The organism is Acetobacterium sp. UBA5834 (genome assembly GCF_002435675.1).
Taxonomy (GTDB): Bacteria; Bacillota; Clostridia; order Eubacteriales; family Eubacteriaceae; genus Acetobacterium; species Acetobacterium wieringae.
In genome coordinates this window covers 57,672-115,342 of the sequence record NZ_DJGY01000029.1, presented here as the reverse complement: position 1 = coordinate 115,342, position 57,671 = coordinate 57,672, and the positions used below count along the sequence as shown (strand labels likewise).

Here is a 57,671-nt window from a genome sequence, read left to right as displayed (position 1 = left end):
TCGTCATCAAATGTCCTGACGACCTGTTCATATAGAAATCACCCGATCTTCAGTTTCTTAAACGATATCTAGTTTTTAAAGAAATCGCTGTGTCAATAAAACCAGAATTTCGATCATAATTCCTGCGATACCAAATAAAGCCGGATTAAAATAATAGCGATGATCACCAGGAATCATAATTTCTTCAGGCCTATCCGATTTGTAACGGATTTTGACGATGTCTCCCAAATCATAGCGCTTATCCCCCTGAGAAGCCAATGCGGCCGTTCGATACACTTTTTCAGCAATCATGTATTCCAGAATTGGAGTATACTCATCATATACCTGCCGTCCAGTACGCACCTTATTTTCGCGCATTCCTACTACCACCGCTTCAACTTGAATTCCACTCTTTTCAATTATTTTCAATTTCATAAGTTTTAGGATTGAAAAAATAATGAGCACAATTCCCACAATTCTAATAATTACCAAGATCAGTGATATCATTGAACGTCACAACCTTTCATCCACTAGTTCGGGGATTCTTGCGATAGGATAAATGCATTGTCCATCGTTACTAGCGATTTAATCTTTCCGCATTAACACCTATTTAAATTCGACCTGCTTTTTCATGGTGGCCACCCCCATATTGGCGATAATCCCTGCCACACCGTTTTTTATGGGATTCACTCGAGTTGGATAAAAATAATTGGTTTTTGTTCGATAATATTCGTAATCTGCTGGCAGGTTCTGCTCAGAAAGACTGGCCATTTTTTTAAACATCCGGAACCAGATCAGGTTCCCCAGCGATGGTGAAGCAAGCTTTTTATTCTTCATCGATCGATAGAGACGATCAGCAGCTTTTTCAATATCGTTTTGTACCCGCTCCTCATAAGATTTTGTGGTTTCCCATGGGGTGGTGGTGATTTTTAATTCGCAAACCTTGTTGCTGCCGCCCAAGGTCATCCCCATGGATGCATTAACCTTGGACAAACCAGAGCCGCCATTTGCAACCAGCATCAGGGATTGATTAAAAAACTTCGGTCGATGCAAACTGTGGGCAAAACGATCAATAAAATTTTTCATCAGCGCACTGACATTCATGGCATAACCCGGGGTACTGAGAATGACACCGTCGGCACTTAATATTTCTGCTTCAATGCTGTTTTTATCATCCTTAAGGGGACATAGCTGCTCCCCTTTGCCAATGCAGGCAAAACAACCCCGACAGAGTTTTAAATCTGCGTCCTTTAAAAAAACATATGAAAATTCAACCGAATCCAAACGAGAGAGCTCAGCCTCAATCTTCCGCACAATCTCAAAACCCTTCCCTTTGTGGGGACTTCCCATAATTGCAATAACTTTCATGCTGATCTCACTTCCAATCTTATTTTAAGTTTTCTTTGTTTTTCTTGATCAGATTGACAAACAGTTTTTCATTTGGAGACAAGGCTTCGATTTTTGCTGTTTTTAAATGATTATAGTACGCATCCATGCTTTTTAATTGATCAATCAGCTTTAATAAACTGTGATGCGCTTCCTGGTCTTCTGGTGTTTGCGGTTTAGCCTGGTCAAAAATGGATTCCAGCTCTTTTTTGGCCTGATTCATAATCGTTTGTGCTTCAATGTATTCCTGATTTAACATACTATTCTTCTTTCTGATTTTATTTTGGGTTGTTATATAATGCTATTTAAAACTATTACACGTGAATGATATCATAAAATCAGGATGGTTGTGAACTAAATCGAACTCTCCCATTAAAAAAAGCGTATCAAACTCAGCTTTGATACGCTTGTCACCAATTTAGAGTCGGCGATATTTCTTTAGCGCAGTCACATTTGCTAAAAAAAGCACCCCAATAAAAACGACTGAGCCCGCTAACCAGGGCCATATCTCGACAACCCCCTTACCCTGAATCATAATCATTTCCAGGGCCGTGCAACCATAGTAAATTGGCGTCAGGTAACACAGGTTTCCCAGCCCAAAGGGAATGGTGTCAATCGGGATCAGCCCTGAGAAAAAGATCTGCGGAATGATGATTACCGGAATAAATTGAACCAATTGTAATTCATTGTTGGCAAAAATCGATACCAACGCCCCCACCGAAACTGCCGAAAAAGCCATTAGGATCATAACAAAGGTACATAGCGCCACCGATCCTTCCACCTGAAGCTGCAGCACATACACTGCGTACAGGATAATCACCACACTTTGAACTGCAGCCAGCAAACCATACCCCAGGGTATAGCCCCCAATGACATCGACTCGTCTGATCGGAGTCATCAGCATCCGCTCCAAAGTCTGCCCAAACCGCTCCCGGACAAATGACATTCCCGAAAGAATAAAGACAAAGAAAAATGAAATCACGCCCAAAAAAACATAGGAAAGCGAATCCAGTTGATTATCCCCAGCTGTTTCATATACATAGTCAACAATCAACTCATTTTGCGTTGGTTGCAAGGCTTGAGTGGTATCCTGAATGGCTTCCAGAGCAGCAACGGATTTGGAATTTTTCTCCAGCAATTCAATGTGTGTCCCCGCACTGTCAGCCCAGATCAACGCATCGACATCATTGGCCTCCAGATAATCTGCAGCCTCTGGTTTTTCGGTTTCTAAAATAACTGTGGCATGGTTCTCAAGCTCAGCAACAAATTTTTCATTCATATCGTATACAGCAATTTGCGGTATATAATTTGAATCTCCGAGAATAAAAAATAGCAGGGTTAGAATCAGCAGTGGTGCAAATAAGAGTAGTCCCAATGATCGCTTATCATTTTTCATCTGACCAAGGATCCGTTTAATAATGCTTAACATGATATGACCTCCTTTTCAGGATGCTTATCCATAAAAAATAATTCTTCAATATTACCATCGGGAGTCTGATCGATCAAATTCTTAACTGTATCCTTCGCAATGATATGACCATTACGAAGCAAAGCGGCATCGTCACATTGAGAAACCTCATCCATGACATGGGTGGTCACCAAAATGGTCGTGCCCTGATTTCGCAGCTGCTTGAGATAAAGCCATATTTTACGCCGCAGCACCGGGTCAACTCCCACTGTTGGTTCATCCAGTAACAGGAGCTTGGGTTTATGAATCAGCGCTACTGCCAATGAGATTCTTTTTTTCATCCCGCCGGAGCAGTCACGCACCAACTTATTTTTACACGCTGCCATATCAACAATCTGGAGCAGTACTTCGGCTTCGGCAGCAAATGTTTTCCAGTTTAGCCGTTGCAAACCCGAAAAAAATTTCAGATTTTCCCAGACTGACAACTCTTCATATAATGCTTCATTTTGCGGCATATAGCCGATCAGCGCCAACAGTTGGCGATTTGGTACGGCAATGCCGCCGATTGTTACGCTCCCGCCATCAGCGGGGATAGCCCCCATCATGATGCGTAACAAGGTGGTCTTGCCTGAACCGGATGCACCCAGCAGACAGAAGATCCGGCCCGCCTCAATTGTCAAACTGATCTGATTGAGAACCTGCTGTTGTTTAAATGATTTACTCACTTCACAGACGATTATTTCCATTTTTAATTCCCTCTTTATTGTATTTGATTATTCTCATTTTAATCCCGATTCCTGTTTATTTCAACCAACAGAGTTCCGTAACCTGTTGGATTTTCTTGTTAATCCCAGTGGCTTCGGATATAATCAAGAAGACTGATTACGACAATGAGGTAACCAATATGAATACGACTTTATCAGCAACTGCTACAGTGACCCGCCAGAACCTGATCGATTCCTTTTGGCTGTTATATTGCCAAAAGAACATTGAAAAGATTACTGTCAAGGAAATCTGTGAAATTGCGGGCTACAATCGCTCAACTTTTTATGTGTATTTTAACGATGTCTATGAAATTTTAGAAGAAATTGAAGAACAGACCATTACGGTTGAGGATTTTAGAAGCATTGTGATTAAGAACCTTTTTTATGGCAATCTATTTCGTGATCATCGTAAAAAAGCCATTCTAAAATCAATTCTTGAATTTTTTGAAAAAAACAAAACCTATCTTCCGGTTTTACTGGGAGAAAACGGCGATCCCCACTTCAGGCAAAAAGTCTTAAAGAAACTCACTCCGACAGTGCTGTCAATGTACAAAAAACTATCCCCACATGAACTGCTGGAGGTAAGCTATTTAATGGAATACCAGAGTGCGGCCATGCTCAGTATGATTGCCAAATGGTATGCCAATGACAAAGACCTGCCAACGGAACAATTTCTGGAATTGCTTCTGGCCGTGACGACCAACGGCGTTCAATGCGAGCTATCAAAATACCGGCGTTGAATAAACCCAACTCCTTTTAATTATTTAAAGCTCTTAACGAGTCATCGACTCATTAAGAGCTTTTGCTTTAATATATTTTTCAACTGTACTAATGATTCTTTTTCGCCTGAGCTACTTTCAGTTCAATACTTTTTTCTCGGCATTCGTCCGCATAGTCGTCATAGGCTTCCAGATAATCTTCATAATCGATGGTACAATCACGGTCATCAAAAGATTTACAGTAACCTTCCAGGGCTTTCCAATCCCGGCTGTAGGCATGAAAACTCAAGGCATGATGGGTATAGGAACCCAGTTCGTTGATCCCGGCTTCTCGGGCAATCATTCTTGAGAGTTCAATCAGAGCAAAAATATTCATAGCGACGGCCTTAACCCCATCATTACTTCTAAATACCACGTCGGTATTTAATTTGCCGTCCTTAACAGTATAATGAATCAGCTGCAGACAGGGCGGATGATTGAGTCTGGCGGCCTCCTGGTTGGCGACATTCAGCGTCGCCTGTCTGGTTCCCGGATCTTCTTTTAGTTTATTGATCACAAAGTCAATGTTTTGGGAAAACAGATCATGATAGGTATAACCATACATGTCCTTTTCAAAATCTTTGGTGCCTTCAACTATTTCCAGGACGTAGTCCACCAGGGTTTCCAGCCCAGTTGGCATCGCCATGGTAATTTTTATATCCTGGACGCTGTCGATATCCATCAGTAGGTGAATTTCTTTTAAACTGTCTTCCCGATCCTGATTCTTCCCAATGACGACATCAGCTTGATTTAAAGCCTTCATTGCCGCCTCAATGCCCTTATGCAGTTCGGTTTCGTGAATGTAAGTAACCATCATTTTCACATCGCATCAGCTAATCATTAAATCTGAAACTGCTGACACGAGATCCTTTCATTATAATAACAACGTCATCGTTTAACGGTTGCAAAAATGATCATATCATATTTTGAAACAAATATCATCCTGGCAAAGTCAAATTTGAGTCGCCAAACCGCTGATAATTTATTGCAACTTCAGTCGTCACCCCACAAAATTTCAGGCCTGTGCCCCACGTTTGCTTACCGTCCAAGCAAGTCCGATCAGCATGATCAGGGCTGCTCCCGCTACGGCAGCTTCCGAAGTGGAAGGATCCACCCCGGTTTTGGGATTGGCTGAACTGTTATGATGTTTTTTTAATGTTTGCGTCGAAAGTGGTTCGAGATATAAACAGGCTGCATCACGGTCAACATCCCCATAAATTGCACTGATATCAATGCTGCCTTCGGCCACAAGTGCCTTGGCAACCGCTCCGGATGTGCATAAATCAAGAATGCCATTGTTTAAAATAATCTTATTATAGGAGAACAATGCACCGGCATCACCATGATCAGCAATCGACTCGACGACTGTATAGCCGCCATTAAAGATCAGTTTATCATAAGCTCCGATACCACGGCTGTAACTCGTTGGACTATCAGTAAAAGCTCTAATATTTCCACCATTAACGACCAGATCGCCAAAAGCAAATAAACCAAAAGCCCCGGCATAATCACTATTATAAGCGGTCACATCGATGTTCCCGCCGTTAATGCTGAGATTACCCATTGTCATAGCTTCGGCATTATCACCGGCCAGGATTCCGACCGCTGAGCTGGAATTTTCATATCCGACCGCGGCAATATCATAGGTACCACTGTCAATGACCAGATTTCCAACCACGTTGATCCCGCCGCCCATTAAATCAGTGGTCGCCTGTCCTTCGGCAATCAGCGTGCCAGTCCCACTGGCATTCATGTCACCTTCCACTTTAACAGCAAAACCATTATCAGTTTTAATACGATTAGTACCCACCAGGACCAATTTAAACGGAACTGCTGCTGATTTGACATCCAGCTTTTCGCCTATAAAATTATTTAAAGTCAATTCGTTGGCGGCTACATCATATGCATAATCCGATCCAGTATTGGTGGCCAGAACATCGATGATCACACCATTCTGAATTAAGCACAAATATGTAGCTGCCTGAGTTTCAATTGTTTCCGGTTCAATCGTTGAGATAACCGGCTGTTCTGAAACAACCTCGGTTTCCAAACGATTATCAATCGGTACTATTATTTCTTCAGTAACCGGCAACGCAACAGTATCAGTATTAATCACCATTTTTTCTGATAAAGCGGTCTCCGTATCAGCCTCTTGCGTTGTTACTAAAACCAAACTTAATTCGTTGGCTGATTCTTGATCATCGACAGCTTCTCCAGCAGCCATAGCAGAAACCGGAATCAGCATCGACACCATCGCCACTACCATCAGCAACGATAAGAACTTTGATATTCGCTTCATTATTATTCTCCATTTCTAACTGTGATGTTCGTTTGCGATTAGCAGCGTTCCTTAAAACAACTGTTACTCAGTTCTTCTTTATAGTCGTTTACATCATCAGATATGCTTAAGATAACACAACCCAAGAATAATGTCGATAAATTATTCCAACTTTCTTCCATGGCAACTGCTATCTTATTTATAATAAATGCAAAAAACCGCCAAATGGCGGTTTTTCTTAATATCAGATGCAACTTTATTTTGTTTACGCTTGGGTTCTTTGTTCAATTCTGGTCGAATTAGATATCCAGCGCTGCGTGGTAGCCCTGATAAATAGCCGTTGTGATGGTGGAGGCCTTAACGCAATCACCAATTTCAATAACATAGGGGGCACAGTCAACCAGGCTTTCGGCAAGATTGCGGAGCGGTTTTTGGCCCAGCGCACAGATCACGGTTGTTCCGGGAACCAGCACTTCCTTACCAGCAAGATCTTCACAGACAACACCCTGATCAGTAACTTTTAGCCCTTTTAATTCGGTATGAACGGTAATGCCGCATTTTTCGATTTCGTTCATCATCAGCGGACGGTGACGAAGATTAGCATCCGGTGCCAACTCTGCCCGCATTTCCACCAGATGAACCGGTTTACCTTCCCGGGCAAAATGGATCGCCGCTTCACAACCAGCCAGACCACCACCTAAAACAACCACGGACTCGCCAACCTGATCTTTTTTCTTATAGTAGTCGTTAACGATAATCACATTATCGCCATCCAGACCGGGAATAGCTGGCACGATCGGTTCCGAACCCACAGCGACTATCAGAGCATCAACATTTTGCTGATCGACATAGTCTTTGCTTACCGGCGTGTTTAAACGAATTTCAACGCCAGCGTCTCTGGCCAATTTTTCCAGGGTAACACCCAGTTCGTACATTTCATATTTGAATGGGATCGCCTGTTCGCCTTTGAGGATTCCACCCAAGGCATCGCCTTTCTCGCAAAGAATAACCTGGTGGCCACGTTTAGCTGCCGTTAGCGCTGCTTCCAGTCCGGCTGGTCCACCACCGGCGACCAATACTTTTACCGGATTGGCGGTGGGAATAATTTCCGTCCCATCCATTTCCCGACCAATTAGAGGATTAACGGTACAACGTCGAGTCGATGTCACGGCCCGTTCTGCCATACAGGTGAAGCATCGGAGACATTTAATAATATCCGCATCCTGATTGCTCATAACTTTTCTTGGCAGGAAGGGATCTGCCAGCAGTGCCCGAGCCATTTCAACGATATCAGCCTGACCGGAGGCGATAATTTCTTCCATCATCGCTGGGTCATTCAGTCCTCCCAGGGTTGCTACCGGAACCGAGACGTGTTTTTTGATTTCAGCAGCCAGATAAACATTTCGGCCATGGGGTTCAAACATCGATGGATGGGTCAGGCCAAAGCCGGTTTGATAGGTGCCAGCGGTTATGTGCAGTAAATCAACCTTTGATTCGACCATCTTGGCAATTTCCACCCCATCTTCCAGGGTGTAGCCACCTTCAAAGAATTCTGAGCCGCTCATGCGAAATTCGATTGGGAAACCGGGGCCAACTGCCGCCCGGACACTGTCCAGCACTTCGAGAGCCAAACGGGCCCGGTTTTCCAGCGGGCCGCCATATTTATCGGTACGATGATTGAAAAATGGTGACAGAAACTGGTTCAGTAACCAGCCGTGACCACCGTGAACCATGATCATTTCAAACCCGGCCCGTTTAGCCAATCCGGCCACCCGTCCGTAAGCGGCAACAATATCATCAATCAGTTCCTGGGTCAGTTCTTTAACCGGTTTGCCATCTGGACGGGTTCCGGCGCTGGGTCCCCATTGGGCCATGCCGCCTTTTTTATCCTTGTCAGTCAGATAGGTGCCAGCGTACTGTCCAGAATGAGATAATTCGACACTGGGAATGGCCCCATGACGGCGGATTGCGTCAGCTGTATAAGTAAAGCTGGCCAGTGAATCAACCGTTTGCAGATCAAGATGATACATATGGGATCCTTCGGTTTCAGGATGTACCACGCATTCGCTGACGGTGACGGTGGCAGCACCACCTTTAGCCCGCAGTTCAAAAAAAGCTTTTGATTTAGGTCCAATGGTACAATCGGCAGTTATATCAGTGCCTCCCATGGGTGCGCCAAACATTCTGTTTCTGAAAGTTACATTACCAATTTTAATTGGTTTACAAAGATTTGGATATTTTCGTTGCATTGTCAGTTCTCCTTTAATTTTTCGTTGGTTCCGTCAACAATAAGCGGTCAATTTGATAAAATTTTAACATGATCTTTTGCTGATGTCAATAAAATCATGTAAATATTTACATGTTTAAGATATATTTATTTTAATTGTGTGTAAACGTTGCCGATCGATAGCTGTTAACTATCAGTTTAATAGCCATATGATCATTCCTACCCAAATAAATCAACTTTGCTCGGATCTGCGCCAAAATCACAACGTTTTATCCTTGACGTTTACTGTAAAGATGGGTATCATTAAAAAAACGAAACGAGGCGCCTTATGATCCCAGAACAAATGCTAGAAAAAATCCGTAAACTCTGTAAAGACCTCGACGGTCTTTCTCAAGAGAGCTTTGCAAAAGGAATTAAAATGTATGCCGCCCAAAAAGCTGAATCTCAAACAATTAAAGTAAGTGGCGGCATCAGTAAAAAAGAATATGATCGACTTTCAAAAGTCCCGGAATATTGCGAGGCAACGGAGATCATCGCCGATACGCTAACCCTGTTGGAAGCTCTGGATAATCTGGAATGGGTTTATAACGACCTGATTCGGAAACTGTATCATATCCGACCAGAAATCCCTCAGACTCCCGACGATGAAGAAAACGTATATTCGTTGGAGCCACCGTTTACACGATCAAAGTTTTTAAATTAATGATTTTAGGAGTACTCCATGGATAGTCAAGAACCGAAACATCAGCGACGACCGCGCTATAAAGGTACACACCCAAAAGCATATAGAGATAAGTATAAAGAGCTGCAGCCCGAGAAATACGCAGATACAATCGAAAAAGTAATGCAAAAGGGCAGCACCCCGGCTGGAATGCATCGCTCCATTTGTGTTGATGAAATATTGGATTTCCTACAAATTACTCCCGGTCAAACGGGATTGGATGCAACCCTTGGTTTTGGCGGTCATACCCAGGCAATGCTTAGATGTTTAGGTGGTAAGGGACATTTATATGCCCTGGATGTGGATCCCATTGAATTGCCCCGCACCCAAAAGCGTCTGGAAGACCTGGGTTACGGTTCCGAGCTTCTAACCGTCCGGCAAATGAATTTCTCCGGTATTGATCAAATTGCTTTAGAATCAGGGCCCATAGATTTTGTTTTGGCCGATTTAGGGGTTTCATCGATGCAAATCGATAATCCGGAACGAGGCTTTTCATTTAAGTTCGAAGGGCCGCTGGATCTACGCCTGAATCCTGAAAAAGGTATTTCTGCCGCCGATCGACTAAAAACCATTTCTGAATATGAACTGGAAGGTATGTTTATTGAAAACGCTGACGAACCCAATGCCGCAGCAATCGCACAAGCTGTTATTTCCCAACGGAACAAAGGCATCGACATCAGAACAACAACTCAACTCCAGGAAATTATCAAAGATGCCGTGAAGTTCATTCCCGGTAGTAACAGCAAAGATGCCATAAAAAAGTCCTGTCAACGCTGCTTTCAAGCCTTACGGATTGATGTTAATGATGAATATGAAGTATTATATGAATTTTTAGAAAAACTTCCTTCGGTGCTGGCACCAGGTGGACGGGTGGCCATTCTTGCTTTTCATTCCGGCGAAGATCGCCTCGTTAAAAAATCCTTTCAACGTCTTTTTCGTGAAGGGATCTATCGTGAAGTCGCTCCCGGTCCAATTCGACCATCTGCTGTAGAGTGCAATACCAATAGCCGCGCCCGTTCAGCAAAATTGCGGTGGGCTATTAAAGCGTAGTTTATGAATCTGGCCTGGTTTGTTTAAAAAAATTTACCCCAGTTATAATCACGCTTCAGATTATAACTGGGGTTTTAAGTTGTGGGATAAGTAAAATTTAATTTTTTCGGCATAACGCTAAACCGTCTTAATGAGCTGTTTTGGCTTAAATTACTGCAAAAATAACAAGACCCTGCCGGACACAACTGTCAGACAAGGTCTTTCGACGCATAATTTTATCTAGGCCGCCTGGAAAATCGACTCAAATTCCGGACCATCAACTTTTTCTTTCTCAAGCAGCACTTCACCCAGCCGGTTTAGCTTGGTAATATTTTCATTAAGCAGCATCAGGGTTCGCTGATAAGCGTGATCAATAATCTCTTTGACTTCAGTGTCAATAATGCTGGCTATCTCATTGCTGCAATTTTTTGAGCCATAATCCTGGCCATCATAGGCCCCATCATTTTCAAAAATCATATTGGTTAGCTTTTCACTCATCCCATATTTGGTTATCATATTCCGCGCAATCTGATTCACCCGTTTCAAATCATTAGACGCACCGGTGCTGATCTCATTCAGAACAATTTCTTCCGCAGCACGACCACCTAAAGCGATGATAATTTCCTCGAGCAGTTGCGACTTGGTGTGATAGCTCTGATCTTCCGTTGGTCTGCTGGCGGTATAGCCACCAGCCATTCCCGATGGAATAATTGTAACCCGATCAACATTTCGACTTGAAGAAACCAGCTTGATGGCAATGGCATGCCCTGCCTCGTGATAAGCCGTTACTTTTTTGTCACGGTCACTCATCACATGGCTTTTCTTTTCCGGCCCCATCATCACCTTGAAAGCCGCTTCCTTAATGGCCTCATTGCCAATCTTTTTTTGGTGACCTCTGGCAGTTAACAAGGCCGCTTCATTGAGCAGGTTTTCCAGATCAGCACCGGTAAAGCCCGGAGTCAGTCTGGCCACTTCACCCAACTTCACATCTTCTGCCAGCGGTTTACCTTTAGCATGGACATTGAGAATCTGTTCTCTGCCGTTAATATCCGGTAAGCCAACTGTTACCCGCCGATCAAATCGGCCGGGTCGCAAAAGCGCCGGATCAAGTACATCCGGTCGGTTGGTAGCCGCCAGGATAACCACCCCTTCGTTGATGCCAAAACCATCCATTTCGACCAGCAACTGATTTAAGGTCTGCTCACGCTCATCATTTCCGCCACCGACGTTAGCCCCACGCTGCCTGCCAACTGCATCAATTTCGTCTATGAAGACAATACAGGGTGCATGTTTTTTTGCCTGTGCAAACAGATCACGAACCCGGGATGCCCCAACGCCGACATAAATTTCGACAAAATCTGAACCACTGATACTAAAAAACGGTACCTTGGCTTCCCCAGATATGGCTTTTGCCAAAAGCGTTTTACCGGTACCCGGCGGTCCGATTAGCAACACTCCTTTGGGAATTCTGGCTCCCAAATCAACAAATCGTTCCGGAGCCTTAAGAAATTCCACAATTTCCTCCAATTCTTCCTTGACTTCATCAGCGCCAGCAACACAAGTAAAATTGACGTTTTTATGATCATCCTCAAGCAATTTAGCCCGACTCTTTCCCATTGCTGTCACCCGATTGCCACCCATTCCACCTTGCTGCCGCTGATTTACCCCGAACCAGATTACCATCAGAAGTACCAAGCCAATGGTCGTCACGGCTGAAAACCACCAAGGGATTTCCATTGGCTTTGAAATACTAAATGACTGGATCAGTTGTGCATCCAATGCCTGGGTAAAGCGTTCGGAAGCTGAAGTGATGTCCGGTGGAACAACGACCTCATAAGTAGTGACGCCGCTGTTTTCATCTACAGCTGCATTGAGCTGAACTTTAGCCATCTCCCCTTCTAATACAATACTACCGACATTGCCCGCTTGAATTTCTGTCAATAACTCTGAATAACTCATGCTTTGAGGTTCATTTTTCACGGTGCTAAAAACAATTAATCCGGCAATAATCGTAAAAACAATCAAAAAAATGCCTTGTTTTTTAAGATATTTCAACGTTCAGCCTCCATTAATCTGATTGTCATCAACGACCTTTTGACGATTAAACTGATGCGATCATTTTTCGTATTTCCCTGAAACTTCACTTTCGTTTGACCTGCTTTCTTTATTTTTAAATGATTGATCATTTAATTAATTTTTAAGAAATAGCGCAATTGTTATTGTAGTATTGTTAACAATCACGCTTCTTTTTTATTTTTCGTTTACTAATAAGGTACTCTTGATCATTTCAATCATTTCCTGTAACAGTTCGGATCGTTCCGTTCTGGTTATATTATTATTTGCTGCAATCGCCTTGACTGGCTGGACAATCATCGCCAAAATATTTTCATGGTGATAATCTTTTATAATTTCCCGATGCTTCAAGTCGGCAACCAACTGCTTAATTTTTGTGTAACCATCGATTTCTGAACAACTCCCCACTAATGATGGTGAATTGGAAAACTGGTCAACAAAACTGAAAATTTCCTGATTGGCCTCAATATAGGCATAATAGCTTCCAATTAGTCCTTCAATGAGTTGATGATTGCTCATTCCATAATGAACCCGACTTAAGACAAAGCGACAGATTTCTTCGGCATATTCCCGGTAAATCACCTGAAGCATTATTTCCTTGCTGTCAAAATAAGTATAGACCGTCGCTGGTGAAACTCCGGCTGCCTTGGCAATTTTCGAAATCGACGTCCCATGAAACCCCTCCTCTAACGTGAGTTTTACGACCGCCGCCTTAATGCTTTTCTCTTTTTCATCATCTCTTTTTCGCAAGTGCCACCTCCTCCAGACTGTTTTAATAGTAAATGACCATTCGGCTATTGTCAATCTTATTACACAGAGATTTAAAAAATTAATTTTCTTTTAAATTAAATTGTTTTGGTGGTCCACTGGGAACAATCCCAGACTTCATTGACAAAGCTCTGATAGAATTCCGGTTCATGACAAACCATCAGAATCCCGCCGTTATAAGCTGCTAGTGCCCGCTGCAACTCGGCCTTGGCATCGGCATCAAGATGATTGGTGGGCTCATCCAATACCAGGATATTGGTTTCCCGGTTAATCAGTTTACAGAGGCGAACCTTGGCCTGTTCGCCACCACTTAAGACCTTGACCATGCTTTCGATATGCTTACGGGTCAGACCACATTGGGCCAGGGCTGAACGCACTTCGTTCTGATTCAGCGACGGAAACTCGTTCCAGACCTCTTCAATGCAGCTGGTGCGGATGTCCTGATCCATTTCCTGTTCAAAATAGCCAATTTTCAGTTTTTCACCCTGTTCAACGGTTCCGGCAACTGGAGGAATCAAGCCCAGAATGCTTTTTAACAGCGTCGTTTTACCGATGCCGTTAGTACCCTTTAAGACGATTTTCTGTTTCCGCTCCATCACCAGATTCAGAGGCTTGGACAGTGGTTCATCATAACCGATAACCAGATCTTCAGTTTCAAACACCCGGCGGCCAGTAGCTCCGGCTTCTTTAAAATGGAAGCGGGGTTTTGGCTTTTCCGAGGCCAGCTCAATGATATCCATCTTATCCAGTTTTTTCTGACGTGACATGGCCATGTTCCGGGTGGCCACCCGGGCTTTGTTTCGAGCGACAAATTCTTTAAGCTCAGCAATTTCATTTTGCTGTTTATTGTAAGCGGCCTGTTCCTGGGCTTTTTTTGCTTCCAGCACTTCCTGGAATTTGGCATAATTTCCTACATAGCGGGTCAGCTTCTGATTATCCATATGATAAATCAGATTAATAACTGAATCAACGAAGGGCAGATCGTGAGAAATCAGAATAAAGGCATTTTCATACTCATTAAGATAACGCTTTAACCATTCAATGTGCTGTTCATCGAGGTAATTTGTCGGCTCATCCAATAACAGAATATCCGGTTTTTCCAGCAACAGCTTACCTAACAGTACCTTAGTACGCTGACCGCCACTGAGCTCAGTGATATCCTTGTCCATGCCAATATCGTTAAGACCCAGAGCATTTCCCACTTCTTCCACCTTGGAATCAACCAGATAAAAGTCATGAAATTCCAGTAAGTCCTGAAGATCACCCACCTCTTCCAGACTTTTTTCCACTTCTTCGGGGCTGTCTTCCGCCATTTTTTCATAAAGCAAACCGATCCGGCTTTCAATCTCCAGCAGAAAATCGAAAGCTGAGGTCAACACATCCCGAACGGTCATCCCCGGCTGTAACACGGCATGTTGATCGAGGTATCCAATCCGGACATTTTTGGCCCATTCCACCTTGCCCTCATCCGGCATCAGCCGATTCGTAACAATATTCATGAAGGTTGACTTGCCTTCGCCGTTTGGCCCAATCAAACCGATGTGCTCTCCCTTTAACAACCGGAACGAGACCTGATTAAAAATCGCCCGGTCGCCAAATCCATGAGAAAGATTCTCGACATTTAAAATACTCATTCATTCTCCATTTCTTTTTTTCGCAATTAAAAACACTTCCAGATGTGTGTTGCGATCAGGAAGTGTTGATATTTATCCTTAGATTCTAACTTTATAAGTATAACATAATCGTCTTTATTATTCCATAGTTGAAAATATTGTTCTCATCTCTAAAATATTTTCTGAAAAATTTTAAAGTTCAACAACGGATTCCCATTGAACTTCCTCAGGCATCGACTTTTTTTGATAAAATCCCAGTAGCATCAATGCCAGCACCGAAGCAATGGCAACGGTCCAGTACACCTGTTTGAAGCCATAATTGAGGGTTTTCTGAAACTCATTTTCAAGCTCCGTTTTTTTGCTGTCAATCGCTGCCAGATAATCATTCTTAGAACTTTCAAAGGCTTCCGGCACGGCGTTCTTCATGATTGTCATCTGATTTACCATGGTCGTTAACTGGTTTTTTACATCCGCCATCGCATCAATGGCTATTCCCATCTGAGCCTGATTTGCCTGAGCCGAATCGCGTTGCTCTGACAAGCTCGCAATGGCGCTCTCCAACACCCAGATCTTGCCATCAAGATCGTCAATGGTTTTTACGTCGCTGAGCTCATCCAGTACAGTTTGCGGTAGCTGGTTGCGTACACTTTCCGGAATCATGCTGACCACATCCATCGGAGCTGCACTCATGGTTGCTGCTGGTGGCGGACCGGCCACTCCTGGTGGCATCCCGGCTGGTGTCGACACTGCCATTTGCGCCGCTGCTGCGGCCATCATTTCTGCCATCGTCACACGCAGACTTTCGAGCTGGTGAAGGGCCTCTTGCTGGGCCGCAAGCGCCGCTTCCATGCCATCGATGCCAGCGCTAATGCCATCATAACCAGTTCGCAGTTCGGCAATGTTGCCATCCAGTTGAGTAATCCCGGTATTAAGCCCATTGATGCCATTGTCGATGCCGCTATTAATCTCGGCAATGGTATCCGGCATCATAATTGCAAACATCCGGGCTGCAAAGGTTTTGCTGTTTTCGGTAATGGTGGTGACGTCCGACTCCTTCATCAGGGCCACCAGCTCCTCAGGAATATCGTTACCACTGTTTTCATTCATATTGATTTCAATCGTTTGCTTGGCCGTTAAATCCGGCAAGCTTACAGTCGCCAGCTGATCACCAATATTTTCGTTGCTTTTTAGCTGATTAAATTCATCTGTTAGCTCCTGAGCATAGGGTAAGGTTGGTACGCTCACCTCCGTTGGCAATAGATTCATGACGTTTGACTGCACCGACAACCCGGCATGGGCAATAAAACCGACCATAATCGCCGGGGCCACTGCCGTTCCAATCGATCGGATCAATGAGACTGTGGCCAGCGCCGAATTGGCCTCCGCCGCTTCGGTGTTGTCCAGCATCATATAGTTAATCGGGGTTCCCATGGTAAAGCCAATCCCCAACCCCATCAAAATCAGACTGACCACCACCGTCAGGATACTGGGATAATTAGTTGTCACAAAAATCAAAAAAAGTGAACCGATACATGAAACCAGAAAACCAAATCCGAGGGTTATTTTTACTCCAAATTTATCGATAAGCTTGCCCGAGAACGGAGCCCCGACGCCAGCAAAAAGACCGAGAATAATGACATAGTAACCACCTTTTCCAGCTGGTGTTTTCATCGCATTTTCACAAAACTGGGGAACAAAAATCATCCCCATGATAACCATCCCGGTGATAAATGACAAGACCAGGGTGATCAGAATATTGCTGTTTTTAAAATAGGCTAAGTTGATGACCGGATCTTCAGCTTTTTTCTCCACCAGAATAAAAATCGGCAGCAACAGCATAAAAATGATCAAGAATGGATAGACTGCCGTGCTGAGAAAGGTATTGGCAAAATCAAAGAAATCGATGTTCTTCAAACCATAAAGGACACAGAGAACCATGATGGTGACGATGGTGATTCCGCCGATATCGATTTTTTTGACATTTTCAATCCGGGTATTTGGCAGACAAATGAGTCCTGCCGCCAAAATAAAAATCGTAATCGGTACATTAATATAAAAAATATACTGCCAGTTGGTAGTTCCAGCCAAATCCAGAATGGCACTGCCAGCGGATGCACCAAATATATTGGCAATCCCATAAACGCCACCAACCAAACCTAAGGCCATGCCCCGCTTCTCTTTGGGAAAGGTGGTGCCAAATTCGGCAGTTGCCACCGGGACGATGCCACCACCACCGATGGCCTGAACTGCTCTCGCCACCAGCAGCATCGGAAAACTGGCGAAATTCTGAGCTAAACCACAAAATAATGAACCCAGACCAAAAAGCAAGATACTGAGAAGATAAATGTATTTTCTGCCAAAACGGTCAGCCAGCTTGCCCATTACCGGGATACTGGCCGCATAAGCCAGTGTATATATCGTTATCATCCAGATTCCGGTTTTATCGTCGACCATTAAGTTGGTTTGAATCACCGTTCTGGCCGGGGTAACAATGCCGGTATCCAGGGCGCCCATAAAAATCCCCAAAAGATATACGACCATGACCATGCCGTAGCTGATTTTTTTATTCTGATTTGTCATTTGATTTGCAGTCCTTCCTTTTTTACTGGTGGTCGATCGAGTCTTTTTCATTAATCCTGGCCACATTGTCAGCGATTTTTTTTGTGATCCTGCGATATTGTTGAATTTCTTCATCACTTAAGCCTTCAAAAAAAGACTGATTCCACTCCTCCAGTGCTGCTCCCATTTCTCCCAGGATACTTTGCCCCGCCGGGGCAATCGATATCAGGTTTTCCCGTTTATTCTCAGGATTCTGATGGCGCTCAATCAGGCCTTTCTCCTCCAGTTTTCGCAAAGTTTTGGCGATTGCGCCTTTATCCAGCATAAAATGCTGGGCAATGGCATCCTGATTAACCCCATTGTTTGAAGCTAAATACATCAGAATTACCTGTTCAGGAAAACCCACCCCAGAATTATGCAAGCGCCGTTCACAAAACACCTTGCTATGACGCACGATGATCGAAAGATTGTTCATTAACATTGATTACCTCACTCAGATATTTAATCTGTTGTCGTTGCAACTGTTGAATTGGCAACTATATTAACACAATAACCTGAGCCTGTCAACGATAAGATGATTTCATTTTTCAAATCATTATCTATCATTTCAAGTATGTGTTTTACAAAGAATCCTTTAGATATCCATTTCTAAAATAAAAATACTCCTTCCACAGCGTTATGATTAATAATTTAATCACCACACTGTAGAAGGAGCATGATCCCATTTAGTTGCTATAAAGAATTCGAGAATGTTTATATAATTCTTCTCTAAACGTTGGTGTCATGATCCCACCCAAAACTGCATAAACACTGATAAACGAGGATTTACCCGGTATACATACTTTGTCTGCAAATGTTCTTGCATATTCCCGCTGTTTATCCTCGCTGGTTGTGGCTGGATCAAAAATTTCTGGTATCATTCCTAAACATATCCGATCACCATACTTTTCAAAAAGCTGTAGGGTATCATTCATGTTTTGTGGACTCCATGAGTCCCATCCGGCATCGAGAATACACTGAATGCGGGATTCGATATGACCACAGCTATGAAGATCAGCCCACAGTCCTTTCGCATGAATATGGTCAGTCAGTTTTCTCATGTAAGGAACAATCATTTCCTGAGCGGTTGCTTCAGAAAAAAACGGCGATCGTTGTGACCCCCAATCATCATGTACGGTAAAACCATCAATGTGATCATAATATTCTACAAATTTATCCACAATGCGACACGCCAGATCAGTGGTCGCCTCAAAAATCTCTTTGACGGCCTCTGTCTGATCTTCATCAATCAGAGCTTCTGCCGCTCTTTCAAATCCCATAAACGAAATAAGTCGTTCAAACCACCATCCGTTAATCTGCCATGCCAGTACAAACCCGTTGCCATTCAAAAAAGTACCATTGTTAGCTTTGGCACTGCCTTCCCAATCCCAGCTATCAATGTCGGGAAACTGTAATACTTCTTTCCAGTCGTTGGCATCGCTTAAAATATGATTGCCGGGTCTCACCATGGAACCCTGGGCATCAGGAACATATTCCCATGGTATCCCGAACATGTCAATACCATCCTGAGGCGGCATCATATTCGCTTCAAATACAAAGGCTCTGGCAATATTATCCGGGATCACACTGGGACAAAACAAGGCCGACTCGTTTCCCAGACTTTCCCAGACCGGTTCTTTTTTCATGGTTCGTAAGTAATTTTCTTTCATCGATACTGGCGAATTGTAAACGGGGTCTGTGGTACCAAAGAAATTTGGTATTTCTGCAACAACCTGCAGTTCTTTCGAATCAAATGGTATTTTATTCATTGTTATTTTGCCTCCAGTTTCTAATAAATTTTATTGTCATTAATTTTTCCCGGTTCGGGATGTTGAGTGATGCGCCAAACGATTAGCTTTCTTGCGAAGATCATGATGATAAGAAGGGTAATAAACGTTTTCACAGCAAACAAACCTACCTGAGTGTCGTCATCATGGTGCCGAGTTTACGAAATACTCGTATAAAAACTACTACCTCAGTTGGTAATTCATCTTTAAAATCTAATTGAATGCGTTTAATTATTTTGTAACTTAACCGGTTAAATTTATATCATTGTATAATTTTACGATTTCAATGTCAATATATTTCCTATTAATTCTGTTTTATTCGTATATATTATTAATAATACTCTTCTTTACTATTTTTTTGCAAACTATAATATTAATTAAATTTATATAAAAAATAGTTGCCGTTACCTCGGCCGTAACGACAACTACTGCATTTTTTCTTTTCGGTATTTTGATTGCTGCTGTTCCCAACTGTGATCTTCTGACCAACGAACTTACTAATCAACTGACAATTGATTCAACGATTTGATTTTACCGGTAATTACAGTTCACTACCCTTTTCGATGCTTGCGTTTTGGGTTACTTCGGGCCAGATAAAAATAAAGCATCGCCTGAATCAGGGTGACCAGACCCATAATGATTTTTTCAAACCAGGTGCTTACGAATAGATTACCCAGAGTATTTAAACAAGCAAAGAAAAAAGACAGCCAGAGATATATTTTTGAAGCCAAATTAAACTGCCGATATTCAATCACCCCTGCAGCTACAGCAATTAACGGTAAGCCAAAGCTTACCACAATCACGCCGATGATCGACGCTTCAAAAAAGAGTACTGCCATTAAGATCAGAGCAAAAATCAACCAGCCGATATAAAATTTTTTATAAGCTTTGACCCGAACCAGCCCGGAAGCGGCCGCAACTACCGGAATGCCATAGATTATCATGACAATGCTGGTAGTCGCCGTGCGAACCGCCGCTTCATAGCTATCCAGCTGACCGCCGCTGATTGATTCATAAGGTAGAATTTTGAGAATGACGAGTAAAAATACCGCAATTGTAAACAGATTCAGAATAATAATGCCTTTACCCGCCGTTTTTCTGTTGAATTTCATCGTACCCTCCCTTGTGATTGTGACTTTAGGTAATTGCGTAATGAAAAAACATCGAACACTGCATTGTTTTACGCCCAGTTTTGCAATAACCTCGATTGTGATTTTGCGTACTGAACCGTACCGTCAAAAGTAATCTGGAAGCAGTGCTACCGAAACGTCCTTTAGTTGCTCCCAGCTTGCCTCACCGCACTTGACCATGCAGGGGCTTGTAAGGCTTTTCTGGAGATGTTCCGGGAGTAGTCGGAATCCCATTTTTTTATAAAAATCAGGATTGATATCTGAAAAGAGGAAGATGAACACCTCACCGTCTTTTTCAAGCTGTTGAATACATCTTTTTAGCAGAATCCCGGCATAGCCCTTACTGGTGTGCGGCTCGGGTGTCAACACCGAACCTAGGCCATAGGTAGAAATCCCCAGCACGGGTTCCAGCGTCAGAACAATCAATGAACTGACCAGATCACCCTCACGATCGATGACATAGCGTTTTCCAAAAGCATCTTCTTTAGCGTTGTCATGAATGTACTCTGCCAGGGTTCTATTTTTATGCCAGACCCGGTAGGCTTCTTTGAATAATAGCGTCCGCTCCGCTTCGGTTGCTTCCCGGATTATCATCTGTCGGGGTCCGGTTTTAAGATAAGCTTGCCACTCATCATAAATCTGACAAAGCTCTGCATCCAAATAGGTAAGAGCCTTTTCTTTAAGCGCATGGGGCACCCCATAATATGCTTCTGCAATGGCCCCGGTGATCGCAGCCAGGGTGTCGCTATCTCCCCCCACCGAAATGGCTGTCCGGATGGCATCCTCAAAGGATGCGGATTCCAAAAAAGCCTGAATGGCCTGAGGCACCGTTTCCTGACAGGTTTCATTAAACTGGTAGCTGTCCCGAATTTCATCAATGGTAAAATTCCAGTGATAGAAATAACCATCAATCCGTTCCCGAATGGCTGCTTTGCTGGCTCCATTGCGGGCCATGTAAATGGCTAAAACAGTCGCTTCCGCACCTTTTAAACCTTCCGGATGATTATGGGTAACCCGGGTAATTACTTCCGCAAGTATCCGGGCTTCGGTTTCGGATCGCGCCGCAAAGGCCGCCGGACTGATCCGCATGGCGGCGCCATTGCCGTAACTGTTGTAGGGCTGGGGATTATCACAAAAAACCCATTGCCCAAATCGACCACCATAACCACAATGAGGGTATTTCTGACCAATTTTCTGCATCCATTGTCGGCTTAAGCGTTCTACCCACTGATAGTATTCGCGATTTCCCAGCCCATTATCCAGAGGCAAACAGCCAGCTTGACCTGCTTCCATGATCGCTTTGGCAACCGCCAACGTCATGATGCTATCGTCAGTAACCTCACAGGCTCTGGTAAACAGGTCAAAGTCCTTGCTCCGATGATTATTAAATTCAAAACGGGAACCGACAATGTCCCCAATAATCGCACCCAGCATATTGCTCTCCTTGTTCCGTATTTATTTTGCGATGCCTGTTTTATCTAAAAAATCAATGACCTGATCCGCCATGAGACGGTGCCCGGCCGGACTCTGGTGAATTCCATCCAGATACAGATCGTTGTCACGCCAGTCGCCAGCAGCACTGAAATCCAGGGTGAAAAGTTGGGACGAGGTGGTATAATCCCGCAACCACTGACAATAGTCTGCGATCATCACCGCAGCTTTTTCAAAGTCAACCATCTCCCCGCCTTCTTTAAAGGTTACTGGCAGATGAATCGGTGGTGGTATCGCCACAAAAACCTGAATCCCCTTCGCTCTGGACTGATCAACCATGGCGGCCAAATTCTCAGCCGCCTGTTCCCAGCTGCGGTTAAAAAAGATATCGTTATAGCCAGCCATCAGGATCATCCCATCGGGTTTTGCCTGAAATACCTGTCGTTGAATCCGTTTTAGCATTCCGACGGTGGTATCGCCACTGACGCCCCGATTGACCAGTTGAATTCCCGTCTTTGTTGCTGCGATCACATGCCATTTATCTTCCCGGGACACCTGATAGCCAAAGGTCAGGCTGTCACCAAAACATATTATCTTCACCATTTTCTCCTTAGCCGCGTACTGCTCTTGCAGTTGTTATAGACTCAGTTTATCACAGCGCAATCGGTTTTACAATTACAGAGACCACCTTTTTCCAGGTGGTCTCTAAGGATTTATTATTCAATTGACGCTATGACTTTTTTGCTAAACCTTCCTGATTTTAAATTGATCAATCATCTGTTTCAGTAACACGGATTGTCCGGAAAGCTCCTGACTGGCAGCCGCACTTTGTTCGGCGGTAGCCGAATTCTGCGAAACAACCTGAGCAATCTGTTCAACCCCGGTGTTAATTTGGGCAATACCTGTGGCCTGTTCATTGGAAGCACCAGCAATATTCCCAATTAAGCTGGTAACCTTGCCGATGCCGGTGACGATTTCGTCCAGTGCTCCAGCGGTATCATTGGCTATTTTGGTGCCCTCCTGGACATTACTAATTGAACTTTCTATCAGAATGGTCGTCTCTTTGGCAGCTTCGGCACTTCTGGCGGCCAGGGTTCGAACTTCTTCGGCTACCACCGCAAAACCCTTGCCATGCTGGCCAGCCCGGGCAGCCTCGACGGCGGCGTTAAGGGCCAGGATATTGGTCTGAAACGCAATGTCATCTATAACTTTGATAATTTTAGAAATATCCTCAGACGATTTATTGATTTCCACCATTGAACGCTGCATCTCGGTCATCTGTTGATTGCCTTTTTCAGCATTGCCCATCACATCAGCAGCCAATTCTCTGGCCTTGTTGGCATCCACGGCGTTATTCTTGGTCTGATCAGCAATTTCAGCAATTGAAGCCGTCAGTTCCTGTATCGAGCTGGCCTGTTCGGTGGAGCCCTGAGCCAATGCCTGACTGCTGTCAGACACCTGATTGGCGCCAACATTGACCTGGTCAGCGGCGATGTTTATGTCACCCATGACCGCATTGAGTGAATCGATAATCACATTAAGGGCATTGGAAATGGTTACAAAATCGCCTCGGAAGGCTTGCGCATTTGCAATATCCAGATTTCCCAGCGACAATTGTTCGATCTTCTCAGTGATTTCGCCAACAACCTCCTCCAGTAGTGTGGCCGTGGAATTGACACTCTGCTTTAGTAAGGCCACATCGCCACGATAATCACCACTGATTCGAACCCGCAGATTTCCATTGGAAATTGCTGACATGATGTCTCTCACTTCGCCCAAGGGTTTGTTCAATTCTTCGAGAATGGCATTCATGCCGCCAACCACTTCCCGCCATGCGCCCTGGAAGGTGGTGGCATCGGCTCTGGCCTGAAGATTTCCATCAATGACAGCATTGGTAATCATATTGGCATCATCAATAAGGGTACCAATGGATTCCTTAACCAACATCAGGCTGTTATTGATCTCACTAAACTGAGCGCTGACTTCTTTGGTATATTCATCAGCGGCGATACAATTCATATCAAAATCAAGATCACCTTCGGCCAATCGCATCAGATTGGCACCAAGACGGGTGACTTCCGCTTTGGTATAGTCACTGACGCGAATCATCGGTGTGATATCCGTGATCACTTCGATAAAACCAATGTTCTCACCATTTTTGTTTTTTAAGTAGGCAGTCGCCTGTTTATTGCTGCGACCAACCCATTCAGAATAGCTTTCGGAGTCGCTCTGATCCACCAGTTGCCGGATTCCACAGCCTTGAGACTGACAAATACTGGTTCCGGCATTAAAACAATCCATCCCACAGGCAGAAAGTCGGTCAGGGATTACGCCCATCCGAATCATCTGCTCTTCAAACGCATGATTCATAAAGGTCCATTTCATATCATTGTCGGTCACATGTACCGGGAAGGGAATCCCATCGATGATTGCCTCATACCAGAACATCTTGTCTACAACCGTGTCCAGGGTCTGATTAACACCAGCAATCACCTGTGCATACTCGCCGGAGTGATTGTCCACCCTTGCCCGCCTGGTGAAATCTCCCTGGATGGCTGCGTCGGAGAGCATAATGGTATCAGAAACCAGGTTGCCGATCGATTCTTTAATTGAAACCATGCTGCTACCCAGCACATCTGCTGAGGATTTCGGCTGGATGTTAATCGATAAATCGCCTTTGGCCATTGCTTGGGCGGTTTCGGACTGTTCCTTGATGTTCTCGGCCATGTTCACAAAGGATCGGGTCAACTCACCGATTTCATCATCTTTGGCATCTTCAGCCATGGTTTTATCAATATTGATATCTCCCAACGCCAGACGATCAGCCGCAGCCGCCAGTCGGGTAATCGGTCGGATAAAATTCCGGGTTGAAGCCACAATGATTCCCAGGATCACGATCAGTCCCAGACCAAAAATCAGTAACATCATTGTCCGAATTCCTGAGAAGGTTTCACTAAACTCTGACCTTGGAAGCCCCGTCGCCAGTACCCAACCGGTATTACCGATTTCGGTGACATACCCCTGGCTTTCGATGCCCCCTGTTGTATAGGTGATCGGGCCGGTGGTCTTATCCATCAGTGCCGCAATGATATTTTCTGACATATCCGTATCAGCGAGCATGCCATTGCTGTAGTCTTTATTGGGATGGTCAAAAACCATCCCGCTATTGGTTGAAACCACAAAAAATCCGTCTTCGCCAATTTTATTTTCAGCAATGATTTCTTTGATCCGGTCAATGGAAACATCCACGCAGGTGGCCCCCACCAGTTCCTGGGTTCCCGGTTTGAATACCGGGGCAACCACACTGACAATGATCTTCTGGGTTGTGATATCCACGTATGGCTCCGAGATAAAAACCTTTTTTTGCGCTACCAGTTCTTTAAACCAGGGACGAATATTAATGTCATAGGATGGATCAGACACCACTCCGTCAGATTGGGTAAATTGACTGGAGTCGACGTCAGCAATCCAGGCTACCTGAATATTTTGGGGATCAGACGCTGCAACGTTTTCCAAATGCTGCTTAACTTCCGGAAAATTGGCTGTTGAAGTAATGCCCACCCCCGGCGTGACCTGATTGAACAGACTCTGAATTTCCGGACTTGCTGACAATTGACTGGCATCCTCCAGATATTTTGTAAAATATGTTTCGATTTGATTTGAAACCGACTCCGACCGGGCTGATAATTCATTAACCTTAATTTCAGCAATCGACTGATCCACCACATACAGGGCAATCCCGGCGACAACTGCGAAAATAACCGCAACTGGCACTCCTATTCCCATTAGCATCCGAACAAGTAAACCTCTCTTATGATTCATACACTTTTCCTTATGATATCCTCGATATCATTTTCGTCCTTTCTTCGTTGATATATTTTTGTAGTGTGACCGACCTAAAACCTTTTGTCATGATGTTACCATAAAATTGAAGGGTTGATTCTTCTCCAAACATTTTTTACATCCATTTAATATTTACTCGATTTATTTCTTCCAGTTCCTTTCAAAAAAGACAAAAATGAGCGCAACAAAGCCGCGTTAACGGCTTCATCGCACTCATCTAATGTCGGTTATTATTTTATTGAACTTATTCTATAACAGATCAAATAAAAAGGCAACTAAACTTTTTGCCAGAGCCAGACGACAGACCACCAATGAACTGCAAATTATTTCCCTGAAAATCGCTGTAAATTGTTCCGATTGTTACTATTTCTGTTTGTTTTGCTGTGATATATTATGTTCAACCTAGAAAAACCACAGAAAAATCGAGACAAAGACGTCGAAAAAAATCTTCGGCGTCTTTGTCATTTTTTGAAGGCAAGACAAAAAATCTATTTGAATTCATTGCGAAAGGAAGTAATACCATGTCACGAATTAATTATTCATCAGGAGCACCTTTAGAAGAAAAAGTCGGCTATTCACGGATGGTAAAAATCGGCAATCTGATTATGATCGGTGGCACCACCTCGGTTCAGCCGGACGGCAGTGTTTACGGCGAAGGCGATCCCTATGCACAGGCCAAATACATTTTTGAAAAACACGTTAAACTCTTAGAACAGGCTGGCGCAACCCCAGCTGATGTGGTCAAAGTCATGTGTTATGCTACCCGGATGTCCGATTGCGGTGAAATTGGCCGGGCTTATTCGGAGTTTTTTAAAGAGTATCGGCCGCTTTTTACCGCAGTGGGAACAACGGAGCTCAACCGCCCCACCCAACTATGTGAGATTGAAATGACGGCGATTATCATTTCCGATGAAGGTGGGTGTGAGTGATGAACCGGATCAACGAACATCCCATTCTTGGCGAACCTGAAAAAGGCCAGCTGGTGTCCTTTTATATGGATGGCAAGCCGATGGAAGGTTATGCTGGTGAACCCATTGCCGTCGCCCTGAAAGCCGCCGGCGTGATGACTCACCGCTACACCCAGAAAAATCATGAGCCCCGGGGGATTTTTTGTGCCATTGGCCGCTGCACCGACTGTGTCATGATCGTTGATGGTGTGCCCAATATCCGCACCTGTATTACCCCATTAGTTTCCGGGATGCAGATTCAGACCCAGGATGGGGTCACAGCACTGGAGGTAAGCGATGAAACGTTATGATTTAATCGTCGTGGGAGCCGGTCCTGCCGGACTCTCAGCGGCTATTGAAGCCGCCCGATGCGGCATGAAGGTTGCCGTTTTTGATGAAAATGCCAAACCCGGCGGACAATTATTTAAGCAAATCCATAAATTTTTCGGTTCAAAAGAACACCAGGCCAAGATTCGCGGTTACAAAATTGGTGAAACACTACTCGCCGAGGCTGATGAATCCGGGGTTGAAGTATTTCTCAATGCCACCGTCGCAGGCATTTATCTGGACAAAGAAGTGCTGGTTCAAATCGGTGAAGCAATGACGCACTTCAAGGCCGATACCATCATTATCGCTACTGGGGCAGCGGAAAACATGGTCACCTTTGATGGCTGGACCCTACCTGGGGTGATTGGTGCCGGAGCCGCCCAGACGATGATGAATCTTTACGGCATCAAGCCCGGTCAACGGGTACTGATGCTGGGTAGCGGCAATGTCGGTCTGGTGGTCAGCTTCCAGCTGATGCAGGCTGGCTGTGAAGTCGTCGCCCTGGTGGATGCTGCTCCCAGGATAGGCGGCTATGGCGTTCACGCCGCCAAAATCGCCCGCTGTGGGGTGCCTTTTTATCTATCTCATACCATTACTAAAGCTGATGGGACTGATTGCGTCACAGGCGTGACGATTGCCGAGGTTGATGAAGCGTTCACTCCGATCCCCGGCACCGAGAAACACTTTGATGTGGATACCATCTGTCTGGCCGTCGGTCTCTCGCCAATGTCGCAGCTACTTAAAATGGCTGGTTGCAATATGGTTGATGATCCCCAGCGCGGCGGTCAGGTACCCTTGGTTTCTGAAAATGGCGAAACCTCAATTCCCGGTCTCTTTGCTGCTGGGGATGTTTCTGGCATCGAAGAAGCCAGCTCAGCCATGATTGGTGGCCGGATGTCCGGTCTGGCAGCCGCAGCTTATCTGGGCTTTCTCAGTGAGCAGGATAAAGATAAGCGTCTGGCTGACCTGGAAATCGCCCTCGATAGCCTGCACCAGGGCATGTTCGCCCCCGGCAGCAAAGGCCAAACCTTTGCCAAAACCGACGAAGGGATTGCGGTTTCTCAGAGTCTGCTTAAAAAAGGCTATCTTGATGATACTGATCTTGAGCGCTTTTTTCATCGATCTGATCAAACTGATAAAAAATCCGGTATCCGTCCGGTGATCGAATGTACTCAGAACATTCCCTGCAATCCCTGTCAGGATGCCTGTACCAAGGGTTGCATAAAAATTGGTAAAACAATCACCGCCCTGCCCCGAATTGATGCGAACAGCATCTGCACCGGCTGTGGTCTGTGTATCGCTTCCTGTTCCGGTCAGGCCATCTTTCTGGTTGATGAAGACTACGCTCCGGGCTACGCCAGCATAACCCTACCCTATGAATTTTTACCCCTGCCCCAAAAGGGCCAACTGGGAACAGCCCTGAGCCGCAGCGGTCAACCACTGGGTACCGCCGAAATCATCGATGTTCGCAGTGCCAAGGCCTTTGACCACACCACCCTGGTCACCATCAAGGTACCGGTAGCGCAAGCCATGACCGCCCGGTTTTTTAAACCCGCAACCCATGCGGCCGGACAATAAGAAAAGGAGAAACGACTATGAAATCTATTAATGATCGTTCACAAAATATCGGTTCCTTCGTTTCCCAGGCTGACGACACCATCATCATCTGCCGCTGCGAAGAAATCACCAAAGGCGAAATTCGGCAGGCGATTCACGACGGAATGTTTACCGTTAATGAAATCCGGCGTTACCTGCGGGCTGGGATGGGGCTTTGTCAGGGCCAAACCTGCGGTAAGCTGGTTAAAAACCTGATTGCCCGGGAGCTTTGCGTCATCCCCGATCAATTGGATCCGGCCACCAGCCGATCACCCATGCGACCGGTGGAAATGAAAGTATTAGGAAATGAAGAGGTGACCCATGTCTAAACATACTGACGTGATTATTATTGGCGCCGGTATCATCGGTAATGCCACCGCCTACTACCTGGCTAAAAAAGGCCTGTCGGTGACGGTTCTTGAAGCCAGCAAGGATATTGGCATTGGTGGTTCGTCCCGAAATGGTGGCGGTGTCCGCCAGTCCGGCCGGGATACCCGGGAACTGCCGCTGGCGATGTGGGGGATTAAAAACCTCTGGCCGGGACTGTCCGAAGAACTGGGTGTGGATGTGGAATACACCCAAAAAGGTAATCTGCGACTGGGGAAAACGGAGGCCCATCAAAAAATTCTTCAGGGCTTAACGGATAAGGCCGTAGCCTGCGGGTTGGATGTCCGGATGATCAACGGCGATGAAATTCGGGCCATTAATCCCTACCTTTCCGACGAAGTTACCTGTGCCAGCTGGTGTCCCACCGACGGCCATGCCAATCCGCTGACAGCAACCCTCGGTTACTATAAAAAAGCCCGGGAATTGGGCGTCCGCTTTATTACCGAAGCACCCTGTTTCGAACTGCGAAAAATTAAGGGTGTGATCCGTCAGGTTGTCACCCCGGATGCCATCTATGAAGCCGACAAGGTGCTGGTGGCGGCCGGTTTTGACAGCCGCAAAATATTAGCGACTGTCGGCATCGATGTGCCAATGATGCCGCTTAAAATGGAATGTCTGGTTACCGAAGCCGAACCGCCGATGTTTCTGCAAATGCTGGGGACAGCTGATGCCGATTTTTACGGCCATCAGTCCAAGCATGGTTCCTTTGTTTTTGGTGGATCCTCTGGTTTTGAACACCTCAACAAAGACAATGGCAGCCCCATTTCCAGTAGCATCGGCGCCTCCTGTACCTGCCGGGGGATTATTAAATACTTCCCTGCACTTGCCGATGCCAAAATCGTCCGGGCCTGGGCTGGCTGGCTGGATGACTGTGCCGACCATGTTCCTGTGATCAGCCCGGTGGCAGAAGTGCCCGGTTTGTATATCGCCTGCGCTTTTTCTGGCCACGGCTTTGGGATTGCTCCGGCGGTGGGCTACAACGTCGCCGAAATGATTGCTGACGGTCACTCCACTATCGATTTGTCAGCCCTCCGATACGACCGCTTTCAACCCAAACAATAAGCCTGGACTAGGCTCAATACGAAAATTAGAATTTTCTTAACTATGATTGCAAATGTAATTTAGTGCCGATTTTTACTATTCTTTTCTTTCGAACTATGGTATATTGTATACATAATAAGCAGTGAACCAACAACTACTCAGACAAGGATGTCGAAATCGAAATTTCGGCGTCCTTGTTTTTTTATGCCGGTTCGTGCCAATTATCCATTTTGTTCAGAAAGGAAAGCGTATGCTTGCGGTTTTAGCTATGATTGATCTATTGCAACGGTATGGCTCTTATGCATCATCCCCACAAGAAAAGGAAAGTATCATCATCCCAAAACAACCCTTGATGGTCAAGCACGCCCAGGGTTATGAGTACTTTGACTACCGGGCTTATGGCATCTCCCACTTTTATCGCTTCCAGGTTACCCAGGAAATGTTAGAAACCGCCACCATCGTTCCTGATGGCACCGTCGACATTGTCTTCCGCTGCGGCCAGGATCATCTGGATGCAACCTGCTACGGCGCCGTTTTAAAAATGCACTCGATTGAATATGCTTCGGTTTTTCATCTCAACGATACTATTTTTGGCATCCGTTTTCTGCCTGGCAAAGCGTTTTTACCTAAGGGCTATCCGATTGGCAGCCTGACTGAGAGCTCTGTGCCACTCCCGGAAATCTGCGAGGATCAGGCCATGATGGAAGGCATCACCTGCAGCAACGATTTTAAAGAACAGATTGAGTTGTTTCTGGCTGCCTATATTCCCGATTATCAGAACTATTACAGCCCGGGCGTTCGTCCTTTCAGTTATCGCATGGTCGATGAGATCACCAAAGTCGTCGGAATTATCAATGTCAATGAATTAAGCCAAAAAGTCGGCTATACGCCCCGTTATATCAACCAGCTTTTTAATAAGGAGATTGGCTTGCCGCCAAAAACCTTCTCAAAAATTATCCGTTTTCAGAATGTATTGCTGGCGCTGGGGAAAGATCAGCATATTTCAACCATCGCCGCAGACATGGGTTATTTTGATCAGTCCCACCTGCTTAAGGAATTTAAACAATTCACGGGAATCTCTCCCGGAAATTACCGTAAATCCCTGACAAAAGGCACTGCTATCCGAATTTGAAACAATAAAACTTTATTCATCCTGTTTATTCAAGAACATAAAAATAAAAATTATTTGGAGGTTTATATTATGACATTACCAGGAATTGATTTTTTGTATTTAAATGAAGCCGATATGATTAAGGCGGGGGTCAACAATGTTGTGGCCTGTACTGACTGTATGGAAGAGTTGTTAAAGCTGCTCGATATGGGTGACTACCGGATGGGTGGTGACAATGGCAACTCCCACGGTTGTATGATTACCTTCCCAGAAGAACCCGAATTCCCCAATATGCCAAAGAACGGCCCAGACCGTCGCTTTATGGCGATGCCAGCCTATGTCGGCGGCAAGTTTGACGTCGCCGGGATGAAATGGTACGGTTCCAATGTGGAAAACCGCCATAAAAATCTGCCCCGTTCGATTTTGATGATGATGTTAAACGACAAGGATACCAGCGCACCACTGGCCTTGATGTCTGCCAATCTCCTCAGTGCTTACCGGACTGCGGCCGTTCCTGGCGTCGGTGTCAAAAATCTGGCCCTAAAAGATGCCAAAGTGCTGGCAATTATCGGTCCTGGTGTCATCAACTCCACTGCCATCGAAACCTTTGCCGCCCTACGACCAAGTCTGACGACCCTTAAAATAAAAGGCCGGGGCCAGGCCTCCATCGACCGTTGTATTGAATTCGTTAAGGAAAAATGCCCGCAGTTTACCGAAATTATAGTTTGCGAAACCCTGGAAGAATGTGTTCGGGGATCTGATATTCTTAGCTTTGCCACCTCAACTCCAATGGGTGCTGGTCCTTCGGCCTATCCTTTTGTAGATGCCGAGTGGATTAAGCCCGGTGCCCTGTTCTGTCTGCCTGGAGCGGCTGATTTTACCGATGAATTTATCCAAAGCGATAAAACCAAGCTGGTGGTTGACAACATTTCCCTATATGAAGCCTGGGCCGAAGAATATCCCTACCCGACCTATAATATCGTTTATATCCTCGGTTCCAAATTTATGGACATGATCCATGATGGCAAACTGGCCAAAACCGATATCCACGATTTAGGAGCCATCTTAAACGGCAAGGTGCCCGGCCGGGAAAGCGACGACCAGATTATCCTCTACTCGGTCGGTGGGATGCCGGTGGAAGATGTCGCCTGGGGTAAAGAGGTTTATGACTATGCCCGTAAGCATAATATCGGGGTTAATCTGAATCTTTGGGATAAACCATCTTTATACTAAGATCAAAACGATCCCGAATCTCGACTGGACAAAACACCTAAGCATATAAATAAACCCTTTACCATTTGCTTATAATTGGTAAAGGGTTTTCGTTCGTCGATAAATTGTCAGCACTGGCGTTACCGTAGCACTGGCGTTACCGGAATTCTGCTCTGGTGATCGAATAAGCTTTTACATCCAGGATTTCACCGGTGTAGATCTTGTCCGCCTGCCGGATTGTTCCTTCATAATGAAAACCACATTTTTCAATCACCCGCTGGGATCCGAAGTTTTCCGGATAATGCACCACTGAGATCAGACCCAGACCCAGGGTATCAAAGCCATAGGCCAGCACGGCTCTGGCCGCTTCGGTCATGATGCCCTGCCCCCAGAAATCCTCACTGAGCGCGTAGCCGAGCATCCGGGCCTGGTCATTCTGACGATGAGGGTCCTCGATTAATCCGATTGAGCCGATAATCTGGTAGTCTTTTTCAATTCCCCAGATATTTTCCTGGCCGACAAAGATCGTCTTCATGATCTCCTTTGTTTCTTCGATAGTATCATGCGGCTTCCAGCCAGCCCGCGGGCCAACATTCGGGCTTTTTGAATAAGCAAAAACGTCGCCAGCATCAGCCATGGTTAACGGCCTTAATTTCAGATTTTCAGTTTCAATGTAATTCATTTTAGTCCAACTCCATATTTTTCATAATCTCTTGATACCGCGCCGAGGCGGCGGCTGAGGGTTTGCCTTTTGGGCAGATCGTAAGCCCACTGAGTTTGCGATTGGGACGCTCAACAATCATCCGGCCCTGACTATCCAGCTTCTGCTGTAACGCTACCAAGGCTTCGCTAAAGCGTTTGTCTTGCCGGGCTTTTTCGTAAAAAGACAACACATAGACATAATAAAACAGGTTGTAGCGCAAAAACGGATATTCCACCTGCATAAATAATTTGCCAATACCATAGTGACAGGGCCCCACCGGCATCTTCACAGTCCAGTGATCCAGCAGGGTTTCAACTGCCCGGTCAAGATCAACGATGCGAGCCGCTCCCGCATGAAAACCGGCCAGACGAAAAGCATCCAAGGCCAGCAGAGTCACATTGGGATTTGACGCATCAGTTTCGGGGCCATGACCATAGATAAATTTGTTGCAGCGCCAGCCACCGTCATCGTAGCGGTCAGCAAGCAGATAATTCAGTGCGTCCTGAACCCGGGGATGACTGGCGTAACCATTGCGACACAGACCGGCCACCCCATGGGCGGTATGACAGGGATAGATTGCACCTTTGGGGGCAATCCGCACCCGACCGTCGGCTCTTATGGCTTTCAGAACCAGCTCCACCGCCCCTTGCAGGGCTTCATGATCCCGAGGCACGTTAAGTTCACTGATGATCATCAGTGCGGTCAGGGTACTGATCGGTTTTTCAATCCCCAGGCGGCCGTCCGGGGTTGCCCAGAAATCGGCGCCATTGTCATGGCGGGTAGCCAGGATCTGCTCCCAATCCGTTTGACTTTTATTTTTAATTATCATCGCTGGACTCTCCTTCTAATTATGATTTTAGAGCTAAGTTTTATTTTAAATGTGCTCATTCTTGCTCAATACCATTACCTTACTGTAATCACAATGAATTGTTTGTGTCATTTCAAAACCAAAGCGAAAAAGATACTGATCCATCTCAGTTTTAAGAAAATCCTCAAAGCCTGCGGGTTCCGTTTTTTTAACGAGATAAAACAAAATCCGTTGAACCAGGCTGACTGGTTCCTCCCATTCCACGACAATCAGTTTTCCGGTATTTTTCAAGACTCTTCTGGCCTCCCCAAGCAGCTTGCCCGCCAGAGCCAGGCTTAACTCGTGCAGCACCAGCGATATCAGCACCACATCAAATTCCTCGTTTGAAAATTGCAGGTTGGCCGCATCCATCTGAAGTAGCTTGACGTTGGATATCTCTGCTTGCTCCCATTTTGCTACGGCTTTTTTAAGCATCGCAGTCGAAAGATCAATCCCGATCACTTTGGCATTTCTTCTGGCCCCGGCAATGGCAAAGGCATTAGTCCCGGTGCCGGTACACATGTCCAGAACTTTTAATGGTTCTTCTCCTAATACGGAAATGACGGCATTGCGGGGACTGGAGGCCGCCTTTCTAAAGTAAGTCCGATCTAATATATCGTAGACCTTGGCATTAAATTGGTAGTTTTCATCTGCTTCCATTTTCCCTCACTTTCATTCACAAGTATGTGTTCTGCCTAACTGACCCTGTCAAGCAGTTTTTTTATGTTTCACTTCATCAACTTTCATCGCTGCTATATTCCCTGATTATGGACTCGATCCCGGCAATGGTTTCCTCTCTGCCAAGAACATAATCGCTGGTGGGCAGGCTGTTAAAGAACTCTTCAAAGGCATTGATGATGTTGACTTCGTTAATTGCCAGATGTTTGAAGATGGTTTCGTTACCCCGTTGATAATGAAGAATCAGCCGGAGCGTCGGGTCTTCATTGGAAAATTCCACTGCCGAATTCATAAACAACCGATCCTCGTTGATGGCATAGCATTTTCTTTCACTGGCAACCAAATCAGCATGCAGTTGTTTAATCAGCTGCAGCCGTTCTGCAGGCGCAAAAGGGTGAACCATCTCTTCAGGCAGATAGATGTAGCCATCCTCCATGAATTGCCGCAAATATTTCAGGGAAAAAACATCCACCATCCCCTTATTATCGGCCCGGAATTTATCATAAAAAGGAATTACTGTCGCAAGCAGGGCCTCAAAATATGGGAACTCCCGGTTTAGCTGTTTTTCGATCATCTCATCGGTGAAATAACGGGAAAAACAGGGGATCGGTTGCATCACAAGTTTGGTGGGAAGGGCATCCTCCAGGGCGTAAATCTCAAAAAGATCCCGACTGCCATGAATAAACGGAGCACTATTGTCTAAAAGTTCTGAAAAATATCCATCATAGACCTGATAAAGCCCCGCATCCTGGTATACAACTGCGGTGGCGAGATCCTTTGACAGGGTGATCAATCGATTTGAGGTTAGCAGATAATACGGGAACATCCCACCATCAACTGGATGCCAGTCGGATGGTCGATAATAGAAACGGGATTGGTAATCGACATTGTCAAGCAGCGAAAGCGCCGCCAGTTTTTTAAAGGCCAGCAGACTTTGATCGGCATCCGCTTCACTGCAATTCTGAGGAAAACTGACGATATCCTGTACTACAAGTTTTTTTTCGGAGCCCATCATTTGCTGAAAAATGTAATCATAGACGGCATCCCAGTCATAGGGAATGACCTGCCGGATTTGTGGCGTCGAACTGGCAAAAATTTCGCAGTCAATGGCGCTTTCCACCAGTCGTAGTACATTGGCATGTCCACTCACAATCTCCATGCCATCGATTAACGAACTTTTTACAACTGCACCATTTTTTAAACCGATTTCTTTAGAAAAGGGAATGGTATGTTCGGTTAGTTCAGCAATCGTTTCGATCAGGCCGACGATGGCTTTCCGGTTATAATAGTTTCGTTGGCCAATGATTTCCATTTCCAGGACATTTTTCAGTTCCTCTTCTTCGGCTGTCGACATCCGTAACGCTTTGCACAGGCCACTAAAAATCTTTTTAGAAGGCAGGCGGTCGCCAGATTTTACCCGCTGCAGGGTTGTCCGGTCGATCTTGCCGATCTCCGCCAGGGATTGTATCGTTTCACCACTATCAACAATCAATTCTTCAATTCTTTGGGAAAATAATGACATGCTAAACGCTCCTTAATCTTTTAGTCTGATAAAGTTAATTTTTTATCCAAACTTTCTTTTTCCGAACACAGATAATTTTCCTCAAGGCAACACGACTTGATCCGGTTTTAATCTTTTTTTCGATAAAACTCGATTTTGGCATCAAGGTTACAAAGATTTTGGGCCCATTTCTGCTGTTCCGCGACTACATATGTGCGATGGGCTTCTAGCATTTCCAGTCGTTCGTGGACGGTCTGATCGCCTTCGGCTCTCAAATCGGCGTATTTTTTAATATTCCGCAGCGGCATCCCGGTCTCTTTGAATCGCTGAATGAAACGAATCCATTCAATATCGTTTTCGTCGTAGTTACGTCGCCCCCGGGCATCACGGGAAACGGCAATCAATTCCTTCTTTTCATAGTATCTCAGGGTATATTCACTGATCTGAGTCAGTTGGGCCATTTCGCTAATAATCATCATAAAACCTTTCAAAATATGGGTTGACTTAGACCATAGTCTAAGCACTATACTGGGATTATAAAAAATTTGGAGGTAATCACAAATGGATCAAACACGTTATCAAATTGGTGTCGCACAGTTAAAAAAAATTGATGGGGTTGGCGGCGAAAAGGTGATCGAATCACTGAAAACAATCGCCCCTGACTTGGGCAACTACATTATTGAATTTGCTTTTGGCGATATCTACCCCCGGGAAGGTCTCTCCCTTCAGGAACGGGAACTAATCACCATCACCAGCCTATTGACCGCCGGTGGCTGCGAACCGCAATTGGATGTTCATATCAATGGCGCTTTGAATGTCGGGCTTTTACCAGAGAAAATTATTGAAGCCTTTATTCAATGTATCCCCTACACCGGATTTCCAAAAGTTTTAAACGCCGTTGCCGTTGCCAAAGAGGTCTTTGCCGCACGTGACGCCCATAACCAGTAGACTACTGGCATGAGCTGAGCTATAACCGTTTTTGAGGCGACTGAAATGACCTCTTCTTATAAGCTTTATTTTACGGCAAAAAAGACCGCAAAGTTTAGATATTTGAAAATACAATCAGCTTTGGAAAAACCTTCTGCAAGGAGCCAGGCCATCTGGTCATTGAGCGGGGCGGTTTGATTAAAGGAGATGCGGTGATTGGCATCGTAATCCTGACTGTATTAGTTGAAAACATCTTATAAATGCATTGCTTAGCCTCTTTTCGTTTACCTATCATTATACGCCGTTTAATGAAAAATGGCTATGTAAATCAGGTTCTTTCAGCCATCCTTTACAATTCTGCCATTGACGAACCTCCTTTTTATCGGTACACTTTAAAAAAGACCCATTCCACCAAGAATGGGAAAATCTGCGAAAGAAGGTCGTCGTCGTGCTGGAAAAAACAATCACCTCCCCCCGGGGCACCGTTTCCTACTGGATCGCCCGGCATCAGGATCCCCAGGCAATTTGTCTGGTCTTTACCCATGGGCTTACTGCCAATCATCGGATGTTTGATCACCAGGTGGCTTATTTCAGAAAGCATTACACCGTCATCAGCTGGGATCTACCCCTCCATGGGGCTTCCCGTCCCTATACGGATTTTTCATTTCACCATGCCGCTGCCGATCTGGATGCTATTTTGAATCAGGAAAAGATTCCGGCGGCGGTTCTGATCGGTCAGTCACTGGGAGGCTATGCCTGTCAGCAGTATGCCCTGGATTTTCCGGACAAGGTGCTGGCTTTTGTGGGAGTCGATACCTCTCCCTTTGGCCCTTCCTACTATTCCCGGTCAGACCGCTTCTGGATCCGGCAGGTGGAATGGCTGTCCCGCTGTTATCCTCATGACAAACTGGTGTCAGCCATTGCTAAAGGGGCCACCCATACCAAACGGGGCTTTGACAACATGATGGCAATGCTGGCTCCCTATGGCAAGGCAGAACTCTGCCGGATCATGGGAACCGCCTATACCAGCTTTCTCCGGGAAAACTGCGATACGGCCTTTGATTTCCCGGTGCTGCTGACCCTGGGTGAATATGACCGCTTCGGCAAGGTACCCCAATACAATTGGGCCTGGGCGGCCAAAACCGGTTATCCCCTAAAAATCATTCCCGGGGCTGGCCATAATGCCAATGTCGATAATCCGGTGGTTTTTAATGCCGTGGTTGAGGATTTTCTTGACAGCCATCATCTGGTTTAATAAAGGCAAGGAGCAAGGCCATGACAAACGACTCACAAAAACATATCGACGACTTTGACCGTAATAACCAGAGCAATACCTTTCTAACCGGCGAACTGTTCCGTTACCTTGGTTTTACCCGGGATACCTTACGGCATTATGAGGCCATGGGGTTGATCAAACCGGGACATGACCAGAGTAACAACTATCGCCAGTATGGTTTTGATGAAATTTATAAGTTGCTGATTATTGAATTTTATAAAAAAAGAGGTTTCGCCCTGGCGGAAATCAATCAGCTGATTGACCAGGATCAGCTCTCCGGCATAACAGAGAATCTGATTGAAAAGCAGGCGGCCATTGAGCTGGCGATTAAAAAACAGCAACAGATGCTGCTAAAATTAGCTGACACCCAGGCCTTTTGTCAGTCACTGCCGCACCACCTGAATCAGTTTTCCATCCGGAACTTTCCACTGTACGAGATTATCAGTTCCTTTTCGGCGATCTCCGCCTTTGATGAATATCAGGAAAAGGTTCTTGCTCATCTTAATCTGGCCGATGAGGATCTGCTGACCAATATGATCCGCTGTGTCACCTTTGATACCACCCAGTATCAGGAAACCCAGATGCATCTCGTCGTACCGGCTACCGCTCGGGAAAGCGGCAAAGACTATCTCGATGACGGTCCCTGTCTCCACATTGTGGTTGAAAGCGGCCGTTACAGCGATGCGGCCAATCAGGTCATAGACAAAACCCGACTGGCCGCTTATCAATGGGCGGCAGAAAACCAGCTCCAGCTAAAGGGCTGCGTTTATCTGCATGTCCGCCTGATTCTCTTTCACGACAATCTGGAACAGGCCTTCGTGGAAGCCTGGGCGCCAATTGATCAAAATAATCGAACAGAATAATTTCAAAAATAATGATTGACCTGGGGGCTGCCCCCGGCTTTATACTCGAGACATATCATTACTAAGGAGTCAAAAATGAAAACCATGATTGTCCGAGAATATAATACTGTTATGCTGCCGGATTCGTATTTACTGGATTTGAACACGCACCAGATAAAAGGCTGCTGTGGCTGTTGGACCTGCTGGTGGAAAACTCCAGGGCGCTGTATCCATCATGATCTGGATTGCTTTTATCATCATTATATCACCGCTGAAAAGGTCACTTTTTATCTCACTGTGTCCCAGGGTTTTATCAGCGCCAATCTAAAAACTTTGTTTGACCGGATGATTCCCCTGTTTCTGCCCTATACCAATTATGGTTCGGGTGAATCGATGCACGACCCCCGCTATGAGCGGTATCCGGATATCGAAATTTATTATCAGGATACTTTTTTTAATACGGCAGAAAAACAAATCTTCGAAGATTATCTGCAGCGAACCTTCTACCAGTTTCACAGCAAAACTATCCACCTGACTGGGGAAACACCCGGGGTGCGATCATGAAAACTCTGATGCTAAACGGCTCCCCCCGGGCCGATCACGGGAATACCCAATTATTTATTGACCATTTTCAATCAGGTTTGACCACACCACTGCCGGTTCGCTACCTGCTCCGGGAAAACCCGACAACCTTGGCGCTGGCGATGAAAGAGTATGACACCATTCTGCTGGTGATGCCACTGTATATTCATGCCATGCCCGGGCTGGTGATGAAGCTTTTTGAAGAACTGAAACCCCAATCCAGCCATCATCAAAAAATCGGTTTTATTGTCCAGGCAGGTTTTATTGAAAGTGCCACCGCCCGCTATCTGGAAAACTATCTGTCCGCTTTGGCCCACCGCTTGAATTATACCTACCTCGGCACCGTCATCAAGGGCGATGCGGCGGCCTGTTCGATCCTGCCGCATTTTTTCTTTGGCAGACTGTTTAAACAGCTTAAAGCGCTGGGTGTCGCGTATGAAAAAACCGGGAGCTTCGATCCGCTCCTCGTCAAAAAGCTGGGTAATCCCGTTTATTTATCAAAATTTCAGGTACGGTTATTGGAATCCCGCCTGGTCAGCCGACTCAATCAGGTTGGTTGGAACTGGATTCTTAAGAGAAATGGTTGTTTTGAAAATCGTTATGATCGACCCTTTCTTTGATGGATGCCAAAGATCATCGCCAAACGTTTATAATTGTATATAAGCGTATACGATTTTTATACAAACGTTTACAGTTTATCTATTTACTTCTGGAAGAATGGTGATATAATAAGAGCATATCAAAGATCAACTCAATCATTTTCAGTAACAGGTGTTACGAATCATTTGTGTCAATCACTTGAAAATTTACGACACTGGCAATAATATCAATGTACCGACCCGAGGTTGAAGATGAAAATTTGACCATGATGAAATAAGTTGATAGGCTAGCCGGGAGAAAGATCTACTTAAAAAACAGATTCTTCCAACTATAGAAAGCGAAATCTTTCGATAGAAGGATATCCCCTAATAAGTGTGTAATATTTACACTGAAAAGTGAAAAAGAAGGTTTTTGATAAAATCAAAAGAAGGAGTCCAAACGGATGACGACTGAGATTGTGAGCTAAGCCGGTTTTGCAGGTAAAATGGCAGAATCGGCTTAAGCTCTTTTTTGGGTTGGAATAAGCACTAACATAACAGAAATAGTTAAGACGTCTTTTATAAATACGTTTCCCATTGATAACGCTTTTATTTATTTTACCATTAAGCTTCTAAGATTTACAAAATGATCTGTAGTGGTTGCTGTGATCATTTTTTCTAGAACAATTACTCGTTCCTCAATAATTTTTCACTGCTAGTTTCTTTAAAATGGTCACATAAGATAATGATATTTTCCCGGCTGTTCGGGTATTAAGTTTATATAGACGACCGCCAAAGCCTTCACACTGTGGAAGGGAGGTGAAATTCATGAAGGATTCAGAATTTTGTCCAAAGTGCGGAGCAACGCTGGAACCTGGCGAACCATTCTGCGGGAACTGCGGTTTTAATACCGAATCAACGGAGCCGAACATGCTGGTTCCTCAAGATCCTATTCAACCGGCTCAGATTGTTTCAGCCCCACTGTCCGGGCCGCCGAAACCATCATCGAGCGGATCACAGAAGACGGTGATTATCATTCTGTCCGTGCTGCTGGGGGTGATTGTCTTAATCGGCGGCGCCTCATTTTTATGGTTTGCGCTCAAGGATAGCGTCAATCCGCCCAACACCAGTCAGGGATTAACCGGAGAAAAAAAGACCACCATCGATCTGCCTACCTATTCCTTAAACGAAGGCAGTTATACCTCATCGCAGCAGGTCACGATTAACAAACCCGCTGGTGAGGATATTGTTGTCTACTTTACCATTGACGGAACCGATCCCACTGACAAATCCAGTCGTTATGACAGCGCCATTGTGCTCAATGCGACCACCACCCTGAAGAGTATTGCCATTGACAAGTATGGCAATCAAAGTGGTATTAAAACTGGTACCTACACCATCACCATTCCGCAACAGGCCACGACTCAGCCGACCACCACCACACCACCGGCAACCGTCGATCCGGCAATGTCTGAATGGCAGCAATTTGAAAATAACATCAGCGGCACCTGGCAGTGGACCGATGGCAGTGGTTTTACCCTCTATTACCAGTTCAGCAATGGCATGCTCCTGGTAACTGACGGCGGCAGTGACTATTATTATGATTACTATTCATCAACGGTTACAACCGGCACCAACGGCACCATCGGTACCATCTATACCGGCGGCGACCTGATTTACATTGACTGTAACCCATTGGGTGACAATGCCATCTATATCAATGGTTATCTCTGTAGCTATGTCCCCTGAACAAAAATTGTTGCGAGCACCGGAAGGGAGTTAAAATTATGACAATCGGAAAACAAAGCTGAGGCTGAAGCTGCATCAGGATGCAGAATCAGCCTCAGTTATTTTTTTGATAACCGCCGTTGTCGCATTGCTAGAATACCGGCTTCCCGCTTGACGTCATCAAATTGTTTGGCTATAATCAAAATAGCCTGTCTATCAAAAGGCGCAAGGTGCAAGGCAACCAAAACGATATCGGCGCTTGCAAAACTGGATGCAAAAAACACACGGCACATTCACAGCCACTAAAGCGATTAGGAAGGAGGAACAACGATTGGCGCTATTTTTTATTCTGATACTGGCTTTTGTCAGTCTTGTCAGCACCCTGTTGATGGTTTTTGGTTCCGGTAAAATGATCCCTTTCACCGATGCCAGTGGTCGAGTGCTGCCCGGCAGTTTGTCGGAAAAATCCTGGGTGCCCATTAACGGCATCGAAATGGGGATGATCATCAAATCCCGGGACTTACGAAAACCAGTGCTTCTCTTTGTCCATGGCGGCCCGGGGATGCCGGAGTATTGGCTGAATCACACCTATCCTGCCCGGCTGGAAGAATTGTTTACGGTAGTGTGGTGGGATCAGCGGGGCGCCGGTCTGTCCTTCAACACTCAGATCCCCCCAGCCACGATGACCACCGAGCAACTGGTAGCAGACACCCTTTCGGTAACCCACTATCTGCGCCAGCGCTTTCGCCAGGATAAAATCTATCTGATGGCCCATTCCTTTGGCAGCTATATCGGGATTCAGGCGGCGGCCCAGGCCCCGGAGCTCTTTCATGCCTATATCGGGGTGGCCCAGTCGGTCAATCTGGCCCTGTCGGAAGAACTGGCTTATGAATGGCTGCTGGACTTTTATGTAGATGACCAAAAAACCCTGGCCCAACTGAAAAAAGCCCCCTATGGCACTGCCGCATACGAAAAGCTGCGGGATCGGGTCATGCACGAAGCGGGCATCGGCACCACCCACACGATGTATTCGGTGATCTCCGGCATTTTTCTGGCAGTGATGAAACACCAGGAATATATGATAAAAGAAAAGTTACATATCTGGCAGGGCAAAGCTTTTAGTCAACAATCAATCGTCAATGAAGAATTCCGGCAAGCCAACCTCAGCGACATCGTCACCCGGCTGGACATCCCGGTGCTGTTTTTTTCCGGCGCCTACGATTATACCGTCAACCGATTTCTGTCTGAGGTCTATCTGGAAGAATTGCAGGCCCCGGAAAAGCATTTCTATCTTTTTGAAGACTCGGCCCACAGCCCTATTTTTGAGGAACCGGAAGCGGTACTGGCCATTCTAAATGAATTAATCTGCCAACGATAAAAGCAACCTGGATGCAATTGCACCGAGGTTGCTTTGTTTTTGCTTATATTAATACTTATCCATCTCTGCCTCATTCAGGAAGATGTCAATCTGTGGTGTTTCAAAACTTACCGGCTTTGATTCCGGTTGCATTGGATTTCTTATACTGCTTTCCGAGCGCTTCCCTTTGAGACGGAAAGCACCGACCATCTGCTTAAGGATTTCTGCCTGCCCGGATAGTTCCTCACTGGCAGCAGCACTTTGTTCGGCAGTGGCAGAGTTGGTCTGAACTACCTGGGAAACCTGTTCAATCCCCTGATTGATCTGGGCAATTTCTGAGGCCTGATCATTGGAGGCCCGGGCAATATCCCCCACCAGACCCGTTACCTTCTCAATTTGATTGAGGATTTCTTTTAAGCTGTCGGCGGTTTGTCCGGCTATTTTTGAACCAGCTTCTGTTTTGGTGATAGACCCCTCAATCAAAGCAGTGGTTTCCTTGGCGGCTTCGGCACTCCGTGCTGCCAGGGTTCGTACTTCTTCAGCAACCACTGCAAAGCCCTTGCCATGTTGTCCCGCCCGGGCCGCTTCGACTGCGGCGTTTAGCGCCAGGATATTAGTCTGGAAGGCAATGTCATCAATCACCTTGATGATTTTTGAAATATTGCTGGACGCCTCATTGATTTCCACCATTGCCGCAACCATTTCGGCCATTTGGGTGTTGCCCACCTCGGCATTGGTTTTCACCTCCGTGGCCAGTTCATTGGCATTGTTGGCATTTTGGGCATTGCGCTTGGTTTCGCTGGCGACTTCCTCAATCGATGCGGTCAGTTCCTGAATCGAACTGGCCTGTTCGGTGGTTCCTTGAGAGAGAGCCTGTCCGCCATCCGAAATCTGAATGGCCCCGGCTTCCACCTGACCCGCTGCCTCATTAATATCGGACATGGTCTGGCTCAGTGTTGTGGTGATTCCATTAAGGGCTGATTTAATGGCCTGGAAGTCGCCCAGATAGTCGTCGGTAATTTCCAGATCCAGATTGCCCGAACCGACTTCTTTTAAGGTATATGCAATTTCATCCACATAGCGTTTCAGGAATGCGACGGTCTGATTCATATCCTCTTTGATCTGGGTATAATCACCGTTGTAATTCCCCACCATTCCGGTGTTAAGATTCCCCTGGGCCAGTTCTTTAAGGGTTGCCGAAGCTTCCTGTACCGGTGCGACCACAGCGTCCAGAGTCGCATTGACACCGTCCACAATTTTAGCAAAGTCACCCTGATGACGACTGGCATCAGCCCGGGTATCGAGTTGGCCTTCAATCCCGGCCTGGGCCAGCATCGTGGCATCGGCAATCAGATTGTCAACCGAATCTTTAACCTCGGATAAACTGTTGCGAATTTCAGCAAACTGTGCGCTGACATCCGAAGTATACTCATCCGCCTGACCGATTTCCAGATCAAAAGCCAGATTCCCCTGCGACAAACAAGTAAGGTTGTTAGCCAGTCTGGCAACCTCGTTGCTGGTATAATTGCTGACCCGGATCATCGGGGTCAGATCAGTTACGATTTCCACAAAACCAACGTTTTCGCCCTGGGCATTTTTAAGATACGCAGTATCCTGCTTATTATTCTTACCGCACCATTCAAAATAGGTTTCCCCAATACCCTGATCAACCAGACGACGGATACCGCAACCTTCTGTCTGACAAATGTTGGCCCCGGCATGGTGGCAGTCCATCCCCACGGCTGCTTTCCGATCGGTAATAACATTGCCCTCAATCATCAGCGTTTCAAACGCCTTGTTCATAAAGGCCCATTTCATGTCATTATCAGTGACGTGTAAGGGGAATGGCACCGAATCAATGATGGCCTCATACCAGACCATTTTATCAACGACGGTATCCAGAGTCGCATTGACCCCCTGAACAATCTCTTTAAATCCACCAGCAAAAGCGTTGGCATCACCCCGGGTTTCCCACTGCCCGGCCAACGCCGCATTTGACAGCATGGTGGCTTCACCAATCAAGGCCCGGATTGTTTCCACTGTCCGCTTTAACACTGGGGTTACTTCATTGGTCGGATCTGTGACTTCAATATTTGATGACACATCACCATTCGAAATTCTCTTCATTAAGCCAATAATGCCATATTCCAGGGTATCAGCCAGATGATTCAGGGAATTAGTCATTTCGCCGACTTCGTCTTTGGAAGTCACTTCAACCCGTTTGCTGAGGCGACCAGCATCGAGATCCTTAATCATTGCATTGGCGATAATCACCGGCTTGGCAATCCGTTTTGAAATGATATATGAAATCATCGCACCAGCAACCAGAATTGCAATTGCAAAGATGATAATGGTATTGCGCAGTTGCACAATCGGTGCCAACATTGCCGTTTCGGATTCGGTAATCACCAACGTCCAGGTTGTTTCAGGGATGGGGGCTACATATGCCAGTTTGGTTTCACCATTATATTGATATTCAAAATCAGCAACTTCATTTGAGCCCAGGGCTTTGAACATGGCCCCAAAACCGTTGAGGCCGTCTTTTTCGATGTTGTCAAAGACATTGGTTTGGCTCAGTACAAGCTCTTCGCTGGGATGTGCCATCATTCCTCCGTTGGCACTGATCACATAGCCGTATTTGATTTTACCATCGCCCAGAGTATTGGTGATCGCACTTAAGAAGTTGGCATCCCGTCTGCCGAGCAGTACCCCAACCACCTGATTGTCTTTTTTTATCGGTACCACTTCAAAAATTGCTGGCTGCTTCGTCACCTGACTGATAGCCACGTCCGATACGTAGGCATTGCCTTTTAACGCTTGCTGATACCAGATCTCATTAGGCACATCAAACTCGCCACCACTGACCACATATTTCCCATGGCCATTGGTGCCAATCACGGCCATGTCCTGATAGCCCAATCGCTCCACATCAGCAGAAATCGAAGCGGCCTGGGTGCCGAAATCCATGCCGGTGGTGCGATCCCGCAGGGCAATCTCATTAAGTCGCTCCAGATTACCAATAATTTCTGCCCCAATCAGGCTGGCTGATTCCTCCACATATTCCAAGGCGTCTGATTCAGTCTCCTGATCAATAATAGCGGCCCCACTGTTGACAACCAGAATCCCCAGAGTCAGAATGGCGGCGGCCAGGGTCAATACCGTCAGCAGAATAAGCTTGGTGCTTAAGTGCATTTTAACTTGAAATCCCTCACCTCCATTCTGTTTGACTGTTAAATCATTCGTTTCCGTTTTCATTGATGCGACTCCTCTCATTTTTGTCAGCCAACTTTACTTATCTTTAGCTGTTTTTTACTGTTTCGTTCTCCACAACGGCTTATCGCATTTATATCCTGACAATTTTACCAAAGACTAGTAATAAACATTTAGGAATTAATTGCATTTAACCCTTGAAAACCGCAATGGTTAGAATTATACTAGAGGAGTCTCAACAATTTCTCAACAAAATAGAATCAATACAGTTTAGTAGTGCCGTGGAGGTTAAGATTCATGCAAAGAAACATCGTAAATGATTCACAACTCGATTTTGAGCTGCTGGTTGAAACGCTCATGGAGTGTATTTGGGTTTTTGATCTCAGTGCCCAAAAATTTCTCTATATCAGCCCGTCCATTTTCCAGCTCCGGGGTCTGACTGTCGAAGAGGCGATGAAGGAAAAACTGGAAGATTGTTTAACCGTTAGGTCGCTACAGAAACTGAAAAACGATAGTTTGCGCCGTTATCAACGTTTTATTGACGGTGATCGCAGCAACTCGATTGTATACCATCTTGGCGACTATGAGCAGTATTGCAAAGACGGCTCCATCAAGTATATTGAAATATCCACCCGGCTGGAATTAGACACTGCCACTGAACATGTCTTAGTTGTTGGCGTATCCCGGGATATTACCCAACGTAAACTTCATGAGAAAAATCTGATCAAAACGATCCGAACCCAGCATAAACTTATGAACGTCGAGCCATCAGGAAAGAATGGTGAGTTTCAATTATTTGTTTACTTTTTTGGAAAATTCAGAGTCTGCACCAAACCTCACGAAAACCCAATCAAATGGCGAACCAGCAAGACTGAAGAACTTTTTGCTTTTTTGTTGCAAAAAGAGAATCAGTATATTTCGAGAGATGAAATCCTTGAAGCTCTCTGGCCGGAAGCAGCGATGGAGAAAGCGATCAAACTCCTGCATACGACAATCTATAATCTTAAAACTGATCTAAAAAAAACCAATGTTTGTTTTAACCTGAATCTGACGAATGGCTTTTATTTTTTTGATTCTCAGCACTTTTATTCCGATCTCAGTGAAGTACGAAAACTGCTAAACACTTCCGTTAATCCCTATGCTGAAATCGATGAAAAATCTGCCCGAGACATCGAATATGCCGTAATTTTGTATCAAGGCGACTATCTGTCCGAAAATGATTACAGCTGGGCGTCTGCCCAAAGAGCTTTTTATCGGCGGCAATTTGAAAAGTACACCTTTATGCTTGCCCGCTATTATTTTTTGCGGCGGGACTATCGCTCCACCCGGCGTATATTGGACATGCTGATTGCGCTTGACAACCTCAATGAAGACTATCACGAGCTGCTTTTAAATGTATTTCTTTTTGATGATGATTATGCCGGTTTCATTAAGCATTATAACGATCTACTAGAAATGCTTCAACGAGAGCTGAATCAGCCCCCCACTCAGTCCATTCAAACCCTCTATCAGCAATATCGCGATTATGCCCAAATCTGTATTGAAAAAAAGCGTGCACACTTTTAACGTTTGCCCTGATCCCTATCATATTCGACACATATCCAAAAAAAGACTGCAAACCGAAGGATGCAGTCTTTTTAACGTGCTGATCTTTATGTCTTTGTTATTTGAATCGAGTTTAGTAATTTTTATCAGCGTAACCAACCCAGCCGCCTTCTTTGACCAGGGTTTTGTCAAATTCGCCGACGGCAAAATCAATGGTTTCGGATTTGCCATCAGCCTGGATCACAATTTGGCTGCCATCGACATCAATTTCCATGGTCACGGCTTTCCCGGCATAGTCTTTAAAGAGTCCATCGATGGTTGCTTTGGGTAATTCAATGGCAAACATCCCACAATTATACATGTTCTGTCTAAAAATCCGGGCAAAACTTTCGGCAATCACGACGTTGATGCCATTGACTTCCAGGGCCCAGGGGGCATGTTCACGGGACGAACCGCAACCAAAGTTTTCCCGGGTCACAATGACCGCCTTATCCTCGGTATCAGCCCGGGAAAAGCCGGGCAAGACCAGATCCTCCAGCAGATTGGGCTTTAAGGCCTCTTTGGTAATTTCGGTCAGATATTTGGCCGGGATGATCTCATCGGTGTTAATATCACTACGATCTAAAAATAATACATTTCCTTTAAATGTCTTCATGTCCTTCCCCCTTTTCTAAGCTTTGTATAAGTCGGAATTTTCAATGGTTCCGCTAATGGCTGCCGCTGCTGCCGAGGCCGGACTCATCAAATGAACCATGCCGCCCTTACCCATCCGGCCGTTGAAATTACGGTTGGTGGTGGAGGCACAGACTTCGCCTTCAGCCAGGACCCCGTTGCTCATCCCCAGACAGGCGCCGCAGGTCGGGTTGGTGACACAGAAACCAGCATCCTGGAAGATTTCGATGATGCCTTCTTTTAAAGCCAGCGAATAAATGGCTGGGGTCGCCGGGCTGACAATGGCGCGGACGGTATCGCTGATTTTTTTGCCCTTGAGAACTTCCGCGGCGATCCGCAAATCTTCAATCCGGCCGTTGGTGCAGCTACCGATATAGATCTGATCAACTTTGGTGCCGGACACTTCGGCCACGGTTTTGACCTGATCGGGTTTGTAACCGACGGTAACCATCGGTTGCAGTTGTGAGACATTGTAAGTAAGCACCCGTTCGTAGTCGGCATCCGCATCGGAAACCCATTTAGAATAATCGGCCAGAGCGTCTTCTTTGGTAGCGAATTCGTCCTGGATGAAGTCCCAGAGATAATCGACGGTGGTCATATCCGGATAGCAGATCCCGCAGGTGCCACCGGCTTCAATGGCCATATTGCACAAAGTCATCCGGGATTCCATCGACATCGCATCGACAACGGGACCGGTAAATTCAATGACCATATTGGTTGCACCGTTCACAGTCAGCTCTTTAATGATAAAGAGGATCAGATCCTTGGCATAAACGCCTGGTTGCAGGGACCCGGTTAAAACAATTTTAATGGTTTTAGGAAAATGAAAGGCGCAAACTCCTTTTAGAATCCCAACTTCCAGATCGGTGGTACCGATTCCGGCGGCAAAAGCCCCAAAGGCCCCATGGGTACAGGTGTGTGAATCGCCCATGATGATGGTGTAGCCGGGTCGGACAAATCCTTTTTCCGGGAAGATGGCGTGACAGACGCCGTTTCTGCCCACATCAAAAAAGTCCTTTATGTCATGTCTCCGGGCCCAATCCCGGAGGATTTTGCCCTGTTCGGCGGTTTTGGAATCCTTGGCGGGGGTGACATGGTCGATAACGGCCTTAATCTTTTCGGGATCGAAAACCCGATCCATCCCCCGGGCCATCAGATCGGTGATGGCAATTGGTGTGGTGATTTCATGACAGAAAACCCGGTCCAGTTTTAACACATGTGTATCTGGAAATGGCTCGTCTACCCGATGTGCATCAAATATTTTTTCAGCTATTGTCTTACCCATTTTAATCTCCTTCTTTTTTGTCACTTTCTTAATCTCAATAAACTCTTCTCTATTATGACATAAACCTGTAAATAGATCAATAAAGCAGAACAAATCAATCCAGCTGCTTGCAAATATTTTCAGACTGACGAAAACTTTTTTTATTTCCCGCTTGACTCTGACCTTAGGTCATAGCTTATGATAGAAGCAGGTCAGGGAAAACCGAGCCGACAAATACCAGCAAGGAGAAGCCAATGAAAATGACGGTTAAGGAAGTGGCGACGCTTACCGGGGTCAGTGTGCGCACCCTTCACTACTACCATCGTGAAGGAATTCTGATTCCCTGTGAGATCACCGAAAATAAGTATCGATACTATGACACGGCCAATCTGGCCCAGCTCCAGAATATTCTGTTCTTACGGGAACTGGATTTTTCGATCCAGGAAATCAAAGGGATTCTGGCCGACCCCAACTATGACGAAATGGATGCCTTTAAAAAGCAACGCCACCTGCTGCTGCTCAAACGACACCGTCTGGACAAACTGATTGCCTTGCTGGACCAAAAATTAGAAGGAGAAAAAACCATGAATTTTAAACCATTTGATATGAGTGAAATTGAAGCGAACAAGAAACAATACGAAACCGAGGTAAAAACACGTTGGGGCAAAACAGACGCCTACCGCCAAAGCCAGCAAAAAACCAATGGCTATAGCCCGGATCAGTGGGAAGCCATCCACAATGAAACAGAAGCCATCTATGCCGGCTTTGTTGCCAATATGAATAAAGATGCCGCTGACCCGGTGGTTCAGGAGCTGGTTGCCCAGTGGCAAGACAACATTACCCGACACTACTATGACTGTACAAAAGAAATCCTGGCTGGATTGGGGCTGATGTATGTTCACGATGAGCGCTTCAAAGAAAACATCGACAGCCATGCCGAGGGCCTGGCCCAGTTCATGAGCGATGCCATTGCAATTTTTTCCAGTAAATAGGGAATAATCCCCATTATTTATATTTTTACATCAAAAATTAAGAACCATTTGGGCAATTCTACCACGAACTTCCCAAATGGTTCTTTTTATTTATCCCTTTGCGTTTACAACTTTGCTCACCCGCCAATAATCTGGGGGTACTTAGAAGATTTCTTACAACACATACCAGTTGCCGCTTAAATCTTCATAAAATCGTAATCTGTTGTTAACATAAAGTTCATATTCATCTGCTATGATTAAGATACCAATCAGGCAACATGACAATACGGAGTTGCTGATGATTGAAAAAAATAACTTGGCCACTGACTGATCAGTGTCCCTTATCCTGATTTAGCCGCTTGGTTAATCACATATTTTAGGAGAATAACATGAACCAATATACTTTAAATAATGCTTTTACCCTGTCTGATCTGGAAAAGACGATGACCAAAATCACTCAGCATATTAATCCCTCTCAGCTAAAATACCTTTTTGAACAGCCCCAGAAAAGCTGCCTGAAATATTTAAAGAGCCTCTGGACGGAGATTAACATCGAAAACCACTGTAATCTGACCGGCATCGATTTTAGCCAGGTTCACAAAACGGCGGATATTGAGATTCCCGAAACCCTCGACAATCAGTGCCGGGAATGTCTCAATACCAGCAAAAACAAACTTTCAGCCTATGAGCAGCTGTTTCTTTCCAACTATAATCTGGCCATGAATGACTTTGCCGATGACACCATTAAGGGCACCTATTCCAGCTACGACCACTATTTATAAACGCCTTGATCCAGGCGTTTGATACGATCTTCAACGACTTTAAGAAAGCCACCCCTTTCATAACCGAAATGAGTGGCTCTTTTTTTATTTTTTTTGTTTACTTTAGGACTGTTGCGGTGCCTCAGGCATTGGTGCCCCACCTTTTAATGGATTGACAATCAGGAAGATCACAAAGAATACGGTTGTCACAGCGACACTAACGGCAATTGGCGCTGTTACCGCATCACCGGTAATACCAGCAATGGCGCCAATCCAATAGGTTGACAGGAAACCGAAGAGGTTCATCCCGGCCATAAAGAAGGATACTCCCAAAGCCATCTGCGATGGTTTAACGGTCATTGAAATCAGCATCATACTGGCCGGAATCAGCGTTGACATGGCAAAGCCTTCAATGAAAACACCGACTGACAACAGCGCAATATTGCTGGCAAAAACAACCAGGGCGAAACCGATTGCCGCCAGAGCATAACCAACCGCCATGATAAAGCGGCCGGAGATTTTAAACAGTTTGCCAAAAACCGAACCAGCGACCATGCCGCCGATGGTTAGAAGGGCCAGAACAATACCGGCGGTGGCAGTCGTTCCCATGCCACGTTCGACAATCAGGGTCGACATGTTAACCAGCATCGGATAAACTGACAGGGTATAGATCCCATATACCAGAACGATAATAAACAATTTAACCGGCAGTTTTTCTTTAGGTGCTTTCTGGGTTTCCGCGGTAACCGGTGCTTGCGCAGGCTCTGGCAGGAAAAAAATAACCAGCAGTAGTGAGATTATACCCAGCGCATGAGGCAGGAAGCTGTAATTCCATCCAATCCCGGCAAAATAGCCGCCCATAAATTGAAGAACCATCCCGCCGATATTCATGGCCAGGGTGACCATACCCGTCATGGTTGCGACCTTATCGCCTTCATAAACACCCATAACCAGTGAATTGGCCAGTGGTGACATGATCCCCAGACCGATCCCAAAGACGGCCCGCTCAATCAGGATAACGGAGAAGTCGGTGGCAAAATAGGGAGCGACCCCACCGAGGACGAAGAGTGTCATCCCCAGTACTGCCAGGGTTCGGTATTTAACCTTGCTACCAGCGACCGACCCAGCAATCAGGGTTGCGGGAATTACGGTTAATGAGGGCAGTGTTGATACCAGCAAAAGCGTGGTAATCGGAAGATCTGAGAATTGTACAAAAATTGCATTCAGAGCCGGAGTAATGGTTCCGACACCCATTCCGAAAAACGCCATGGCCAAAATTGTAAAGGTAGAGATTGGTTTTACTTGTTGTTTCATTTTTTTCCTCCTTTTAATTTTATTTGTGATTTAAGTGATTAAAAACAACCACAAATTTACGTGTTTACGATTTCCGTGATGTCAACTTGACTGAAATCTATTTTGTCGGTGAACGTTATGCTGTAACCAGTTCTTTTTCTTTTGCTGCGGCACTGCCAGCATCCGGAGCGTAACCATCAGCACCAACGTCAACAGCCTCTTCCGGTGTAACCGGGGCACACCCACAATCACCTTAACATCTCCCTTCCTCCCGTTAAATGAATTCAATGTTCTTACGAAATAAGCAGATCTGAATAATTTTGGCCGTTTTTATAACAATCTAATCATTTCTGTCGAAACGCATAATAACGGCTTCCATCTCATGTTAATGAGGTTTTTATAAGACTTACCGTCCCAGATCGTTTGATTTAACCGGTTCAATAAATGTATTGTAATCGGTTTTTTACGAAAAGTCAATACATTTTACATTTATTTAATTTTAACTGGTTAAATATAATTTATTTGCATCTATTTATTAAAAGTGTTAAAATAAAATGATACCCCAAAATACCATTATGAAAGAGATGACCATGAATAACCAAAAAGAACAGATCCTCCAGGTAGCCAGCCAGTTATTTTATGAACAGGGCTATAAAAAAACCTATCTGGATCAGATTGCCGCAATCTGTGAAATTACCAAGCCCCTGATTTCCTATTACTATAAATCGAAATCCAGTCTGGCCCGGGCCGTCAGCGATACCTTTCTCTTTGAACTTAAGAATAAAGTGGCTCTGAAACTTTATACCGACTATTTTAAAGAACGAAAAGCAGATCTGCAGGTCAGCACCGCCGTAGAAATTCGGCTCTATAACCAGATGTTTCTGGCCGATCCCAAAGCGATGCGCTTTTTAAAAGAATTAGCCGATGACAAATATGAAGATCTCTTCAGTCAGGAAAGTATCCGCCTCTATAAAATCCATGATCGCCGTTATCATCTGAACGTTAATGCCGATACGGATGAACTTGCAATGATTGCCAATGCAGCCAGAGGTGCCTCTTTTTCCGTTTTGTGGGCCTATGACCGGGGCGAATTTAATTGTACCCAGGAAGACTGTCTGGATTATATCGCACGGCTCAATTTTGTCCTGATGAATGTAGATAAAGAACGTATCGATGCCATTCTGGCCGAAAGTAAAGAAGTGCTCAAACAGGTGCCCTTTACCTTTAAACCTTATTTCCAAATTGAATAATGTTACACAACAAAAACCTCCTGGATTAACAATCAAATCCAGGAGGTTTTTATGGTCACTATGAACGTTACTTAGGCTTCTTTTTTATCCATGATCGCATTGCCAACAAACGACATCAATCCCACTGCCGCCAGCCCGACAGCCGCCAGCAAAAACTTGATCTCAATGCCACCGCCAGTCAGATTGGCCACCCCATTGGACAGAATCGGCGAGACAAAAATGCCGACACTAGTGGATGCCGTGACGACGGCAATGGCCAGCGAACTGATGGAGGGATGGACGGCGTTGGCGGCCTGAAAGGTTCCCGCCGGATTAATGGTAGCCAGACAAAAACCACAGCACATGGCACCAATAAACAGCGATGGCAGACTACCCAGCATAAAGATTAACAGCATCCCCAAACCGCCAACCAGTAAGGATACCGGAATAACCAGTTTTTTAAGTACCCGCTGCATCCGGCCAAACAAAATTCCGGTGAGCATCCCGGCGGCTGACATGGCGGTGTTGATCAGTCCACTGGTAGAAGCATCCCCCAACCCATTCCCGACCACAAACATGGCCACATTGGTTTGAAACACAAAAAGGAAAACCCCAAACAAAAACATGGTCAGCGCCGTAAAATAGACCCGGCCATTCAGCCTGGCACTTTTTTCCTGATGGGTGTCGGCAGCATGTGCCGGAGCATGATCCCGGGGCAGATTTTTCATGACAATCACAATGACCGGTATAAAAACCAGATAAACCAGATAGGACATCTGCCAGGAAATTCCGGCCAGCATCCCCGAGCTAAACAGCAGCACCATGCTGCCACCATTAACAAAGGCTGATTGCAGCCCCATCAACGCACCACTTTCCTCGGCCACAAAATAATCGGCAATCAAGGCCATCGACATGGTCGAGTTCATCCCCTGAGCGATCCCCAGCAGCAAACTGCAAGCCAAGAGTACATAAATACTGGTTGACCCGAACAGCAGAGCAATCATCCCGCCAGCCAGGCCGCAGACCAGACCAAAAATGACCAAGCTTTTCTTGGGCAGTCGCAACGACAAGGGCCCTGATGCAAAGGCAAACACCAGGCCCATCAAGGCGGGAATGGTCAATACCATCGAAATCAGGGATGGATCGACCCCCACAAAGTAGGCCTGAATATCGGCCAGAATGGCTGAAGCAGTCATCGATATCATCAATAGTGATGATATCGACAAAATCGCAATTTTAATTCTTTTCTTTTCCAAGACGCTCTCCTACACTCTTTTCTTTTTATCCGCAGCTTTTTATTCTCGCAAATTAAATTAAGAATCTAAAAACTTTACCGGTTAAATTTAGTGTATTATATTACATCCTGATTTTTGTGTCAACGCTTTCAGCACCAAGACGGCAATAAAGTTCGTTCAGACCTCATTTTGCCGGGCTCTTGCCACTTCCTGACGCAGTTTTTCATCCAGTGCTTCATAGCTGACCACCTGATTACGACCCTGTCGCTTGGCAACATAAAGGGCACTGTCAGCTTGCTTAATGGTCTCAAAGCAGTCACCCCCGGCATAGATGGCCACCCCTAAGGAAATGGTAATGGCACAAACACCATTGACCGATTTTTCCACCGACTTGCGAATCCGCTCCGCCACCGCCATCGCCTGATCAGCCGGACAGTCAAACAGAATCACCACAAATTCTTCGCCGCCCCAACGCATCACCATATCCGGCCCCCGCAAACTGTTACGGATACAGTCCGCCACAAACTGCAAAATTCGATCTCCCTCGTCATGGCCGTAGCGGTCATTGACCAGTTTGAAATGATCAATATCCATAATCAGGATTGCAATGGCGTCACTCAAAAAGGTCAGATCATGACCTTCTCCCATAATCTTGTGTAACTGACGGCGGTTGAAGACCTGGGTTAAGGGATCGTGAAAAAGGGCAAATTCCAGCTTGCGCTGGGTGATGTAGTGGTCGTAATAAAAACCCGCAATGATAAAATCAACCAGACAGAGCAGCACAATGACCTGGATATTAAAGGTCAAAATGGCATTGATGTTTTCAAAATGATAGAGATGATCTGCCAGCAAAATATCCCCGATCAGCCCCAGCTGGCCAATGATAGCCACAAATGGCGGTGCCGCAAAAGAGACCAGTAGTAGCACCAGACTCATGATCAGAAAGCCCTCATTGACATAGGACTGATCCGCCAGATACGACCCCGCCCAGATGTTGCCCCAGATCATCGCATGAACCATCAGGTAGGTCAGTATCCCCATAATTTTGTAGTTGTTAATTTTCTGATAGGCCCAAAAAACAACCAACATCGGCACCACCACCGAGCTGCGAATCAGGAAAGAACGCCCCAACGCCGCCCCATCAACCTGCCAGTCGGCCACAAACAGAATCAGAAACATAAAGGCCGAGGCAAACAATACTCCCAAATTGAACCGTTTGTAATAATCGTACTTGGCCTGATAAAAATCATCCCGGGCCTTACCCTCTAGTTTTAAAAATCCTCCCATTGTGTTACTCCGCCTTCCTTGATGTCTGCCATTATGGCACTGTAAAACGCACCTTTATCCGTATTATAGCGCAACAGCCAAACAAGGGCTACTGCTTTTACGGCTTTTCTCTTTAATTCCGGTGACATGATCGTAAACAACCTGGCTCGATATAACAATCAATGACTTTTCAACTGTTCCCATTTCTGTTATAATTCAACAAACAATTGCGTATTTTTCGCTGCCGGGGTTTATATTTTAAGAGCAATGAGCGAAGAGGATGCAAAATAAAAAAGGGAGAATTCTTTATGAAATCATTAAAGTCCGGACTGTTACTGTCCCTTGTTCCTGTGCTGATTGTGTCACTGGCCGCCTGTGCCGCCAAACCCACTAATCAGGCTGATTCGCTGCCCCTCTGGGAGAATGATGCCGCCCATACCGCCAGCCGGGTTGTCGTCATCAGCGATCTCCATCTGGGGATTGATGACAGCTTTTCTGAAACAACCAAAAACAAAGCGGCGTTGGTGTCCTTTCTGGGACAATTAAACAGCAGCGAGATTGATGAACTGGTCATTGATGGCGACCTTTTTGATCAGTGGTTTGTTCCGGTAAGCTATACCGGCCCCACCGAACTGAAGGCCTTCTTTAAAAAAGTTGCCGAAAATAATGCTGAGATCGTTGCTGCCCTCGAAACACTGATCAAGAGCGGCGTCACGGTGACCTATGTTCCCGGCAATCACGACCTGCTGTTAACCGATGAACTGCTGGCCGAACTGATCCCCGGGATTAAAC

Annotated in this window: 51 protein-coding genes (1 of these 51 only partly in view); 22 read left to right on the top strand and 29 right to left on the bottom strand. The window is 45.5% G+C overall.

Going from position 1 to position 57,671, the window contains the following annotated elements; genetic code table 11:
- Positions 1-75 precede the first annotated feature (75 nt).
- The 5 genes from B3F51_RS06340 to B3F51_RS06320 form a co-directional block, all read right to left on the bottom strand.
- On the bottom strand, positions 76-414 hold the full coding sequence (locus B3F51_RS06340; protein ID WP_422652834.1) for a DUF3592 domain-containing protein: 339 nt from the start codon (positions 412-414) through the stop codon (positions 76-78).
- Between the two features lie 171 nt (positions 415-585).
- Positions 586-1,347: an NAD(P)H-dependent oxidoreductase gene (locus B3F51_RS06335; RefSeq protein WP_148637816.1), complete on the bottom strand. Its 762-nt coding sequence runs from the start codon at positions 1,345-1,347 to the stop codon at positions 586-588.
- Between the two features lie 19 nt (positions 1,348-1,366).
- Positions 1,367-1,624: a hypothetical protein gene (locus B3F51_RS06330; protein WP_070372113.1), complete on the bottom strand. Its 258-nt coding sequence runs from the start codon at positions 1,622-1,624 to the stop codon at positions 1,367-1,369.
- Between the two features lie 159 nt (positions 1,625-1,783).
- Positions 1,784-2,794 carry an ABC transporter permease gene (locus B3F51_RS06325; RefSeq protein WP_070372114.1) on the bottom strand — a complete coding sequence of 337 codons (1,011 nt, stop codon included), beginning with the start codon at positions 2,792-2,794 and terminating at the stop codon, positions 1,784-1,786.
- Positions 2,788-3,519: an ABC transporter ATP-binding protein gene (locus tag B3F51_RS06320; RefSeq protein ID WP_228878731.1), complete on the bottom strand. Its 732-nt coding sequence runs from the start codon at positions 3,517-3,519 to the stop codon at positions 2,788-2,790. The genes B3F51_RS06325 and B3F51_RS06320 overlap by 7 nt, the downstream gene beginning before the upstream one ends.
- Positions 3,520-3,677: 158 nt before the next feature.
- On the opposite strand from B3F51_RS06320, the gene B3F51_RS06315 reads away from it, so the two are divergent.
- Entirely contained in the window at positions 3,678-4,277 is a 600-nt protein-coding gene (locus B3F51_RS06315) for a TetR/AcrR family transcriptional regulator (RefSeq protein ID WP_187389271.1), read from the top strand.
- Between the two features lie 88 nt (positions 4,278-4,365).
- On the opposite strand, the gene B3F51_RS06310 is transcribed toward B3F51_RS06315, so the two are convergent.
- The 3 genes from B3F51_RS06310 to B3F51_RS06300 form a co-directional block, all read right to left on the bottom strand.
- Complete coding sequence (locus B3F51_RS06310; protein ID WP_286946114.1) at positions 4,366-5,112, bottom strand: thymidylate synthase; 747 nt, start codon at positions 5,110-5,112, stop codon at positions 4,366-4,368.
- A gap of 198 nt (positions 5,113-5,310) precedes the next feature.
- Positions 5,311-6,594, bottom strand: coding sequence for a hypothetical protein (locus tag B3F51_RS06305; protein WP_286946112.1), 1,284 nt, complete (start codon positions 6,592-6,594; stop codon positions 5,311-5,313).
- Positions 6,595-6,872: 278 nt separating this feature from the next.
- Positions 6,873-8,822 (bottom strand): FAD-dependent oxidoreductase, encoded by a 1,950-nt coding sequence (locus B3F51_RS06300; protein WP_286946110.1) that lies wholly within the window; start codon positions 8,820-8,822, stop codon positions 6,873-6,875.
- Between the two features lie 306 nt (positions 8,823-9,128).
- Between B3F51_RS06300 and B3F51_RS06295 the strand changes: the two genes are divergently transcribed.
- Together B3F51_RS06295 and rsmH are read left to right on the top strand one after the other, a co-directional pair.
- Positions 9,129-9,503, top strand: a complete 375-nt coding sequence (locus B3F51_RS06295; protein ID WP_148637809.1) for a hypothetical protein — start codon at positions 9,129-9,131, stop codon at positions 9,501-9,503.
- Positions 9,504-9,521: 18 nt separating this feature from the next.
- Positions 9,522-10,571 (top strand): 16S rRNA (cytosine(1402)-N(4))-methyltransferase RsmH, encoded by a 1,050-nt coding sequence (rsmH, locus tag B3F51_RS06290; RefSeq protein ID WP_070372121.1) that lies wholly within the window; start codon positions 9,522-9,524, stop codon positions 10,569-10,571.
- Positions 10,572-10,790: 219 nt separating this feature from the next.
- Here the strand turns inward: rsmH and ftsH are convergent, their stop codons facing one another.
- From ftsH to B3F51_RS06240, 10 genes are all read right to left on the bottom strand, one after another.
- The gene (gene ftsH / locus B3F51_RS06285) at positions 10,791-12,605 is read right to left on the bottom strand and encodes an ATP-dependent zinc metalloprotease FtsH (RefSeq protein WP_286946107.1); all 1,815 of its coding nucleotides are present in this window, start codon (positions 12,603-12,605) and stop codon (positions 10,791-10,793) included.
- Positions 12,606-12,800: 195 nt separating this feature from the next.
- A complete protein-coding gene (locus tag B3F51_RS06280; RefSeq protein WP_286946106.1) occupies positions 12,801-13,373 on the bottom strand; it encodes a TetR/AcrR family transcriptional regulator in 573 nt (190 codons plus the stop codon).
- A gap of 95 nt (positions 13,374-13,468) precedes the next feature.
- Positions 13,469-15,025: an ABC-F family ATP-binding cassette domain-containing protein gene (locus tag B3F51_RS06275; protein ID WP_286946104.1), complete on the bottom strand. Its 1,557-nt coding sequence runs from the start codon at positions 15,023-15,025 to the stop codon at positions 13,469-13,471.
- Positions 15,026-15,196: 171 nt separating this feature from the next.
- Positions 15,197-17,584: an MFS transporter gene (locus B3F51_RS06270; protein WP_084633720.1), complete on the bottom strand. Its 2,388-nt coding sequence runs from the start codon at positions 17,582-17,584 to the stop codon at positions 15,197-15,199.
- Between the two features lie 22 nt (positions 17,585-17,606).
- The gene (locus B3F51_RS06265; RefSeq protein ID WP_070372126.1) at positions 17,607-18,044 is read right to left on the bottom strand and encodes a MarR family winged helix-turn-helix transcriptional regulator; all 438 of its coding nucleotides are present in this window, start codon (positions 18,042-18,044) and stop codon (positions 17,607-17,609) included.
- Positions 18,045-18,288: 244 nt separating this feature from the next.
- Positions 18,289-19,371, bottom strand: coding sequence for a uroporphyrinogen decarboxylase family protein (locus tag B3F51_RS06260; protein WP_286946101.1), 1,083 nt, complete (start codon positions 19,369-19,371; stop codon positions 18,289-18,291).
- Between the two features lie 569 nt (positions 19,372-19,940).
- Positions 19,941-20,501 carry a hypothetical protein gene (locus tag B3F51_RS06255; RefSeq protein ID WP_148637806.1) on the bottom strand — a complete coding sequence of 187 codons (561 nt, stop codon included), beginning with the start codon at positions 20,499-20,501 and terminating at the stop codon, positions 19,941-19,943.
- Between the two features lie 123 nt (positions 20,502-20,624).
- On the bottom strand, positions 20,625-21,953 hold the full coding sequence (locus tag B3F51_RS06250; protein ID WP_286946099.1) for a GNAT family N-acetyltransferase: 1,329 nt from the start codon (positions 21,951-21,953) through the stop codon (positions 20,625-20,627).
- Positions 21,954-21,974: 21 nt separating this feature from the next.
- Positions 21,975-22,550: a GDSL-type esterase/lipase family protein gene (locus tag B3F51_RS06245; protein ID WP_286946097.1), complete on the bottom strand. Its 576-nt coding sequence runs from the start codon at positions 22,548-22,550 to the stop codon at positions 21,975-21,977.
- A gap of 144 nt (positions 22,551-22,694) precedes the next feature.
- A complete protein-coding gene (locus B3F51_RS06240) occupies positions 22,695-25,772 on the bottom strand; it encodes a methyl-accepting chemotaxis protein (RefSeq protein ID WP_286946095.1) in 3,078 nt (1,025 codons plus the stop codon).
- Between the two features lie 542 nt (positions 25,773-26,314).
- Here B3F51_RS06240 and B3F51_RS06235 point away from each other — a divergent pair.
- From B3F51_RS06235 to B3F51_RS06205, 7 genes are all read left to right on the top strand, one after another.
- A complete protein-coding gene (locus B3F51_RS06235; RefSeq protein ID WP_286946092.1) occupies positions 26,315-26,722 on the top strand; it encodes a Rid family hydrolase in 408 nt (135 codons plus the stop codon).
- Entirely contained in the window at positions 26,722-27,051 is a 330-nt protein-coding gene (locus tag B3F51_RS06230) for a (2Fe-2S)-binding protein (protein WP_070372134.1), read from the top strand. The genes B3F51_RS06235 and B3F51_RS06230 overlap by 1 nt, the downstream gene beginning before the upstream one ends.
- Positions 27,038-28,645: an FAD-dependent oxidoreductase gene (locus B3F51_RS06225; RefSeq protein ID WP_286946089.1), complete on the top strand. Its 1,608-nt coding sequence runs from the start codon at positions 27,038-27,040 to the stop codon at positions 28,643-28,645. Before B3F51_RS06230 ends, B3F51_RS06225 begins: the two co-directional genes overlap by 14 nt.
- A 17-nt stretch (positions 28,646-28,662) precedes the next feature.
- Positions 28,663-28,992 carry a (2Fe-2S)-binding protein gene (locus tag B3F51_RS06220; protein WP_070372136.1) on the top strand — a complete coding sequence of 110 codons (330 nt, stop codon included), beginning with the start codon at positions 28,663-28,665 and terminating at the stop codon, positions 28,990-28,992.
- Positions 28,985-30,112 (top strand): NAD(P)/FAD-dependent oxidoreductase, encoded by a 1,128-nt coding sequence (locus B3F51_RS06215; protein WP_228878762.1) that lies wholly within the window; start codon positions 28,985-28,987, stop codon positions 30,110-30,112. The genes B3F51_RS06220 and B3F51_RS06215 overlap by 8 nt, the downstream gene beginning before the upstream one ends.
- A 229-nt stretch (positions 30,113-30,341) precedes the next feature.
- Positions 30,342-31,223, top strand: a complete 882-nt coding sequence (locus B3F51_RS06210; protein WP_228878766.1) for a helix-turn-helix domain-containing protein — start codon at positions 30,342-30,344, stop codon at positions 31,221-31,223.
- Positions 31,224-31,292: 69 nt separating this feature from the next.
- Positions 31,293-32,435: a tyramine oxidase subunit B gene (locus B3F51_RS06205; RefSeq protein ID WP_148637799.1), complete on the top strand. Its 1,143-nt coding sequence runs from the start codon at positions 31,293-31,295 to the stop codon at positions 32,433-32,435.
- 136 nt (positions 32,436-32,571) lie between these two features.
- On the opposite strand, the gene B3F51_RS06200 is transcribed toward B3F51_RS06205, so the two are convergent.
- The 5 genes from B3F51_RS06200 to B3F51_RS06180 form a co-directional block, all read right to left on the bottom strand.
- Positions 32,572-33,096 (bottom strand): GNAT family N-acetyltransferase, encoded by a 525-nt coding sequence (locus tag B3F51_RS06200; protein WP_286946084.1) that lies wholly within the window; start codon positions 33,094-33,096, stop codon positions 32,572-32,574.
- Between the two features lies 1 nt (position 33,097).
- Positions 33,098-33,946: a prenyltransferase gene (locus tag B3F51_RS06195; RefSeq protein WP_286946082.1), complete on the bottom strand. Its 849-nt coding sequence runs from the start codon at positions 33,944-33,946 to the stop codon at positions 33,098-33,100.
- Between the two features lie 45 nt (positions 33,947-33,991).
- Positions 33,992-34,624 (bottom strand): class I SAM-dependent methyltransferase, encoded by a 633-nt coding sequence (locus B3F51_RS06190; protein WP_286946080.1) that lies wholly within the window; start codon positions 34,622-34,624, stop codon positions 33,992-33,994.
- 76 nt (positions 34,625-34,700) lie between these two features.
- Positions 34,701-36,164: a helix-turn-helix domain-containing protein gene (locus B3F51_RS06185; RefSeq protein ID WP_286946078.1), complete on the bottom strand. Its 1,464-nt coding sequence runs from the start codon at positions 36,162-36,164 to the stop codon at positions 34,701-34,703.
- A gap of 107 nt (positions 36,165-36,271) precedes the next feature.
- Complete coding sequence (locus tag B3F51_RS06180; RefSeq protein WP_349680190.1) at positions 36,272-36,622, bottom strand: MerR family transcriptional regulator; 351 nt, start codon at positions 36,620-36,622, stop codon at positions 36,272-36,274.
- A gap of 82 nt (positions 36,623-36,704) precedes the next feature.
- On the opposite strand from B3F51_RS06180, the gene B3F51_RS06175 reads away from it, so the two are divergent.
- The 7 genes from B3F51_RS06175 (at position 36,705) to B3F51_RS06145 (ending at position 43,454) form a co-directional block, all read left to right on the top strand.
- Positions 36,705-37,091: a carboxymuconolactone decarboxylase family protein gene (locus B3F51_RS06175; protein ID WP_286808600.1), complete on the top strand. Its 387-nt coding sequence runs from the start codon at positions 36,705-36,707 to the stop codon at positions 37,089-37,091.
- A gap of 427 nt (positions 37,092-37,518) precedes the next feature.
- A complete protein-coding gene (locus B3F51_RS06170; RefSeq protein ID WP_286946076.1) occupies positions 37,519-38,325 on the top strand; it encodes an alpha/beta fold hydrolase in 807 nt (268 codons plus the stop codon).
- Positions 38,326-38,345: 20 nt separating this feature from the next.
- The gene (locus B3F51_RS06165) at positions 38,346-39,209 is read left to right on the top strand and encodes a MerR family transcriptional regulator (RefSeq protein ID WP_070372145.1); all 864 of its coding nucleotides are present in this window, start codon (positions 38,346-38,348) and stop codon (positions 39,207-39,209) included.
- A 75-nt stretch (positions 39,210-39,284) separates the two neighbouring features.
- Positions 39,285-39,752 (top strand): hypothetical protein, encoded by a 468-nt coding sequence (locus B3F51_RS06160; protein WP_070372146.1) that lies wholly within the window; start codon positions 39,285-39,287, stop codon positions 39,750-39,752.
- On the top strand, positions 39,749-40,390 hold the full coding sequence (locus tag B3F51_RS06155; protein WP_070372147.1) for an NAD(P)H-dependent oxidoreductase: 642 nt from the start codon (positions 39,749-39,751) through the stop codon (positions 40,388-40,390). Before B3F51_RS06160 ends, B3F51_RS06155 begins: the two co-directional genes overlap by 4 nt.
- Before the next feature lie 786 nt (positions 40,391-41,176).
- The gene (locus B3F51_RS06150) at positions 41,177-42,097 is read left to right on the top strand and encodes a chitobiase/beta-hexosaminidase C-terminal domain-containing protein (RefSeq protein WP_286946074.1); all 921 of its coding nucleotides are present in this window, start codon (positions 41,177-41,179) and stop codon (positions 42,095-42,097) included.
- Positions 42,098-42,407: 310 nt separating this feature from the next.
- Positions 42,408-43,454, top strand: coding sequence for an alpha/beta fold hydrolase (locus tag B3F51_RS06145; protein ID WP_286946073.1), 1,047 nt, complete (start codon positions 42,408-42,410; stop codon positions 43,452-43,454).
- 48 nt (positions 43,455-43,502) lie between these two features.
- Here the strand turns inward: B3F51_RS06145 and B3F51_RS06140 are convergent, their stop codons facing one another.
- On the bottom strand, positions 43,503-46,688 hold the full coding sequence (locus B3F51_RS06140; RefSeq protein WP_286946072.1) for a methyl-accepting chemotaxis protein: 3,186 nt from the start codon (positions 46,686-46,688) through the stop codon (positions 43,503-43,505).
- Positions 46,689-46,940: 252 nt separating this feature from the next.
- Here B3F51_RS06140 and B3F51_RS06135 point away from each other — a divergent pair, with 252 nt between their 5' ends.
- Positions 46,941-48,209, top strand: a complete 1,269-nt coding sequence (locus B3F51_RS06135; protein WP_286946070.1) for a PAS domain S-box protein — start codon at positions 46,941-46,943, stop codon at positions 48,207-48,209.
- Between the two features lie 112 nt (positions 48,210-48,321).
- On the opposite strand, the gene B3F51_RS06130 is transcribed toward B3F51_RS06135, so the two are convergent.
- Together B3F51_RS06130 and B3F51_RS06125 are read right to left on the bottom strand one after the other, a co-directional pair.
- Entirely contained in the window at positions 48,322-48,843 is a 522-nt protein-coding gene (locus tag B3F51_RS06130; protein WP_070372157.1) for a 3-isopropylmalate dehydratase small subunit, read from the bottom strand.
- A 15-nt stretch (positions 48,844-48,858) separates the two neighbouring features.
- Positions 48,859-50,145 (bottom strand): 3-isopropylmalate dehydratase large subunit, encoded by a 1,287-nt coding sequence (locus B3F51_RS06125; RefSeq protein ID WP_286946068.1) that lies wholly within the window; start codon positions 50,143-50,145, stop codon positions 48,859-48,861.
- 233 nt (positions 50,146-50,378) lie between these two features.
- On the opposite strand from B3F51_RS06125, the gene B3F51_RS06120 reads away from it, so the two are divergent.
- The gene (locus B3F51_RS06120; RefSeq protein ID WP_139142384.1) at positions 50,379-51,116 is read left to right on the top strand and encodes a MerR family transcriptional regulator; all 738 of its coding nucleotides are present in this window, start codon (positions 50,379-50,381) and stop codon (positions 51,114-51,116) included.
- A gap of 368 nt (positions 51,117-51,484) precedes the next feature.
- On the top strand, positions 51,485-51,877 hold the full coding sequence (locus tag B3F51_RS06115) for a hypothetical protein (RefSeq protein WP_070372159.1): 393 nt from the start codon (positions 51,485-51,487) through the stop codon (positions 51,875-51,877).
- Between the two features lie 102 nt (positions 51,878-51,979).
- Here the strand turns inward: B3F51_RS06115 and B3F51_RS06110 are convergent, their stop codons facing one another.
- Positions 51,980-53,170 carry an MFS transporter gene (locus B3F51_RS06110; protein WP_070372161.1) on the bottom strand — a complete coding sequence of 397 codons (1,191 nt, stop codon included), beginning with the start codon at positions 53,168-53,170 and terminating at the stop codon, positions 51,980-51,982.
- A gap of 569 nt (positions 53,171-53,739) precedes the next feature.
- Here B3F51_RS06110 and B3F51_RS06100 point away from each other — a divergent pair.
- Entirely contained in the window at positions 53,740-54,399 is a 660-nt protein-coding gene (locus B3F51_RS06100; RefSeq protein WP_070372162.1) for a TetR/AcrR family transcriptional regulator, read from the top strand.
- 71 nt (positions 54,400-54,470) lie between these two features.
- Here the strand turns inward: B3F51_RS06100 and B3F51_RS06095 are convergent, their stop codons facing one another.
- Together B3F51_RS06095 and B3F51_RS06090 are read right to left on the bottom strand one after the other, a co-directional pair.
- Positions 54,471-55,634, bottom strand: a complete 1,164-nt coding sequence (locus B3F51_RS06095; RefSeq protein ID WP_286808631.1) for an MFS transporter — start codon at positions 55,632-55,634, stop codon at positions 54,471-54,473.
- Positions 55,635-55,790: 156 nt separating this feature from the next.
- A complete protein-coding gene (locus B3F51_RS06090) occupies positions 55,791-56,900 on the bottom strand; it encodes a GGDEF domain-containing protein (RefSeq protein ID WP_148637774.1) in 1,110 nt (369 codons plus the stop codon).
- A gap of 287 nt (positions 56,901-57,187) precedes the next feature.
- Between B3F51_RS06090 and B3F51_RS06085 the strand changes: the two genes are divergently transcribed.
- On the top strand, positions 57,188-57,671 hold the 5' portion of the coding sequence (locus tag B3F51_RS06085; protein ID WP_286946067.1) for a metallophosphoesterase. Its footprint extends 809 nt past the window's final position; the window shows 484 of its 1,293 coding nt (coding positions 1-484); its start codon is at positions 57,188-57,190; the stop codon falls past the right edge of the window.

Excerpts from the sequence above, each read along its gene's own strand:
- B3F51_RS06225 (WP_286946089.1), top strand. The coding sequence starts at position 27,038 with ATGAAACGTTATGATTTAATCGTCGTGGGAGCCGGTCCTGCCGGACTC.
- B3F51_RS06340 (WP_422652834.1), bottom strand. The coding sequence starts at position 414 with ATGAAATTGAAAATAATTGAAAAGAGTGGAATTCAAGTTGAAGCGGTG.
- B3F51_RS06130 (WP_070372157.1), bottom strand. The coding sequence starts at position 48,843 with ATGAAGACATTTAAAGGAAATGTATTATTTTTAGATCGTAGTGATATT.
- B3F51_RS06175 (WP_286808600.1), top strand. The coding sequence starts at position 36,705 with ATGGATCAAACACGTTATCAAATTGGTGTCGCACAGTTAAAAAAAATT.
- B3F51_RS06235 (WP_286946092.1), top strand. The coding sequence starts at position 26,315 with ATGTCACGAATTAATTATTCATCAGGAGCACCTTTAGAAGAAAAAGTC.
- B3F51_RS06230 (WP_070372134.1), top strand. The coding sequence starts at position 26,722 with ATGAACCGGATCAACGAACATCCCATTCTTGGCGAACCTGAAAAAGGC.
- B3F51_RS06210 (WP_228878766.1), top strand. The coding sequence starts at position 30,342 with ATGCTTGCGGTTTTAGCTATGATTGATCTATTGCAACGGTATGGCTCT.
- B3F51_RS06195 (WP_286946082.1), bottom strand. The coding sequence starts at position 33,946 with ATGATAATTAAAAATAAAAGTCAAACGGATTGGGAGCAGATCCTGGCT.
- B3F51_RS06125 (WP_286946068.1), bottom strand. The coding sequence starts at position 50,145 with ATGGGTAAGACAATAGCTGAAAAAATATTTGATGCACATCGGGTAGAC.
- B3F51_RS06295 (WP_148637809.1), top strand. The coding sequence starts at position 9,129 with ATGATCCCAGAACAAATGCTAGAAAAAATCCGTAAACTCTGTAAAGAC.
- B3F51_RS06310 (WP_286946114.1), bottom strand. The coding sequence starts at position 5,112 with ATGATGGTTACTTACATTCACGAAACCGAACTGCATAAGGGCATTGAG.
- B3F51_RS06100 (WP_070372162.1), top strand. The coding sequence starts at position 53,740 with ATGAATAACCAAAAAGAACAGATCCTCCAGGTAGCCAGCCAGTTATTT.
- B3F51_RS06190 (WP_286946080.1), bottom strand. The coding sequence starts at position 34,624 with ATGGAAGCAGATGAAAACTACCAATTTAATGCCAAGGTCTACGATATA.
- B3F51_RS06270 (WP_084633720.1), bottom strand. The coding sequence starts at position 17,584 with ATGACAAATCAGAATAAAAAAATCAGCTACGGCATGGTCATGGTCGTA.
- B3F51_RS06155 (WP_070372147.1), top strand. The coding sequence starts at position 39,749 with ATGAAAACTCTGATGCTAAACGGCTCCCCCCGGGCCGATCACGGGAAT.
- B3F51_RS06160 (WP_070372146.1), top strand. The coding sequence starts at position 39,285 with ATGAAAACCATGATTGTCCGAGAATATAATACTGTTATGCTGCCGGAT.
- B3F51_RS06215 (WP_228878762.1), top strand. The coding sequence starts at position 28,985 with ATGTCTAAACATACTGACGTGATTATTATTGGCGCCGGTATCATCGGT.
- B3F51_RS06120 (WP_139142384.1), top strand. The coding sequence starts at position 50,379 with ATGAAAATGACGGTTAAGGAAGTGGCGACGCTTACCGGGGTCAGTGTG.
- B3F51_RS06265 (WP_070372126.1), bottom strand. The coding sequence starts at position 18,044 with ATGTTAATGAACAATCTTTCGATCATCGTGCGTCATAGCAAGGTGTTT.
- B3F51_RS06220 (WP_070372136.1), top strand. The coding sequence starts at position 28,663 with ATGAAATCTATTAATGATCGTTCACAAAATATCGGTTCCTTCGTTTCC.
- B3F51_RS06255 (WP_148637806.1), bottom strand. The coding sequence starts at position 20,501 with ATGAAATTCAACAGAAAAACGGCGGGTAAAGGCATTATTATTCTGAAT.
- B3F51_RS06335 (WP_148637816.1), bottom strand. The coding sequence starts at position 1,347 with ATGAAAGTTATTGCAATTATGGGAAGTCCCCACAAAGGGAAGGGTTTT.
- B3F51_RS06240 (WP_286946095.1), bottom strand. The coding sequence starts at position 25,772 with ATGAATCATAAGAGAGGTTTACTTGTTCGGATGCTAATGGGAATAGGA.
- B3F51_RS06300 (WP_286946110.1), bottom strand. The coding sequence starts at position 8,822 with ATGCAACGAAAATATCCAAATCTTTGTAAACCAATTAAAATTGGTAAT.
- B3F51_RS06150 (WP_286946074.1), top strand. The coding sequence starts at position 41,177 with ATGAAGGATTCAGAATTTTGTCCAAAGTGCGGAGCAACGCTGGAACCT.
- B3F51_RS06260 (WP_286946101.1), bottom strand. The coding sequence starts at position 19,371 with ATGAATAAAATACCATTTGATTCGAAAGAACTGCAGGTTGTTGCAGAA.
- B3F51_RS06135 (WP_286946070.1), top strand. The coding sequence starts at position 46,941 with ATGCAAAGAAACATCGTAAATGATTCACAACTCGATTTTGAGCTGCTG.
- B3F51_RS06330 (WP_070372113.1), bottom strand. The coding sequence starts at position 1,624 with ATGTTAAATCAGGAATACATTGAAGCACAAACGATTATGAATCAGGCC.
- B3F51_RS06250 (WP_286946099.1), bottom strand. The coding sequence starts at position 21,953 with ATGCTGGGTGCGATTATTGGGGACATTGTCGGTTCCCGTTTTGAATTT.
- B3F51_RS06090 (WP_148637774.1), bottom strand. The coding sequence starts at position 56,900 with ATGGGAGGATTTTTAAAACTAGAGGGTAAGGCCCGGGATGATTTTTAT.
- B3F51_RS06185 (WP_286946078.1), bottom strand. The coding sequence starts at position 36,164 with ATGTCATTATTTTCCCAAAGAATTGAAGAATTGATTGTTGATAGTGGT.
- B3F51_RS06205 (WP_148637799.1), top strand. The coding sequence starts at position 31,293 with ATGACATTACCAGGAATTGATTTTTTGTATTTAAATGAAGCCGATATG.
- B3F51_RS06320 (WP_228878731.1), bottom strand. The coding sequence starts at position 3,519 with ATGGAAATAATCGTCTGTGAAGTGAGTAAATCATTTAAACAACAGCAG.
- rsmH (WP_070372121.1), top strand. The coding sequence starts at position 9,522 with ATGGATAGTCAAGAACCGAAACATCAGCGACGACCGCGCTATAAAGGT.
- B3F51_RS06315 (WP_187389271.1), top strand. The coding sequence starts at position 3,678 with ATGAATACGACTTTATCAGCAACTGCTACAGTGACCCGCCAGAACCTG.
- B3F51_RS06115 (WP_070372159.1), top strand. The coding sequence starts at position 51,485 with ATGAACCAATATACTTTAAATAATGCTTTTACCCTGTCTGATCTGGAA.
- B3F51_RS06200 (WP_286946084.1), bottom strand. The coding sequence starts at position 33,096 with ATGAATTACATTGAAACTGAAAATCTGAAATTAAGGCCGTTAACCATG.
- B3F51_RS06275 (WP_286946104.1), bottom strand. The coding sequence starts at position 15,025 with ATGAGTATTTTAAATGTCGAGAATCTTTCTCATGGATTTGGCGACCGG.
- B3F51_RS06110 (WP_070372161.1), bottom strand. The coding sequence starts at position 53,170 with ATGAAACAACAAGTAAAACCAATCTCTACCTTTACAATTTTGGCCATG.
- B3F51_RS06305 (WP_286946112.1), bottom strand. The coding sequence starts at position 6,594 with ATGAAGCGAATATCAAAGTTCTTATCGTTGCTGATGGTAGTGGCGATG.
- B3F51_RS06325 (WP_070372114.1), bottom strand. The coding sequence starts at position 2,794 with ATGTTAAGCATTATTAAACGGATCCTTGGTCAGATGAAAAATGATAAG.
- B3F51_RS06140 (WP_286946072.1), bottom strand. The coding sequence starts at position 46,688 with ATGAAAACGGAAACGAATGATTTAACAGTCAAACAGAATGGAGGTGAG.
- B3F51_RS06180 (WP_349680190.1), bottom strand. The coding sequence starts at position 36,622 with ATGATGATTATTAGCGAAATGGCCCAACTGACTCAGATCAGTGAATAT.
- B3F51_RS06165 (WP_070372145.1), top strand. The coding sequence starts at position 38,346 with ATGACAAACGACTCACAAAAACATATCGACGACTTTGACCGTAATAAC.